The organism is Thalassobaculum litoreum DSM 18839 (assembly GCF_900102465.1).
Lineage (GTDB): Bacteria > Pseudomonadota > Alphaproteobacteria > Thalassobaculales > Thalassobaculaceae > Thalassobaculum > Thalassobaculum litoreum.
The window spans coordinates 1-53,634 of record NZ_FNBW01000007.1 but is presented as its reverse complement, the minus strand read 5'-3'; the positions used below and the strand labels follow the sequence as shown (position 1 = coordinate 53,634).

67 protein-coding genes, 3 tRNA genes and 2 pseudogenes (1 of these 72 only partly in view) are annotated in these 53,634 nt (G+C 61.3%); 32 read left to right on the top strand and 40 right to left on the bottom strand.

Features of this window, described 5'->3' with window-relative positions:
- From BLS34_RS12280 to BLS34_RS25430, 18 genes are all read right to left on the bottom strand, one after another.
- Positions 1–279, bottom strand: partial view of a hypothetical protein gene (locus BLS34_RS12280; RefSeq protein WP_093150667.1) — the 5' portion only. 78 nt of this gene lie to the left of the window's left edge; only the first 279 of its 357 coding nucleotides appear in the window; it begins with the start codon at positions 277–279; the stop codon falls past the left edge of the window.
- 3 nt (positions 280–282) lie between these two features.
- Entirely contained in the window at positions 283–828 is a 546-nt protein-coding gene (locus tag BLS34_RS12275; protein ID WP_093150664.1) for a hypothetical protein, read from the bottom strand.
- 132 nt (positions 829–960) lie between these two features.
- Entirely contained in the window at positions 961–1,992 is a 1,032-nt protein-coding gene (locus tag BLS34_RS12270; protein ID WP_093150663.1) for a major capsid protein, read from the bottom strand.
- A gap of 81 nt (positions 1,993–2,073) precedes the next feature.
- A complete protein-coding gene (locus BLS34_RS12265) occupies positions 2,074–2,514 on the bottom strand; it encodes a hypothetical protein (RefSeq protein WP_093150660.1) in 441 nt (146 codons plus the stop codon).
- Positions 2,515–2,558: 44 nt separating this feature from the next.
- Complete coding sequence (locus BLS34_RS12260) at positions 2,559–4,271, bottom strand: hypothetical protein (RefSeq protein WP_093150659.1); 1,713 nt, start codon at positions 4,269–4,271, stop codon at positions 2,559–2,561.
- Between the two features lie 3 nt (positions 4,272–4,274).
- Complete coding sequence (locus BLS34_RS12255) at positions 4,275–5,609, bottom strand: anti-CBASS protein Acb1 family protein (RefSeq protein ID WP_093150656.1); 1,335 nt, start codon at positions 5,607–5,609, stop codon at positions 4,275–4,277.
- Positions 5,609–7,033 (bottom strand): hypothetical protein, encoded by a 1,425-nt coding sequence (locus BLS34_RS12250; RefSeq protein WP_093150655.1) that lies wholly within the window; start codon positions 7,031–7,033, stop codon positions 5,609–5,611. The genes BLS34_RS12255 and BLS34_RS12250 overlap by 1 nt, the downstream gene beginning before the upstream one ends.
- A gap of 1 nt (position 7,034) precedes the next feature.
- Positions 7,035–7,886, bottom strand: a complete 852-nt coding sequence (locus BLS34_RS12245; protein WP_093150653.1) for a terminase small subunit-like protein — start codon at positions 7,884–7,886, stop codon at positions 7,035–7,037.
- The gene (locus tag BLS34_RS12240; RefSeq protein ID WP_093150651.1) at positions 7,886–8,170 is read right to left on the bottom strand and encodes a hypothetical protein; all 285 of its coding nucleotides are present in this window, start codon (positions 8,168–8,170) and stop codon (positions 7,886–7,888) included. Before BLS34_RS12240 ends, BLS34_RS12245 begins: the two co-directional genes overlap by 1 nt.
- The gene (locus BLS34_RS12235; protein ID WP_093150649.1) at positions 8,163–8,438 is read right to left on the bottom strand and encodes a hypothetical protein; all 276 of its coding nucleotides are present in this window, start codon (positions 8,436–8,438) and stop codon (positions 8,163–8,165) included. Before BLS34_RS12235 ends, BLS34_RS12240 begins: the two co-directional genes overlap by 8 nt.
- Positions 8,435–8,794 carry a hypothetical protein gene (locus BLS34_RS12230; RefSeq protein ID WP_093150647.1) on the bottom strand — a complete coding sequence of 120 codons (360 nt, stop codon included), beginning with the start codon at positions 8,792–8,794 and terminating at the stop codon, positions 8,435–8,437. The genes BLS34_RS12235 and BLS34_RS12230 overlap by 4 nt, the downstream gene beginning before the upstream one ends.
- A gap of 4 nt (positions 8,795–8,798) precedes the next feature.
- On the bottom strand, positions 8,799–8,990 hold the full coding sequence (locus tag BLS34_RS12225) for a hypothetical protein (protein ID WP_093150645.1): 192 nt from the start codon (positions 8,988–8,990) through the stop codon (positions 8,799–8,801).
- 124 nt (positions 8,991–9,114) lie between these two features.
- Positions 9,115–9,327, bottom strand: coding sequence for a hypothetical protein (locus BLS34_RS12220; protein WP_093150643.1), 213 nt, complete (start codon positions 9,325–9,327; stop codon positions 9,115–9,117).
- 199 nt (positions 9,328–9,526) lie between these two features.
- On the bottom strand, positions 9,527–9,763 hold the full coding sequence (locus tag BLS34_RS25435) for a hypothetical protein (protein ID WP_139189269.1): 237 nt from the start codon (positions 9,761–9,763) through the stop codon (positions 9,527–9,529).
- Positions 9,764–9,779: 16 nt separating this feature from the next.
- Positions 9,780–9,853: transfer RNA gene (locus tag BLS34_RS12215), tRNA-Gly, on the bottom strand.
- 5 nt (positions 9,854–9,858) lie between these two features.
- Positions 9,859–9,948 (bottom strand) — tRNA-Tyr (locus BLS34_RS12210).
- Between the two features lie 109 nt (positions 9,949–10,057).
- Positions 10,058–10,147: transfer RNA gene (locus tag BLS34_RS12205), tRNA-Ser, on the bottom strand.
- Between the two features lie 729 nt (positions 10,148–10,876).
- The gene (locus tag BLS34_RS25430; RefSeq protein ID WP_139189268.1) at positions 10,877–11,179 is read right to left on the bottom strand and encodes a hypothetical protein; all 303 of its coding nucleotides are present in this window, start codon (positions 11,177–11,179) and stop codon (positions 10,877–10,879) included.
- A gap of 135 nt (positions 11,180–11,314) precedes the next feature.
- Here BLS34_RS25430 and BLS34_RS12200 point away from each other — a divergent pair, with 135 nt between their 5' ends.
- The 9 genes from BLS34_RS12200 to BLS34_RS12160 all read left to right on the top strand — a co-directional run bounded on the left by BLS34_RS12200 (position 11,315) and on the right by BLS34_RS12160 (position 17,921).
- Entirely contained in the window at positions 11,315–11,866 is a 552-nt protein-coding gene (locus tag BLS34_RS12200; RefSeq protein WP_093150642.1) for a hypothetical protein, read from the top strand.
- A 14-nt stretch (positions 11,867–11,880) separates the two neighbouring features.
- Positions 11,881–12,060 carry a hypothetical protein gene (locus BLS34_RS12195; RefSeq protein ID WP_093150640.1) on the top strand — a complete coding sequence of 60 codons (180 nt, stop codon included), beginning with the start codon at positions 11,881–11,883 and terminating at the stop codon, positions 12,058–12,060.
- 65 nt (positions 12,061–12,125) lie between these two features.
- Positions 12,126–12,389: a hypothetical protein gene (locus BLS34_RS12190; RefSeq protein WP_093150638.1), complete on the top strand. Its 264-nt coding sequence runs from the start codon at positions 12,126–12,128 to the stop codon at positions 12,387–12,389.
- Between the two features lie 90 nt (positions 12,390–12,479).
- Entirely contained in the window at positions 12,480–13,346 is an 867-nt protein-coding gene (locus BLS34_RS12185; protein ID WP_245701968.1) for a DUF932 domain-containing protein, read from the top strand.
- Positions 13,347–13,407: 61 nt separating this feature from the next.
- Positions 13,408–14,631 (top strand): hypothetical protein, encoded by a 1,224-nt coding sequence (locus tag BLS34_RS12180; RefSeq protein WP_093150636.1) that lies wholly within the window; start codon positions 13,408–13,410, stop codon positions 14,629–14,631.
- A 2-nt stretch (positions 14,632–14,633) separates the two neighbouring features.
- A complete protein-coding gene (locus BLS34_RS12175; RefSeq protein ID WP_093150635.1) occupies positions 14,634–14,822 on the top strand; it encodes a hypothetical protein in 189 nt (62 codons plus the stop codon).
- A gap of 123 nt (positions 14,823–14,945) precedes the next feature.
- Positions 14,946–16,652 (top strand): P-loop NTPase family protein, encoded by a 1,707-nt coding sequence (locus tag BLS34_RS12170; protein ID WP_093150632.1) that lies wholly within the window; start codon positions 14,946–14,948, stop codon positions 16,650–16,652.
- 7 nt (positions 16,653–16,659) lie between these two features.
- Positions 16,660–16,998, top strand: a complete 339-nt coding sequence (locus tag BLS34_RS12165; RefSeq protein WP_139189265.1) for a hypothetical protein — start codon at positions 16,660–16,662, stop codon at positions 16,996–16,998.
- A gap of 14 nt (positions 16,999–17,012) precedes the next feature.
- The gene (locus tag BLS34_RS12160) at positions 17,013–17,921 is read left to right on the top strand and encodes a tyrosine-type recombinase/integrase (RefSeq protein WP_093150629.1); all 909 of its coding nucleotides are present in this window, start codon (positions 17,013–17,015) and stop codon (positions 17,919–17,921) included.
- A gap of 8 nt (positions 17,922–17,929) precedes the next feature.
- On the opposite strand, the gene BLS34_RS12155 is transcribed toward BLS34_RS12160, so the two are convergent.
- From BLS34_RS12155 to BLS34_RS12105, 11 genes are all read right to left on the bottom strand, one after another.
- A complete protein-coding gene (locus tag BLS34_RS12155; protein WP_093150627.1) occupies positions 17,930–18,544 on the bottom strand; it encodes a transcription termination/antitermination NusG family protein in 615 nt (204 codons plus the stop codon).
- A gap of 818 nt (positions 18,545–19,362) precedes the next feature.
- Entirely contained in the window at positions 19,363–20,526 is a 1,164-nt protein-coding gene (locus tag BLS34_RS12150) for an AAA family ATPase (protein WP_175474204.1), read from the bottom strand.
- Between the two features lie 20 nt (positions 20,527–20,546).
- Positions 20,547–21,434 (bottom strand): hypothetical protein, encoded by an 888-nt coding sequence (locus BLS34_RS25885; protein ID WP_175474203.1) that lies wholly within the window; start codon positions 21,432–21,434, stop codon positions 20,547–20,549.
- The gene (locus BLS34_RS12140) at positions 21,434–21,751 is read right to left on the bottom strand and encodes a hypothetical protein (protein WP_093150622.1); all 318 of its coding nucleotides are present in this window, start codon (positions 21,749–21,751) and stop codon (positions 21,434–21,436) included. Before BLS34_RS12140 ends, BLS34_RS25885 begins: the two co-directional genes overlap by 1 nt.
- Positions 21,748–22,323 carry an MT-A70 family methyltransferase gene (locus BLS34_RS12135; RefSeq protein WP_093150619.1) on the bottom strand — a complete coding sequence of 192 codons (576 nt, stop codon included), beginning with the start codon at positions 22,321–22,323 and terminating at the stop codon, positions 21,748–21,750. Before BLS34_RS12135 ends, BLS34_RS12140 begins: the two co-directional genes overlap by 4 nt.
- Entirely contained in the window at positions 22,320–24,383 is a 2,064-nt protein-coding gene (locus BLS34_RS12130; protein WP_139189263.1) for a GcrA family cell cycle regulator, read from the bottom strand. The genes BLS34_RS12135 and BLS34_RS12130 overlap by 4 nt, the downstream gene beginning before the upstream one ends.
- Positions 24,380–24,907: a hypothetical protein gene (locus BLS34_RS12125; protein ID WP_093150615.1), complete on the bottom strand. Its 528-nt coding sequence runs from the start codon at positions 24,905–24,907 to the stop codon at positions 24,380–24,382. The genes BLS34_RS12130 and BLS34_RS12125 overlap by 4 nt, the downstream gene beginning before the upstream one ends.
- Positions 24,908–24,910: 3 nt before the next feature.
- A complete protein-coding gene (locus BLS34_RS12120) occupies positions 24,911–25,777 on the bottom strand; it encodes a hypothetical protein (protein WP_139189262.1) in 867 nt (288 codons plus the stop codon).
- Positions 25,778–25,944: 167 nt separating this feature from the next.
- Entirely contained in the window at positions 25,945–26,289 is a 345-nt protein-coding gene (locus BLS34_RS12115) for a hypothetical protein (RefSeq protein ID WP_093150609.1), read from the bottom strand.
- A 180-nt stretch (positions 26,290–26,469) separates the two neighbouring features.
- Positions 26,470–26,907: a hypothetical protein gene (locus BLS34_RS12110; protein ID WP_093150606.1), complete on the bottom strand. Its 438-nt coding sequence runs from the start codon at positions 26,905–26,907 to the stop codon at positions 26,470–26,472.
- 82 nt (positions 26,908–26,989) lie between these two features.
- The gene (locus tag BLS34_RS12105; RefSeq protein ID WP_093150603.1) at positions 26,990–27,208 is read right to left on the bottom strand and encodes a hypothetical protein; all 219 of its coding nucleotides are present in this window, start codon (positions 27,206–27,208) and stop codon (positions 26,990–26,992) included.
- A gap of 106 nt (positions 27,209–27,314) precedes the next feature.
- Here BLS34_RS12105 and BLS34_RS12100 point away from each other — a divergent pair, with 106 nt between their 5' ends.
- The 14 genes from BLS34_RS12100 (at position 27,315) to BLS34_RS12045 (ending at position 37,224) form a co-directional block, all read left to right on the top strand.
- On the top strand, positions 27,315–27,635 hold the full coding sequence (locus tag BLS34_RS12100; RefSeq protein ID WP_093150600.1) for a helix-turn-helix domain-containing protein: 321 nt from the start codon (positions 27,315–27,317) through the stop codon (positions 27,633–27,635).
- Positions 27,636–27,705: 70 nt separating this feature from the next.
- A complete protein-coding gene (locus tag BLS34_RS12095) occupies positions 27,706–28,485 on the top strand; it encodes a hypothetical protein (protein WP_093150598.1) in 780 nt (259 codons plus the stop codon).
- A 1,145-nt stretch (positions 28,486–29,630) separates the two neighbouring features.
- Positions 29,631–30,071 (top strand): hypothetical protein, encoded by a 441-nt coding sequence (locus tag BLS34_RS12090; protein WP_093150596.1) that lies wholly within the window; start codon positions 29,631–29,633, stop codon positions 30,069–30,071.
- A 97-nt stretch (positions 30,072–30,168) separates the two neighbouring features.
- The gene (locus BLS34_RS12085; protein ID WP_093150594.1) at positions 30,169–30,483 is read left to right on the top strand and encodes a hypothetical protein; all 315 of its coding nucleotides are present in this window, start codon (positions 30,169–30,171) and stop codon (positions 30,481–30,483) included.
- A gap of 1 nt (position 30,484) precedes the next feature.
- Entirely contained in the window at positions 30,485–31,726 is a 1,242-nt protein-coding gene (locus BLS34_RS12080) for a phage Gp37/Gp68 family protein (RefSeq protein WP_093150592.1), read from the top strand.
- A complete protein-coding gene (locus tag BLS34_RS25425; RefSeq protein ID WP_139189258.1) occupies positions 31,723–31,908 on the top strand; it encodes a hypothetical protein in 186 nt (61 codons plus the stop codon). Before BLS34_RS12080 ends, BLS34_RS25425 begins: the two co-directional genes overlap by 4 nt.
- A gap of 3 nt (positions 31,909–31,911) precedes the next feature.
- On the top strand, positions 31,912–32,868 hold the full coding sequence (locus BLS34_RS12075) for a PD-(D/E)XK nuclease-like domain-containing protein (RefSeq protein ID WP_093150590.1): 957 nt from the start codon (positions 31,912–31,914) through the stop codon (positions 32,866–32,868).
- Between the two features lie 9 nt (positions 32,869–32,877).
- Positions 32,878–33,144, top strand: coding sequence for a hypothetical protein (locus tag BLS34_RS12070; protein WP_139189257.1), 267 nt, complete (start codon positions 32,878–32,880; stop codon positions 33,142–33,144).
- 60 nt (positions 33,145–33,204) lie between these two features.
- The gene (locus BLS34_RS25880; RefSeq protein WP_175474202.1) at positions 33,205–33,366 is read left to right on the top strand and encodes a hypothetical protein; all 162 of its coding nucleotides are present in this window, start codon (positions 33,205–33,207) and stop codon (positions 33,364–33,366) included.
- On the top strand, positions 33,363–34,487 hold the full coding sequence (locus BLS34_RS12060; protein WP_093150585.1) for a hypothetical protein: 1,125 nt from the start codon (positions 33,363–33,365) through the stop codon (positions 34,485–34,487). Before BLS34_RS25880 ends, BLS34_RS12060 begins: the two co-directional genes overlap by 4 nt.
- On the top strand, positions 34,484–34,948 hold the full coding sequence (locus BLS34_RS12055) for a hypothetical protein (RefSeq protein WP_093150583.1): 465 nt from the start codon (positions 34,484–34,486) through the stop codon (positions 34,946–34,948). The genes BLS34_RS12060 and BLS34_RS12055 overlap by 4 nt, the downstream gene beginning before the upstream one ends.
- A gap of 3 nt (positions 34,949–34,951) precedes the next feature.
- Complete coding sequence (locus BLS34_RS12050) at positions 34,952–35,485, top strand: dCMP deaminase family protein (protein WP_093150581.1); 534 nt, start codon at positions 34,952–34,954, stop codon at positions 35,483–35,485.
- 3 nt (positions 35,486–35,488) lie between these two features.
- The gene (locus BLS34_RS25875) at positions 35,489–35,632 is read left to right on the top strand and encodes a hypothetical protein (protein WP_175474201.1); all 144 of its coding nucleotides are present in this window, start codon (positions 35,489–35,491) and stop codon (positions 35,630–35,632) included.
- Entirely contained in the window at positions 35,629–37,224 is a 1,596-nt protein-coding gene (locus BLS34_RS12045) for a recombinase family protein (RefSeq protein ID WP_093150578.1), read from the top strand. Before BLS34_RS25875 ends, BLS34_RS12045 begins: the two co-directional genes overlap by 4 nt.
- 364 nt (positions 37,225–37,588) lie before the next feature.
- On the opposite strand, the gene BLS34_RS12040 is transcribed toward BLS34_RS12045, so the two are convergent.
- A complete protein-coding gene (locus BLS34_RS12040) occupies positions 37,589–38,161 on the bottom strand; it encodes a DUF6647 family protein (RefSeq protein ID WP_093150576.1) in 573 nt (190 codons plus the stop codon).
- Positions 38,162–38,280: 119 nt separating this feature from the next.
- On the opposite strand from BLS34_RS12040, the gene BLS34_RS12035 reads away from it, so the two are divergent.
- Complete coding sequence (locus tag BLS34_RS12035; RefSeq protein WP_093150574.1) at positions 38,281–38,544, top strand: helix-turn-helix domain-containing protein; 264 nt, start codon at positions 38,281–38,283, stop codon at positions 38,542–38,544.
- 296 nt (positions 38,545–38,840) lie between these two features.
- Here the strand turns inward: BLS34_RS12035 and BLS34_RS26745 are convergent, their stop codons facing one another.
- The 6 genes and pseudogenes from BLS34_RS26745 to BLS34_RS26490 form a co-directional block, all read right to left on the bottom strand.
- Positions 38,841–39,563: a phytanoyl-CoA dioxygenase family protein gene (locus tag BLS34_RS26745; protein ID WP_425441435.1), complete on the bottom strand. Its 723-nt coding sequence runs from the start codon at positions 39,561–39,563 to the stop codon at positions 38,841–38,843.
- Positions 39,564–39,595: 32 nt separating this feature from the next.
- On the bottom strand, positions 39,596–40,018 hold the full coding sequence (locus tag BLS34_RS25420) for a glycine-rich domain-containing protein (RefSeq protein ID WP_139189255.1): 423 nt from the start codon (positions 40,016–40,018) through the stop codon (positions 39,596–39,598).
- Positions 40,011–40,595: a GNAT family N-acetyltransferase gene (locus BLS34_RS12025; RefSeq protein WP_093150570.1), complete on the bottom strand. Its 585-nt coding sequence runs from the start codon at positions 40,593–40,595 to the stop codon at positions 40,011–40,013. The genes BLS34_RS25420 and BLS34_RS12025 overlap by 8 nt, the downstream gene beginning before the upstream one ends.
- Positions 40,583–41,353: a sulfotransferase family 2 domain-containing protein gene (locus tag BLS34_RS25415; protein WP_139189253.1), complete on the bottom strand. Its 771-nt coding sequence runs from the start codon at positions 41,351–41,353 to the stop codon at positions 40,583–40,585. The genes BLS34_RS12025 and BLS34_RS25415 overlap by 13 nt, the downstream gene beginning before the upstream one ends.
- The gene (locus tag BLS34_RS25410; protein ID WP_139189251.1) at positions 41,335–41,793 is read right to left on the bottom strand and encodes a glycine-rich domain-containing protein; all 459 of its coding nucleotides are present in this window, start codon (positions 41,791–41,793) and stop codon (positions 41,335–41,337) included. Before BLS34_RS25410 ends, BLS34_RS25415 begins: the two co-directional genes overlap by 19 nt.
- 71 nt (positions 41,794–41,864) lie before the next feature.
- Positions 41,865–42,020, bottom strand: a pseudogene (locus tag BLS34_RS26490) (IS5/IS1182 family transposase); the annotation flags it as partial.
- Positions 42,021–42,093: 73 nt separating this feature from the next.
- Here BLS34_RS26490 and BLS34_RS12015 point away from each other — a divergent pair.
- From BLS34_RS12015 to BLS34_RS12010, 3 genes and pseudogenes are all read left to right on the top strand, one after another.
- Positions 42,094–43,233: pseudogene (locus tag BLS34_RS12015) on the top strand (IS3 family transposase).
- Between the two features lie 171 nt (positions 43,234–43,404).
- Positions 43,405–44,121: a hypothetical protein gene (locus BLS34_RS25405; protein WP_139189249.1), complete on the top strand. Its 717-nt coding sequence runs from the start codon at positions 43,405–43,407 to the stop codon at positions 44,119–44,121.
- A 120-nt stretch (positions 44,122–44,241) separates the two neighbouring features.
- Positions 44,242–44,715, top strand: a complete 474-nt coding sequence (locus BLS34_RS12010; RefSeq protein ID WP_175474200.1) for a hypothetical protein — start codon at positions 44,242–44,244, stop codon at positions 44,713–44,715.
- 14 nt (positions 44,716–44,729) lie between these two features.
- Here BLS34_RS12010 and BLS34_RS12005 read toward each other — a convergent pair whose 3' ends face one another.
- Complete coding sequence (locus tag BLS34_RS12005; RefSeq protein WP_093150566.1) at positions 44,730–45,668, bottom strand: hypothetical protein; 939 nt, start codon at positions 45,666–45,668, stop codon at positions 44,730–44,732.
- Between the two features lie 148 nt (positions 45,669–45,816).
- On the opposite strand from BLS34_RS12005, the gene BLS34_RS12000 reads away from it, so the two are divergent.
- The 4 genes from BLS34_RS12000 (at position 45,817) to BLS34_RS11985 (ending at position 49,486) form a co-directional block, all read left to right on the top strand.
- Positions 45,817–46,602, top strand: coding sequence for a hypothetical protein (locus BLS34_RS12000; RefSeq protein WP_093150564.1), 786 nt, complete (start codon positions 45,817–45,819; stop codon positions 46,600–46,602).
- 67 nt (positions 46,603–46,669) lie between these two features.
- Positions 46,670–47,308, top strand: a complete 639-nt coding sequence (locus BLS34_RS11995) for an AAA family ATPase (RefSeq protein ID WP_093150563.1) — start codon at positions 46,670–46,672, stop codon at positions 47,306–47,308.
- Positions 47,309–47,772: 464 nt separating this feature from the next.
- On the top strand, positions 47,773–48,330 hold the full coding sequence (locus tag BLS34_RS25870) for a hypothetical protein (protein WP_175474199.1): 558 nt from the start codon (positions 47,773–47,775) through the stop codon (positions 48,328–48,330).
- Between the two features lie 589 nt (positions 48,331–48,919).
- Entirely contained in the window at positions 48,920–49,486 is a 567-nt protein-coding gene (locus tag BLS34_RS11985; protein WP_093150557.1) for a tyrosine-type recombinase/integrase, read from the top strand.
- 4 nt (positions 49,487–49,490) lie between these two features.
- Here the strand turns inward: BLS34_RS11985 and BLS34_RS25400 are convergent, their stop codons facing one another.
- A complete protein-coding gene (locus tag BLS34_RS25400) occupies positions 49,491–49,832 on the bottom strand; it encodes a hypothetical protein (RefSeq protein ID WP_139189247.1) in 342 nt (113 codons plus the stop codon).
- 188 nt (positions 49,833–50,020) lie between these two features.
- Positions 50,021–51,391, bottom strand: a complete 1,371-nt coding sequence (locus BLS34_RS11980; RefSeq protein WP_093150555.1) for a transposase — start codon at positions 51,389–51,391, stop codon at positions 50,021–50,023.
- 303 nt (positions 51,392–51,694) lie between these two features.
- On the opposite strand from BLS34_RS11980, the gene BLS34_RS25395 reads away from it, so the two are divergent.
- Positions 51,695–52,984, top strand: a complete 1,290-nt coding sequence (locus tag BLS34_RS25395; RefSeq protein WP_139189246.1) for an ATP-binding protein — start codon at positions 51,695–51,697, stop codon at positions 52,982–52,984.
- A 333-nt stretch (positions 52,985–53,317) separates the two neighbouring features.
- Here the strand turns inward: BLS34_RS25395 and BLS34_RS11970 are convergent.
- Positions 53,318–53,634 (bottom strand): transposase (locus BLS34_RS11970; RefSeq protein ID WP_139189244.1); only part of this gene is annotated, 317 nt, incomplete at its 5' end.

The following is a 53,634-nucleotide window of genomic DNA, read 5'->3' as shown; positions in this document are numbered from 1 at the left end:
GCCATAACGGGTCGACATGAGCCCGGCCCCGTCGAAGCGCCGAAAACGGTCTTCGCTCTCACCCACCTTCGTAGAGACCAGCCCGCCGCGCTCCTCACTGATGGTGACGAAGTGGGCGGCGAGGTAGAGCTCGATCTGGGTCAGCCGATCGGACGACATACCCTTATCCGCCAGATCCTCGTCGACGATCAGCGTAGCCGGTTCGATGAAGTTCGAGACGTCGGCGATCGCCGTGGTGACGATCGCCTTGACCTCGGCGGATGTGACCCGGGCCGCCATAGTTTACTCGGCGTTCGCGCGCACGAGTTCTTCGGCGACGGCCTTGGAGACGCGCGGCGCGTCGTGGACCTTCTTGCCGGTGGCGTCGCTGACGACATAGCCGCCCTGGCCGCCCGGCTGCTCCATCGTATACGGGCGCTTGAACTGCTCCTCCTCAGAGGGCTTGTCCTCTGTCGGCTTGCCGTCGGTCGTCACCGGAGCCGGCTCCTGCGGGGTCTCCGGCGCCTTCTCCTCCGGCGCAGTGGTGGCCGCCAGGATGTGATCGGCGATCTCCTCAGAGATGCCGGCCACGTTGATGCGGCGGCCGTCGGTGCCGAGCAGATCGAAGGCCCCATCCTCCCGGATAGCCTTCCGGAGCGTGTTGACCTGGTTCACCGGCGCCGCAGCAGCCGCTTCGGCGTCTTCGCTCAGCGGCTCGAGCTTGTGAGCGATGTCCGAGCGGGCCATGGAGCGCTGGAACACGATCTCGTCGCCGGCACCGTAGCGCTTGCCGTCACGGTGATGCTTGTGCCCCGGCTTGATCCGGTAGCGGAACTCCTGGTCGGACATATCACTCTCCTGTTGATCGTCTGCACGTCCGGGCGCCCAGCAAGGCCGGACGACGGGAGATGCAGTCGAGAAGAAGCAGCCCCCGCCGCTTGAGCGGGGGCCGCGATAGAGCAGTCTTCAGCGAAAGCCGGGTTACGGCGCCGGGCGCAGGTGGACGATGCCGCAGCGGCCGTCCTTGTCCGACTTCAGGTACGGGAGCATGCACGCCATGCCGAGATACGGCTCGACGAACAGCTCGTTCTGCACCAGCGGGATGACCGCCGGCCGCAGACCGTCGATCACCTGCACGGTGTCTTCGGTGAGCTGCAGCAGCACCACGTTGTCATCGGCCAACTGGTCGACAACCATGATGTTCTCGATCTCCTCGAGTTCCAGCAGCCGCTGGCGGATGGTGCCACGGTAGGCGGTCGAGTAGTCGTCGCCCAGCTTGCGCTGATAGTTCTTCGGCACGCACAGCAGGAACGGGCCGTACATGTTGTCCGACCGAGCCGCGTCGATCGTGTCCTGCACGTCATCCAGGATCTGGGCGCCGGTCTTGCCGGACGCGTCCCAGTTGGTCGTGAGGTCGACGGTGTTCCGGTCAGAGAAGGAGGTCAGGCCAGACACGCTCCCCTGGACCGAGTTCACGGTCACGGTGATCGAGGCAGCACCGTTCACGAACACATCCTCGACGCGCTCCATCACCTTCCGCATGACCGTGAGGAAGGTCGTCAGATCGATCGGCTGACCCGCCTTGGCAGCGGCGCGCAGCATGCGGACGCTGAAGTCGATCGGCTTGTGGATGATCGGGATCGGCAGATAGACGTCGCTGAACGTCTGACGGCCGAGCGCGCCACGGCTCGTCGGCTCCATGGAGATGTCGGCATCCTCCATATCGCTCGCCTTCTGCGTCTGCAGAATGGGCGTGCCCAGGAAGTCCGTCAGCGGATAGATCAGGCCGCGACCCATCAGATAGCTGGTAAGTGGAAGACGCTCACTGGCGATCTGGATGATGCGCTGGTCGATCTGCTTCCAGGCATCCTCCGGCAGCGTGCGATCGAACGCCCGGATGTCAGCCACGAAGTTCATCGGGTTCGCATCGACGTGCACGAGAAGATCGCGGAGCGAACCCGCGCCGTTGAGGGTGATGTTGGCCGGGGCGCCGGCCGAGACAACCATGTTCATGGTCTTGGCTCCTTATGGAACGGCCGGTTGCGGCCTGATTTCAGGGGCAGGAAGACGCGGCGGGCGTGGCGCCCGCCACGATCAGACGATCTGGATCTTGATCCGACCGACCGCGCCGGTGGTCGTCACCGCCTCGATGGCGAAGCCCACAATCTGGTTGTGGTAATAGATGCCCGTCGAGTCCACGACGTGCTTCTGCAGCTTGCCGGCGTTGTTGCCCTCCAGCAGATCGCCGATGACGATCGTCTGGGAGGCGGCGAGGTTCGCGTAGACCCGGTCGCCCGGCTGGAACTGCCGCGCGATCACCGTGTCGCCGCTCGCGTAGTCGTCGGTGATGGTCCGGCCGAGCGTGGGGTTCTCGAGCGCGAACATCTTCAGCGAGTTGCCCGACGCCACAGACTGGCGCTGGAACTCGTTGTCGGACGTCAGCTCGATCAGATCGCCCGGGGTGATCGCCGCGGCGGCAAGCCGCTCGTCGGTCTGAGTGCCGCCACGCAGGCGGATGGTGTTCGGGGTGGCCATGGGGCCCTCCTGTCGCTAGGTGGCGGTGTCGCCGTTGGGGTGGATCAGGCCGCGGCCGGCTTGTGCCGCGGGTCGCGCTCGCCGAAGGTGATCGGCGTGTGGCCGGGGCCTGTGGCCTCGGTCTCCTGGACGGTGCGCGGGGCGCCCTGTCCACGGAAGTCGGCGGGCGTCACCTGGCGGGCCATCTTCGCCAGAAGCGACGTCTCCATCGCCTCAAGCTCGGCCTCGGTGAAGGAGTCGCCGGCGGCCAGCACCTGCTTAATCAGGCCCTGGCGCTTCGTCTTGAGTTCGGCCTGGCCGGACTCCAGCACCTCGCGGATGCCCTTCGGGGCAGCGGCGAGATACTCATCGACGGTCTCCGGCAGCTTCGGCGCCGGCTTCGTCTCGGAGTTGTCCTTCAGCTTCGCCTCGATCGCGCCAAGGCGATCCTCGGAAAGGCCGGCGAGATACTCGGTGTCCTCGGCGGTGAACTGGCTGCGCTCGTTCGCGACGATGGCAGCCACGCGCTCCTGCATGGTCGTCATGGCATTCTCCTGCTGGTTGGTGGTGACTACCGTCACGGGGTGCCAGGTGGTCTCCCGGCGAACCGGCTCCATGTCGCCGGAAAGGGTGATGCTGCCGCCGGCTTCCACGGTGTAGCCGCGCCGGACCAGCGTCATGTCGTCCCGCTCGTAGATCACGTAGCCGGACAGCATCGAGCCCTCGCCGGGCTCGACATCGACGATCCAGGGCCAGTAATCCTCGCCCTCCATCTCCAGCGCCATCTGCAGCGCTTCGCGGAGATCCTTCATGGTAACGTTCGCGGTCAGCTTGGAGCGGCCCAGCAGCCGGTTCATGAGGGCGTCCAGCCGAGAGATGAGCCCTTCCGGCTTCATCATCGTGGCCAGCACGTCTCCCGACGGCTCAGCGCTCAGCAGGATGGCGCTGCGGCGCGCATTCAGGCGCGGCTCGGCGATGTCGACCACGGCGACGCCGTCGGACGGCGCTAGGCCGTCGATCGCGCCGTCGGTGCCTTCCGGCAGGCGGTAGATGTAGCGGTTCTCCGGGACGCCTTCTCCGGTCACGCGCTCCAGCACGACGGTGTTCTCGGGCATGGTGGCCTCCTTGCAAGTGCCGCAGGTGCCTCCGCACGAACAGGCGGCGTTGATGCGAGGGGCGCCGCAGCCGTCTTCAACGCTGCATGCCCCCTTGCTCTCCGAATCCAGGATGGCGAGATGATCGGGCCAGACAGCCGTTGCTACGCGGCCATAGGCCTTGCCCGCGAACATGCCGGCCTCGACCTCTTCGGCCACGAAGGCGCCCATGGACACCTCCACCGGTTCGCCGGACTCCAGCCGCTCGATCACCGTCCCGCGCTCGCCGTCCATCTCGGCGATCGCACCCACGTCGAGCCATGCCTCGGTCTTCAGCCGGTTGTCCTCGACCTTGGTGTTGAACAGCAGGCCAATGGTCTCCTCGGCGTAGACCTCAGGGGCGTTCGCCGAGACGAAGTTGCCGTCGCGCTGCGGGTGGTTGTAGACCGCCGGCTTGCCGTCCCAGGACCCGACCGCCTGTGCGAGCACGCTCGACCGGTAGAGTGTAGGGGCCTCCGAGTTCGCGCCGTACATGACGCCCTCGACCACCATCACGATCGGCACGACCCGATATTCCTTGCCGCGGAGCGTCTCCGTGCGGATCGCATCCGGAACGGCCGTGACGTGGATATGCAGGAGCGACCGGCCGTCGTGCTCGACGCCCGTGCGAAAGACCTGAGGCATGGGTTACTCCGGTGTCGCTTGGGGTTTCGACGGGGGCAGCGCCGGCAGGCCGATCTGCTCGCGGAACTCACCGGCGGTGATCGGGTTGTTCCCCTTCTCCTCAGCATCGGCGAAGGACTTGGCGGCGTTCGCCAGACGCTGGCCGACCTGGGCCCGCTCGCTGGCGTTCATGGCCTGCAGCTTTGGCCAGCCTGCGCTGTAGCCTGCAGCCGGCGCCGGAAGCGCCTTCGCCACGATCAGCCGGTTGATCAGCTCCTGGAGGATGAACGGCTCGGCGAAGTTCTCGCGACGCTCCTCGATCCGGTTCGTCCAGGCCCGCTCATCCTGGGTAGAGCCAAGTTTGCCAGCCTCGGTGCCGATCAGGATCCGCTGGGGAATGCCCGTGGTGCCGGCGATCAGCGCGATGCACGCCTGCAGGGCTTCCTGCGGCTCCGGCTGGTTCGAGGCCAGGACGTTGGCCGTCACACCCTGCGTCTTGACCATCCGGCGCAGACCGTCGAGGTATTCGCTGATCTGCGTCTCGAGCCGTTGGTAGTCGTCGTCGGTGAACTTCGCGTCCTTGTCGACGTCCCACTGGATGCCCCGGTTGGCGCCATTCCAGTACATCTCACCGGTGCCGCCGACGATCTTCTCGATGTCGATCAGCCGGTTCATCACCGCTTCGAGGCGCGGCGTGCCGAAGATGTCGTCTTCATCCAACTCGTCTGCGATGTGGATGATCCGGGTCCAGTGCACCCGGGTCGTCGCGACGGACTGGAAGAAGGTCTTGAACCCACCGCCCTGGACGTCAGCGGCAAGATGGATGTCGTAGAGCTCTGGCCGGCCGAACCGGTCGCTCTTCGGGTTGTTGTTCCAGGCGGCGACCTTCGCGTGCGGCTCACCGTAAACCGACAGGTAGAGCACGTCGGACTCGTTCGACAGCGTCCCCATCGGTTGGTCCAGGTTGCGGCCGTCGCGCACGCCGAGCAGGATCACGCCGTAGCGTCCGATGCCGGCGATCCGGTCGGCGCGCTTGCACATGGCGTAGACGTGGAGCCGCTTCTGCAGCGTTTCCCAAGCCTGCTCAAACGGCGTTGAGACCTCCGGATCAGGGTCCTCCTGGACCACCGGCGGCTTCTGCCACGTCCCGTCCGCCGGCGCCCGCACGATGCGGCGCGCGATGTCCTGGTACTTGTAGCGGAACCAGTAGAACTCCGCCGTGCGTTCCCGTAGCCCCGGGTAGCCGAGCGAGTCCCAGACCTTCCGGCGGCCATCGAACAGCGCCGACTGCCCGTACCAGGCGAGCCGCAGTCGCTGCGTGACCATCGATAGAGCCTGCATGACATTGAGGTCGGCCATCAGCTACCCCAAGCCAAGCGCACCACCTTCGACTGCTGGGCAGGCGCGCGGGACATCATGATCGCGTCGGCGTCGTCTGGAGAAGGCATGCCACGGCGCTCCATCTCATCTTTGGTCTCGATCTGGAGCACTTCCTGCCGACCCAGGTTTCGCGTGCGATAGCGGATCGACGTCAACTGCGAGATGACATCGTCGGACTCGTCGCCGTCCTCGATGTCGACAAGCCCTTCCCGGAAATCCCCGCGCAGGGTCCAGTAACCCTCGGTGCGCCGGTTCGAATACTTGTCCGGATCGTTCGCCTGGTTCTGGCCGTTGAAGGCGTCGATCTCAGGTCCACGGCCGGCGGATCTGATCTTGTCTCGGATCTGGTCCGTTACGCCCCCACCGACGCCGCTGTCGTCGATCACCACCCGATCGGGCTCGAGATCCTCGATCAGCTCCCAAACCAGGTTCGCCACCTGCACCGTGTCGAGCCCCATCTTGCGGAGGTGCCGACGATACCGGCGGCCTTCGCGAAGATACGCTACCGTCCGGTTGCGTCCGAAGCGGGCGACGTCAACGGCGAGCACCCGCTCGCCCGAATCATCGAACTCGGCAACCTTCGCTTTCTCAGCCCAGGACATGCGTATCAGCGCATCGTCCGCCTGGTCCGGAAACTCGCCCAGCACCTTGGCGACGTAGAGCGGGGATTCCTCGCCCCAGTCCCGCTTGCGCTCTTCGACCCACTCCTGAGTGGTAAGGCCAGGGATGACAATCTTGCCGGCCTGGAGGTTCGGCGTGTCGAAGGCGGAGATCCTGATCAGCGCCTCCGGATTGGTGGCCGCTAGATCGTCGCATTCCTTCTTGAACCCGCCCGTCGGGTCCGTCGGGTTGCCGATCGACAGCACCCGCGGAAACGCCGAACTGGTCAGGCCTTCGATCGCCTTCCAGATCGGGTTAAGGATGCCGGCCGCCTCATCCAGCAGGATGAAGATCTCCGGAGCGTGGATACCGGACACCGCGTCCGGATCCTTGGTGGTGAACCCGAACGCGTACCATTCTGGATCCATCTCCCACCTGGTCGTGAAGAGCTCGCCGCCGAGCGGCATGAGGGCCCGCTCGTGCATCTGGCGCATGTTCGCCCAGATGATATTCTTCACCTGTCGGAAGGACGGCGCCGTCGTCGCGATCTTGCAGCCCGGGAATGCGATCCCGAACCACAGGCAGAGCCCCGCCCCTACCTTCGACTTGCCCGCGCCATGGCAGGATGGAACCGCGGTGCGCCGGTTATCCCGAACGCTGAGCGCGATCCGCTCCTGCATGCTCCATGGCTCATAGCCCAGGACATTCCGGAAAAACCAGGGCGGGTCCTGCCGGATCCGCAGCGCGATCTGCGCCTCTTCCGAAAACCGACCGGGCCCTTTCCGGCGGACCTTTCGTGGCACGTCAACTCTTCCCGCCGTTGACCACCTTCAGGTTCACCTTGCGCGTCATCGGGTCGATCACGCCGGTCTCGAGCATCTGATCGGTGCCCTTGCGCGCGATCGCCGCCAGTCCGCCCAGGCGGCTCTTGTTCTCGACGTCGCCAGCGTTGCGGCCTGTCGCCCGGCCGATGCCCTTGAACACGTGCGGCAGCAGGTTGGTGACCTTAAACTCCAGATGCTGGCGCCGCTCGCGGATGGCCTGGATCCGGGCGTTGCTGACGTTCTTGTTGCGCTTCTTGGTGTCGGCCACTACCTCAGATAGCTCCTTGTCCAACTCATCGAGCTGGAGCAGCAGCGCGGCCCGGGCAGCGTCCCAGTAGATCGTGCAGAAGTCCTGGTGCTCGGGACTCCGCAGCCACTGCATCACCCGCCACGTGGCCGGCATGCCCGGCAGCGTGCAGATCTCCTCAAGCGACCAGTTCTGTGCAACCAAGTCGCAGATGCGCTCGCCGACCTTCTTGCTGTAGGCGATCACCCGCGGCTCGGTTGACGCCACGCCGGTGATCGTCGGCGGCTTCTCCCGCCCACCGATCGTGAAGTCGCCGTAGTACGGCACGTCCGGATGCTTGACCGGCCCCTGCGCCAGCAGGGCCTTCGCCTGATCCAGCAGCGCCTGCGGCCGGCGCCCCGCCTGGCGAGGCCGCTCCTGCCATACACCAGACGCCACGAACTCCCGCCCCTTCTCCCGCAGCATGTCGCGCGAGATCCGGTGCCGCTTAACCATCTCGTCGACGGTGAGGATTCCGCTCTCCCAGTCCGGCTTGATCAGGTCCCAGTCGTAAGCCGACGGGCCGCAATCCTCGTAGTTCGCCATCAGGCAGACCCGCGACCCGACAGGAAGCTGCGTCGCGCGGTCTTCTCCGGCTCGGGCTCGGCTTCCATCACCCGAAGCGGTGCCGACGGCTCCTCAAGCGGAGTAACCCGATATGCGCCCTTTGCGAACGTGTCGCCGAACGCCTTCGCATCAGCCTCACGGCTGAACCGCGACGCGGAGTCCTTCGAGACCCACACCACCTTCGTGTTCAGGCGCTCGCCCTTCGGGTCCAGGCCCAGACCAAGCGCCGGGTCGCTGGAATGAGTAACAATGTACTCAGGCATGGGGGCCTCCGGGTTTCTGGTGATCGCACGGAACTTCGACAACTGCGCCATCGACAATCGTCAGGTAGCAGGCGTTGCCCGCACTGATCATCGGAACACGCCCGGAAAGCTGCCATCCCAGGTGGGGCAGCAAAGTCGCAACCGCTGCCTCGGCTTTCCTCAGCGCTTCCTCAGGAGTGCCCGCCTCGACGGGCAACGTGAAAGGCCGCCAGTGCGCAAAGGCCTCTGGATCCGTAGGGACAAACTCGACGAGCATGACGTGGATCACGAGTCGTCCTCTTCCCGTTCATCCGTCGAGAGAGAGCCGCCAACGGCGTAACCCTTCTCCCAGACGCTGATGCTTCCGTTGAGGTTGAACTCGACACGACGGCCGTCCCGGAACTCGATAGCGGCCAGCGGCTCGAACTCTCCAGTCGCAGGGTTCTTCGTTCGCCACTCGACGACATCAGCCGTCACTTCGCACTCGATCGCCATGAGGCTGGCGCGCAAGGTGACAATCTGGTCGATGCTGATCGTTGCGCCGAGCGCGACAGAAACGAGCTTTGTCAGATCCTGGCCGGACTCGGTGTCGATTATCCGAGTGCTGTAGCCGCGGCCTTCCTCGCTGATGATCTTGATCGCCATCTCGTCACCCGTCGAAGGTCAGTTCAGCGCCGGTGCTGTCCGCAAGCCGGCCGTCAACAGCGCGGCGAACATCGAAAGGCTCGAACTCAGATACTCGATCCGAGCCAGAGGGAGCCGCGATGGAGTAGCCAAGGACCTGGCGGCGCGCGCTTCGGCTGTAGTCGTCGACCACCCGATCGATCTCACGAGGATCCATTCTCAGCCTCCAGAAAGTCAGGGCTCGCCACGATTGGTCCGTTATCCATCAACCCGCCTGCCGACACGTCATCGCGACTTGGTTCGCCGGGCCGGCCCTGGCAGCCCCTGGGAGGGAGACGGGATCAGGTGCCGCCGTTGATCAGCGCATGAAGCTGCTGATGGCGGGCATCCAGCAGATGATCTAGGTGGCCGTGAAGCTCTTCCCGTGCCTGCTTAATCGCGTGCGGCTGGCCCTGGATGACCCGAGCGTTGAACGTCGCCAGCGCCGCATCGAACAGGTACTGAGCTGCGATCACGGCCTGAGACTGGGGCGTTACTGGCGTTGAGGTCGACATGCGGGGTTCCTTTATGTCGGGTTCTCGCCACGCGCCTTGGCCGACGCCTTTAGTCGACGCTCCGCGCACTTCTTGCAGTGGTGCCCATAGCTGGCGTTTCCCAGGCCGCGCAGTACGCCGGATGACGGCTTGCCGCAGCGAACGCAGCTGGGAAACTCATCAAACCATCGCAAGTCTGGCGTCTCACTCATCGATTCAGTTATGCCCGAGTTCGAGGCTCAGTTCCGAACCTGGCTATGCGGATCGCTACCGCGACAACCGCCACAATCCAGCCGACGTCGAAAAGGGCGACCGGCCAGAAATAGCCCGCATCTACCAGCTTGCCTGCGATGTAGCCGTCGTGACCGCCAATGCTCGTGGTTTTCCGAATGGCCGCGGCCAAAAGCGCAACGCATGCGACGAACCGATATGGCAACCAACTGCCGTTGTTCGGCAACACAGCCTCCAGGAGTTGGAGCGGCCTGTCAGATTCGAACTGACGTCAACGGGGTGGAAACCCGGTGCCTGACCACTCGGCCAAGACCGCGAAGATGGTGGGCAGGGTAGGATTCGAACCTACTGCGGTTCCCATGTGCTGGTTTTACAGACCAGTGCGCCACTCGCCGTCTGCGCCGCCTGCCCGGTAGACCATGTATGGCGGAGGGCCAAGGAGTCGAACCCTCAACGTCGAGCGCTGGCCCGGTTTTCGAGACCGGTTGCGGACCATCCCGCGCGACCCTCCGCGATCAGTTGGCGGAAGGGGCGGGGATCGAACCCGCGCTGGAACTCAGCCCAGGCTACGGCTTAGCAAGCCGACGCATTGCCGCTCTGCCACCCTTCCGGATCGTACTCGGTGATGACATCGCTGGCCTCGACAAGAACTCTGGATTTCGATCGGGCATAGCTTCCGCACTGGGCCGGAAACTCCATGCCGGCCTGGGGCGCAAGGGGCTCGGCTCACCTTCCGGCGGCTGCCGCTCAGATCTACGCTCGTCCAGACCGCAATATCTGCCGTCCGAATCAATAGGTCAACCCTATCGATAGACCGTTTTCTATGCGGCGCCGCCTATCTGGTGCCCGTTACAGACCAAAACCCAAGCATTTGTGCCGCCCCGAACACCGCAGGAAACCGATCAATCGTTTTTGCCTATCAATATTCACGAACTCATAGTCTCAACACATCAATCATCCCGCGCCCTGCCATTCCACCCGATCGCCGACCATTCAACCCACTGATTCCAGGCGAATTTTCCCCAGCGTTTTTCCAACCCCACTTTCCACACCTCGAAATCCCCCAGAAACCACCTCCGCGAAAACCCCATCCGAAAGAAAAAATCTCAGGGTTTTCAAGCGCGTAGTTTACGGGACCTAGTGGGGCCTGCGGGGCGAAAACCGGGCAGCGGGGAGCCCTCATTGATGCAAGAAAAATGGCGTTCTCTTGCATCGACGGTCGGCGGAAAGGCTCGGCAACGGGTCGCGGCCACGCGGTCGCGGACGGCCTGCAGCGGTTCGCAACACGCGACCCGGGCCAGCTCGCCAACCATAGCCATCGCCTATCGATAGCCTGCGCCTATCGGTCAACGTCCGATCCATCGCCATCATCGGCGGACTGGCGTCGGATCGGGACGCCTAGAGCCGGATCAGCGAACACGCCGACTTTGCCGTCTAGCTCGGCGAATACTAGGCCTCGCGATGTGAAGTAGTCGCGGACGGCGGCCGACAGGCGCGGCGACAGATAGGCGCCTTTGAGATTGCCACGGAGAGCGCGGCGGATGGTTTCGGGATGGTTGCCACATTCGGCGGCGAACGAGCTGGCAGTCATGCCGAAAGCGGCGAGGGCCCAGCGTAGTTGCAGTGGCGTGAGACGATCCATAACGGCACCCTAAAATGTTGCATAATGCGCAGCGTTTTTTCTTGCATAACGCCGTCTCTAACACTACATTAATAAACATCAGAGGCGCGGTGCAAGGCCATCACCCAGCAGCGCCACAGACCAGGGGAACAGACAATGGATCAATCCGAACTTATCAACCTGCTGGCGGAAGCCCTGCCCTACGTCGAGGAGGGCGCGGAAAGCCCATGCCACAAAGAGAGCGGCAAGGCGCGGGGGCGAAAGCTGGTCGCTGCTATGCGGCAGGCGATCGAAGCCCACGATGCCACCAACACCACGGCTCGCCCGTTCTCAGTCGGTGACCGGGTTGCTATCGCGGAAGGGTGCGGATCGTATGTTGAGGGCTGCCGCATCGGCACCGTTGCTGGCTTCGTCGGCGATAGCTCGGCGGAAGTCCTGTTTGACGGCGAAACACATCACCGCTGGATCAACTTCGCCTTTCTGTCGAAAGAGCCGACGTTTGACCCGTCGCAGCCGCTTAGCACTGACAACTATCCGACCTTCGCGGCCGGTGCCGTGGTGCTGGTCCCCGATGGCTACTTCCCCGACGGTGCCGCGCGGCCGTGGGTGCCTTGCACCGTGGTCGAGCAACGGCAACGGATGATCGTCGCGACCAACCCGAATGGGCTGCAGGTCACCTGCCCTGCTTACGCCGTGCGGGCACAGTAAAGGGAATCGCTGGCATGGAAACGATCAACTTGCCCATGACGCTGCCTGCCTGCTCGCAGCACGGAGCGATGAGCATCCGCAAGCCCGCCACCAAAGAGCAGGCGTTCTGCGGCACGTGGTACGGGTGCGAGCGCTGCGGGGCGGCGGTCCTATTCCCCTCGAAAGAATTGGAACAACAGAACGCCAGTTCCTGACATCCACACCATGCCGGCCGATCAGGTCGGCATGAGTGGACGCCAGACAACCGAGGACAACCACCATGGAAAACCCGACCGTTGCCAAGATGATTGACGACTACGCGCACGACGTGATGGCGGATGACTTCCCCGACAACGAAGGGGTTCCGCCGCTCTTTCTGGCCATCTCCGACGCGTCTTGCGATGCGGAACGGCGAGCGCTTGGGCTGGCTCTGTGCACCCGATACGACGCCATGACGGGCGGGGAATTCCTCATTCGTGGCGAGAAGTGCGACCCGCGTTTGACCGCGATTGCCGACGGGCTGGGCTACCAGCGCGCGGACTGATCATCACCACGGCGGAGGGCCATCACCCTGACGCCACAACCCGGGCCCGCCATCACCGGGCCACCATCACCGACCAGGGAGAATGAGACCATGAACCGTTACATGCGAGGAATGAGCAACGGCGGAATGATTGCGGCACGCGGTGCCGAGCCGCTCACGCTCGAGGCTATCGCAAGCCGCGTCCCGTCGATCTTCGCGGCGGAGGCACACGAAAGCCGGTCCGACCGATACGCCTATATCCCGACGGCGGAAGTGCTGTCAGGCCTGATGCGCGAGGGCTTCCAACCGTTCTTCGCGCAGCAGTCCCGGACCCGGGTCGAGGGCAAAGAGAATTTCACCAAGCACATGGTGCGGCTGCGCCATCAGTCCCGAACCAATGAACACGACGAAGCGCACGAAATCATTCTGATCAACGCTCATGACGGAACGTCGAGCTATCAGATGATCAACGGGGTTTTCCGCTTCGTCTGCGCGAATGGTCTCTTCACCGGCGACACGTTCGGCGAAACCAAGGTGAACCACACCGGCGACGCGGTGTCCAAGGTCATCGAAGGCGCCTTCACGGTGTTGGAAGATGCGGACCGGGTAATGCACGACGTCCACGAAATGAAGGCTCTGCCGCTGTCCGATGGGGAACAAGCGGCATTTGCCAAGGCGGTTCATTCGCTCCGGTATGAGGAGGAAGAGAAGGCACCCGTTGCCGCGGATCGCCTTCTGACATCTCGCCGCTCCGCAGATGCTGGCGCTGACCTGTGGTCGACCTTCAACCGTCTGCAGGAAAACGTGATCCGAGGCGGGCAACGCGGCTGGGTTCGCAATGCGGAAGGCCAAGTCCGCCGGTCATCCGTGCGCGAGGTCAAGGGCATTGACCAGAACCGGAACTTGAACCGGGCGATGTGGACGCTTGCCGAGGAGATGGCCCGCTTGAAGGGCGCCCCTCTCGCGGTCGCCGCTTGATCTGATCCGACGCGGGGGCGGATCGCGCCCCCGCCTTTCCCCAAGTTCAGGAGTTGAGACCATGGCGAACTATCGCAACCCGTTCCACAAGCCGCACGACTCGAGCTACGGCCCCGCGATCTATGAAACCGATGCCACACCGGAGGAATACGGCGGTTATCTGATCTATCGGCGCCTTCCCAATTGCTGGGATGTCGTGAAAGACGGTGTTTGCATCACTCAGCGCGCCGGGCCCAATGGAGCACGGCGGGCGATCGATGAGCGCAACACCGCTCAATCTGCGATCAACTGCGAAGTCGCTGGCGAAGGCGAGGCGGTCACCATCACGGCCGGCGGTTACTCCGTCACGATCAAGGCCGGCGAGATTGAACACTGTTGGCGCGCCCTGAGCCATTACCCGGAACGGCGGGCCCGTGGCGCTATTCGGGAGATTGCCGCATCCGTTACCGACTTCGCGCAGCACTTGGCACGGCTGGCCGTCCAGGGCGGCGCGATCGATCCGGCGGCGGAGGCGGAGACCTTCGCAGCGCGCCACGTTCCCTTGTGGCGGGCCGCATGGTCGGCCGAATCCCGCTGCGCGTCCGCTTTCATCGTGGGCCCGGCCAAGTTTCCGGTGCGCTCCAATGAGAAGAAACAGGCCAGTTCGGATCGCCGCTATCAGGAGATCCGCGACCACCTGGCCAACGCCAAGCGGGCGACGGAGCGGCGGGCATTCCCGCACGGCAGGCCAGACGGCCCGATCCGGGGGAGTAATCCCGACGCTGTCGACCTGCTCCGGGCGGAGATCGCCAAGCGAGAAGAACGCCAGGAGATGATGAAGGCAGCGAACAAGGCCATTCGCGCCGCCAAGACGGACGACGAAGAGGCCTTAGCCGACGCGGTCATCGCAGCAACGGGGCTTTCGCGGTCCGTCGCGCTCAAGGTGGTGGCCAAGAATTACATCGGCCGACGGGGCTTCGAAGGCTTCGAACTATCGAACAACAATGCGGAGATCCGGCGCTTGCAAGGTCGGCTTTCCGAGATGGAGGCTAAGCAATCGGCCGCGCCTGTCGAGACCAGCCACAACACGACGGCCGGTGCTGTCGAGGTGGTCGAGAATGTCGAGGCTGACCGGATCCAGCTCATATTCCCGGGCAAGCCGGACGAGGCGACGCGGTCCGTTCTGAAGTCGGCGGGGTTCCGGTGGTCTCCCCGGTTCGGCGCTTGGCAGCGGCACTTGAACAACGCGGGCCGCGATGCTGTCCGCCGGGTTCTGGGTTCGCTGCAGATCGACAAGGCGGCGTGACCATGAGCGCGAACCGCTTGAAGCAACTCGCCGAGATGAACCTATCCGAGGCGAAGCGCCACGACGCCATGGCGGATCAACAGCCTCGGCACCGCCGGCACCATCGGCGGACGGCGGCGATACTGCGGGACCGGGCAGAGCGCATCATGGAGGCGGCGAGCTCCTCGGAGATCGGCACCGCGCAGACCTGACGTTGAGGTGACCACCGGGCCAGCCGGTGGCATCCTGAACGCCAGGAGTTAGGCGAGCCGGGGCAGGCCATCACACCGCGCCCGGCTCTAAGCATCAATCCGACCAGGGAAGGACACCTAGCGATGACTTACACCAACGAGGCTTGCGAGTTCAACATCGGCCCGACGCTTTTCCGGTTCGCCGACGATCCGGGGCCGGACGGCCGGGCCGATCTGTCCAAGCAAATCGACGACATCGAAAGCGGGAAGTCCGCGGCGGCGCGGCTGCGCAGTCTCGACGCCCGCGAACGCCTTGACCGGGACCACCACGCCGGGCGGGCCATCCAATACGCGGAATGGCGGGCGCAGCGGCTGGGCATCGATCTGTCCGGGTATGAGCGCGTCGAGGTGGAATGGTGCGAGGCGATGTTGACCGCTGGCACCGAGCCGCGGAAGGCGACGGCTCGCGACCCGCTGCCCTACAGGCGGTCTATCAAGGCGGTGCGCTCCGTGAAGTTCTTCCACGACTGCACCGTTTCCGGCGGCGGTTACTACGGGGCGCCCGTGGTCCGAACCGGCGGCGAGCTGTTGGCGAAGATCGACATTCCCGGCTGGGATCATGCCGCTATTCCCGCGGCCGAGGGCCCGGTTTCATACCTCTACGACTTCCAGGAGCGAGCCGACCGGGCCGCGGCTATGAGCGCGCTAGACGCCCGATTTGCACGGGCCATCGAGCGAGTTCCGGAGGCGGCGGCCATTCCGGCCGAGGAACGCACCCGCGCCACGCTCGAAAACCTGGAGCGGTGGGCCGATGCTGCTCAGCGGCGGGAATATCAGCGCGAGGCGCGCGAGCGTGGTCTAACCGAGCTGCTCACCGACGACCGGAGCGATTACGGGCCGCCGCTTTCCGAGTGGGACGAATACGCCCGGGCGGAAACGGACGAAGAGCGAGAGCCGGCGCGGTATCGGATCGCGCTCTATCGGCTGTACCTGTCGGAAGGGGGCGACGGGCGGTCGCGGCCGTTCTCCGATGACGTCCGCATTCCCTCGCTTGATCGGGCGAAGCGCAAGGCGCTCCGGCGGGAAGTCCACAGGCAATCGACGGCTACGCGCTGCGTATCGTACGACTACATCGGATGGCGCCAAGTCGCCGATGCTGATCTGGCCTGGCACTCCGGCGACGTCGCCCGCGAGATCTTCCATGTCCGGCAGAACGATGACCGCACGAAGTGGGCCCTTCTCCGCTTCACATGGTCGGCGCGGGACGGCCGCAAACTGGTCGACGTGTCCGAGACCACGAAGCTGGAGACGGCGCGGGAGTGGTGCGAGGCTATCGCCGGCGAGCCGGTGACGGTAGCTGCGGCTGATCCGGAGCGGGTCGCCGCACTATCCGAAAACGGATGCTTCGCGGCCGTGCAACGGGGCTGCTACGTCCGCCATGTCGGGACGCGCGAGGCCTGCGAACGGCTGGCCGGCGGTGACGTGGTGGTGATCGTGCTCCGCCCGGGCTGGCATGCGCTCCAGAACCCGTCGCGGATCGAGGCCAACGCGCAAGCGCTCCTCGAAGGACGGCGCCAGCGCATCCGCACCATGGACCTTGCGCGATGGGAAGCCGCGAAAGCGAACCCGACGGCGAAGCCGTTCCATGACTGGCTCCAGGAGTTGGGCCTGCAGGGATGGACGCTTGTTCGGAACCTGCGCGGCGTTCGCTGGGGATGGCGCGATAAGCTCGGCCTCACCGAGAAGGCGTATCAGGCACTGAACGATGAGCATCTCGCGGCCGTTTACGCTGCCACGCTCGAGAGGATCAATCGCCCATCGCCTGAGAACGGCTACAGTAGGGCCGCGTGAGATGACCATGGACACGACGAAGACGGCGCAGCGCGCCATCCGGGCGGCCGTGAAGGCGCAGCAAGTCCCCGCGGGCCCGGTGGTCGAGGTCCGCCCCACCGAGACAGGCGTGCACGTTGTGGTGCTCGCCTGCGGTTTCCCGGTGGTGCCGCGAGAGTGGGCGGCGTGGGTCGATACTCCGCCGTCCCAGCGCGGGGATATGCCGCCGGCGCTGACCACACAGGCGCAGGCGTTCTGCGATGCCATCATCCGAGCGATACAGCCGGCGCTGCCCGGCTTGTCGGTAACCTGCGACTTCTCCGCCCGTGCTGCAAATCCGGCCGGCGCCGAGACCGTCAAACTGTGAAGGATCACCGAGCCATGGCCATCACCCATGCCGCCGAAATTATGCCCCCGGTGCCGCTGCGCGAGCGGGGCGAGGCCGAGCTAATCTTGCTCTGGCTCCACCGTTACCCGGAGTTGACCCGCAAGACGTACGCCAGCACGCTGCGGAGCTTCCAGGACCACCTGCAGGGCCGCGCGTTGCGGAGCGTCACCATCGCCGATCTGGAGGCCTACGCGGCGTCCATCGGCGACCTGGCTCCGTCGACCAGGCGCAACCGGCTTTCGTCCATCGCCTCGCTGTTCGGCTTCTTGACCAAGGCGGGACACCTTGCCGAGGATCCGGCGACGCTGTTGCGGCTGCCGAAGGTCGGCGGGAGCGATGACCCGGGGAACTTCACCGAACGGCAGGTTCCGGAGCGGGACCACATCCGGGCGATGGTCGACGCGGAGCCGAACGAGCGCAACCGGTTGCTGATCCGGTTCGCGTACCTGACCGGGGCGCGGAATGCCGAGCTGCGCGGGCTTACGGTGGCGGCGCTGCGGGAGCGGCCGGACATGGCCGGAGAGGGAATCGGCGGACAGGCCACGCTGCGGGGCAAGGGCAACAAGCTGCGGGTGGTGCTGATCCGTCGGGAGTTGTGGCGCGACCTGCGGGCGTGGATCGAGGCGAACGCGCTCGAGGCCGATAGCCCGGTGTTCCCCGGCCGTGCTGGCAAGCCGATGGACGGCGCGACGGCGTGGCGCATCGTGACGGCGGCGGCCGATCGGGTGGGCGTCAAGGCTCACGTGCACGACATCCGCCACGCTCACGCTACGGACGCGCTCGACGGTGGTGCTCAACTGAAGACCGCGCAGCAATCGCTGGGCCACGCCTCCCCGAACACGACGGCGATCTACCTGCACCGCCGGCCGAAGGAAGGCACCGCGCTGTTCGTAGATCTGTAGGCGGCCGGTCATCGTTCGGTGACCAGTTCCATGCGGCGGGGATCGCTCACGGTGATCTCCTCCTTGCCGAGCAATCCCAGCCCCCGAAGGATGTGCTTGGCGTTGCGGACCCGCATCACCTCGAAGACCTGATCCGACTGGCCGGGCAGGTCGACCCGCACCTTGTCGCCGGCACGGTAGCTGATCGTCTCCCGCTGGGTATTCGCTTCCCAATCGGGCGTGTCGAACACTCCGCGGGCTTGCCGGTCCATCAGGGATTGGATCTGCTCCCGCCGGATCGTGGACGGCTCCCGCTCCTGGCTGTCGAAGCAGACGAACCCGCGAATGGCGGCGACGTCATCGACGACGGAGAAGTCTGGGGCATCATCGAACCCGATGAACACGTAGGTTGCGAGCAGGGCGTACTGCCTCCGCACCTTGCGCTTTGCCTTCCCGCCTGAGGCGAGCCGAACCCACCGAGCCGCCACGGGGCAGAAGGGATTGGCCGCCAGGTCGATGAGCTCGCGGAAGACCGCCTTCTCGTGCTGCGGGGTGACTCTGAGCGCGAACCAGTTCAGACCCTCCGCACTCGTCGGGTTGACGATCCAGCCGGGCGGGTTGGGTGCGGGTGTGGTTTCAGACATCGTCCGTCTCCTTCGGGCGTTTCTGCAGGCTGACGCCGATATCGCTCCCTCCCCCGACGTTAGATGCCCGTTTCTTGGCGCTGCGGGGCACCGTGGAGGCCCTTCCGCCACCTGTCCGCAGGGTGACCCTACCCATAGGGGTGAACGCCGCTGACGGGGCTCCTGGCGCCGTTTTCGGTTCTGACCTGGATTTGCGGACCCTCTTCCGCGCTCGGCGACAGTCTTCGCACCGGCGGATCATCTGTAGGGGGCGAAGTGGCGTTCCGGTGGACGTGTGGGATTCGAACGTCTGCGAACAGTCCGCACAGCGAGCGCTCCACCAGACTCGCCAGACGGTCACGCCGTCTTTTCGCTGGAACGGTCTGACGCCTTCGAAGCGATAGACTTGCTTCCCGATGGTCACGGACTCGACCACGCCATCGCGCCGGACGTTGAACCGGATTTTCTCGCCAGGTTCCGAGACGGGTTTGAACCGGTTCATGACGCCGCCTCGGAGTTCATACCCCCTGCGTTGGGGTGGTGGGGTTTGGGTGAACCCCAAAACCACCCCTGGAGGGGGTACCAGTTGGGGCGCAACCGGGCGCGTTCTGGCGCAACCGGGCGCAGGAGTGAAACCAATGACTTAGCGTAGTTCTGGCGCAAATGGCCGAGTTCTGGCGCAAAAACCGGGCGCAATGGGGCGCATGAATGATTACAATGACTTAGCATAGATGGGGCGCAAATCGGGGAGATGGGGCGCAGATGGGGCGCATGACTTATGGTGGTTTTTCTGTGGCCGTTTTTATGTTTCACAGCAACCTCCAGTTGGTACGAGCGGTTCATTCTGGATCGACCCAGTCGGCCGGGACGATGCTCTCTCGGCGGTGGCGTTGTTTGTCGATGATGGTCCCCATCTTGAGCTCGGCGTGGTCGAAGCACTCGCGCATGGTGGCTTCGATTTTGACGGTGCTGGCGGATCGGAAGTGGGGGACCTGGCGCTTGATGACCTTGGCGAAGTAGGAGGGTGATTGTCGGGCGCCGTCGGTGACCCGTTGGCCGGCCTCGACCAGCGATCGAACAGCGGAGATGAACACTTCGCGTTCGCTCATGCGGCGGAGCTGGGCGACCATTCCGATGTCCGGATCGTCGACGACAAAGAGGCCGGCTTCGTCGTCCCAGATGAACGGCACCTCGATGCCGTCGGGTCCGTAGTTGGCTTTGACGTTCTTCAGGATCCGCTCAGAGGCACCCCGCTCGGGCTTGCTGAAGTAGAGGAAGTAGCGGAAGGCGCCCTCCCATGCGGTGGAGCCGCTGAAGCCGTCCCCGCTGGCCTCTCCGGCGCGGCTGGGGTGGCGTAGGGCGAGGACGGTGGTGTCGATCTCCTGGGCGAAGCCTCGCAGGTGTCCGACCGCGGCCTTGACGAAGTTGCGGTTGTTCTCGGGAACTTCGATGATGTCGTTGAGGCCGTCGAACATGACCATTGCCGGGCGGAGGGCTTCCGCCGTGAGGCACACCTCACGATAGAACTTTGTCGTCACCACGTTCCAGTCGACGAGACGCACCATCACGTTGTCGATGTGGTCTGCGCGGTGAATGATGTGCAAGTTCCCTTGGAGGTCGGCATAGGTCAGGCCGAGATACGCCAAGGTCTTAGCCAGGCGTCTCTGGAACTCGTCCTTGTTGTCCTCGCATGAGACGTAGAGGGTCACGCCCGAGGCAACGTCGCGGCCTGCAAGGGAGTATCCGACGGCTGAGCAGACGGCGAGCATCAGGGCGAGATAGCTCTTACCAGTGCCTCCAGGGCCTGAAAGAACGCCCACCTCTCCGAGCGGTATCCAGTCCTGCCACCACCATTCCCGCGGCCGGAGCGTGGCTTCCGTGAGGGTCGACGCGTCCGTCGTCGGCAGGGCTCGGGCTACTTCGCTTCCGACGTTATTCGGCCCAGAGAGCGCCTCGCGCGACCTGCGGCGATCCTCCGCAGTCTCTGCGCGGTCCAGCGGCACGAATGCACTCCCGCGACCCATTAAGCGAGCACTCCGATTTGCGGTAGAGCGGGCTGCAGTGCATCCAGGCGGGCGCGCAGTTGTTTGCCGGCATCGATTGAGCGGGTGACCAGCGGCGTCTTGTGACGGCACACGTTGTGATAGAATTGCCGCCAATCTATCGGCATCACGCCCTCCCCTCCGGAGACGATCCATTCCCGAGGTGTTGTTGAGACCAGGAGGTGGCCGGCGGTCTCCCGCCGGCGATCGATGTCACGAAGCTGATGCTCCCCAAGAGAGACCGCGGCACCGGTGCGCAAGTAGAGTTTGTCGGAGAGGATGGAATACGCAGCCAGGTCTACGGGAACGCCCGGGTGGGCTGGAATGCCAGGCGCGACCCCACCCCCACCATGCGGAGGAACGGCCCAAACCGGGAAGACCAGCGCTGGTTCTCCGCCCTCGAAGGGCTGCCATGTCCAGGATGCGCGATCCAGATGAACGCTGGCGACCTTGGCGTTGAGGTGGTTTCGCTTCGCACTCGCGGTGGCGGTTCGGGTCCATCCGAGATGTTCCCGGATCTGCTGCGCGATCTCCCTGTCGTTCTCGGGCTGCGGCAACGCAGCGAATTCGATCAGCAGATCGTGCTCCCCGTTGGCCTCCCGCGAGACCCGTTTGATGGCGGTGATGACGTGTTGGATGACGGCCGCGATCGTCATGCGCTGGTTGGAGGCGAAGTGCTCGGTTGACGGCGGCTTCTGGAATCGCGAGGCAATCCAGTTCTCTGACATCCCGATGAACAGCATGGCGGTGATCTGGTTGTCGATGTCGCCGGGTGCACGCGACTGCAACGCGTCGATCGCCGAGCGTCGGGCGTCTGATCGACGCGCCAATAGATCGAGCCGGGATTTCCAGTCGGATGCCTGCGCCATCACCGAACGACCCCTCTAACCGGGTTCGGATCATCTGGGGCTCCCACCGGTGCCCGGATCCAATCTGGGATGGCGGCGCCGGTCACCGCGGGGCGCTGGGGTTCGATAATCGCCATCATCTCGGGCTGGCTGCGCCCCCATGCGTCGCGTTTGCAGGCGACGACCCCACCGGGGAATGGCGCGAGCTCGTAGCCCTTGCTGGCCATCATCTGGATCCAGAGGAACAGGGACTTCTCGACGGCGGGCATGGTGTCGAAGGCTTCGCAGCCCAGAAACTCGCCGCGGCCTGACCACTCTTGCAAGACGTAGGGCTTCATTCGGCCGCCTCCGCGCCGGTGAACCGGTCGACATCGTTTCCCCAGCAATCCCATCCGGACCGCCGCGACCGCGCGAACAGCTCGGCGTAGGGCGGTTCGCCCATCGCTTCGATCTTCCGGTATTGGTCCTCCGGCTTGCGGCTGTGCTCTCGCGTCGGCGCCACGATCAGGTTGCGCTCTGACCTCGACAGGATCGGCGGCCGGCCGATCACGCCAAGCAGGAACGGCTCGCAAGCGATCCGGAGGCGGTAACCAGGGCCGAACGCCCACTTCCCGCCGGTGGAGGACTGCTTAGCCCAGGCTCCGCCGGCGACGTACCGGAAGCCCCATGCCGTCATCACCTCCAGGGCCTGGGGCAGCATCGGGAAGGTCGCCCACATGAAGAGCAGGCAATCAGGGGCCGCCAGGTGACCGACCTGTAGGTTCTTCAACTCGCTGGTAGGCACGCAATCGTAGTGGGCCTGGGCGGCCTTCCCCTCACCCTTCTCGGACCAGGTCTCGAACAGCCAAGGCGGATCGGCCAGGATGGTACGATAGCGCAATGGCGGCAGATCGATTCGGATCTCGCTCATGCTGCCCGACCTTGCTTCCGGGCCTGGATAGGCTCACGTCCCTGCTTTGCGCGGATCTTGTCCGCTTCCTTGATGGCTGCCTCCAGGCTGATCCACCGCTTGCCGTCGACCTCATAGGGTGCGTTCGCCCGCTTGTGGTTCGGGCTGTACTCGATACGCTTGCCGACGCTGCCGAACGCGTCTTGGAGTTGTGACAATAGTGTTCCAGCGCCAAACCGCCTTCCGGAGCCTCCATTCTTTGCCAGCCAAGCGTCGATCTGGCCGCGCTCGTCCGCGTGGTCTGGCTTTTCTAGCTTCCACGCGGTGCTCGGTTTTGGTGTCGGCGGCGGGGGGCGCCGCAAACCTTCTCCTGGCGCGCGCCCCTTCACCGACTTTTGTTTCGGCGGCCGGACCATCTCGAGTTCTGGCGCAGTGGAGGCCGGCGTTTCGGTCTTCCGGGCGGGCGACACCTTACCGGTAACGCGCTTGACTCCGCCCCGAGACGGCGTGTGCAACTTGAGCCCCTGGCTGCGAATCTTGGAGATGACAGCGTTTCTGGTCTTCTCCATTCGGTGGGCGATTTGCTTGGCGGTGAGCCCTTGAGAAACGAGACTTCGGAGTTGTTCTATCCTCTCCGAGTCCCAAGCGTCAGTGGTGCGGCCGGCGGGGTTCCCTCCCTTTCTGTGCGGGACATAAGTTTTCGGCGCGGCCGCAACGGTTGATACGCTTCCGTCCTGGATCGCGGCGGATTCTGACTTGCGGCCGTGGGCAATGAAGGCGATCGGGGTTGAGCGCATCTCCGGATGCCAGCACAGACCACAGGAGCCGCAGCAAACGCTTGGGTGTGTCTGCGCTGGGCACACGATGCCTTCAGCCTGTCGGCCTTGGGCGACCCGCCAGATCGTCGTCGCTGCCATGTGCCGCTCCTGCGGGGCGGAGACGTCAGGGAGACTATTGCGGATGGCAAAGCGATCTGGCTCAGATCTGCGCAGTCGGGCAATGGCTGCGCCGATTTCGGTATCGGGCGTCCAGGCGGTGTAGCCGAAGACGTGAAGGGCGGGATGGTACTGGAGCAGCCGGCCCCACAGTTCGACGTAGTCAGCGCTGTAGAAGTCGCCGAGCACGTGCAGCCGGATCACAAACCCTTGGCTGTGTGATCGTGCAAGGTCGTCGACCTCGAGCTCTATACGGCTCTCCAGTTCAAACCCGTGCGCATGGCGGCGGGCCAACGGCATTCCGTTACCGAAACAGGTGTTCCAGTGGTGACATGTTGTCGGGCAGGTCGCGCGTTCTTCAAGGGTCAGCGCGTAGATCGGCATACCCTTCCAGGGCCCCTTGGAAACGCGGTCGCCGAGCTTGCGCTGGTTCTGTCCTGAGACGAACACCCGAGGCGTCTCGGTGGCCCGGATCACCGTGGTGGGGAAAAGCGACCGCTCTTCGGTCAGCGCCGGATGGCCGTCCGGCAATCCGTGAACCTTTTCAGGCTCCAGATCCATACGTCCCTCGAACCGGCGCCGCGGCTCATCGGCGCGGGGCCGGCCGCGCTTGCCTTTCGGCTTCACGGACACTGTTTCGTTGCGCGGCGGCTGAGGAACATCACCGCCGCCCACATAGTACATCCGAGATCGTGCCCAGCCTTGCGTTCGGATGCGTCCGTCGGTCTCGAGCCTATTAAGGATCCGCTTGACCGACTGACGGGCCAGGCCCGTCCTAGCGGCGATTTCCGCTGATGATGTCCTGGGGCCGACCGCCTCGATCACGGCGATGACTGCAACGTTGTTCTTCTCTGCCACTGAGCGGCTGCGGTGTGAAAGCCGTTCCCCGCTCTTCTGATGGTGAGCCGCCAACGCTTCAGTCCGAAGCGGCCTTTCCCGACCTCGGTCCTCCGGCTCAGCAATCGGCAGACCCTTCTCATCCTCATTTTTCCGCGTGGCGGTGATTAACTGATCACGCAATGCGTCCTGAATGCCGCGCTCCACCAGAGCACGGGCCACGTCGCCCGGCGTGTCGCCGTAGACGCCAGTCGCGACGAGATCGTCAAGATAGGAACGCAGCGCTGGACGCAGGCTGATCTGGATCACTCTGCCGCCTCCGCAGCTTTGGCGGCCTGCTGGGCCAGCCAGCACGACAGCACGAAGATCGCGTCGCCCTGGTTGTCGTCGATCGCCGGATAACCGAAAGCGGCGAGGCGCGCGGCGCGCTTCTTCTTCCCGCTGTCTCGGCCGGTGTTCACGGCATGAAGCTGCATGGTCGATGTGTTGAGCACGTGCGTGGGGACCCGCGCGTCGTAGGCGATCTCATCCACGCAAGCCTTCAGCCCCAGGAAGACCTCAGCGGCAGCAGCGGAGCGCAGGTCCTGCATAGGCTGCGCTTCAACGATCAGTCGCTCGACACCGAGGCGCTCGATGCGCTGGGTAAGAAAGGATCGGAACCGGCGGAACAGCAGCCCATGATTGGACGGCGGGCCCTTGAAGACGCCGTGCATGTAGTGACGGACCGCTTGGCGAGCGGCAGTCTCGTCGTCCGACATGGGCGGCAGAAACGGAGCATTACGCTCCGCTGCCGCCCAGCCGGTCTTGGTCCCAAGGTCCAGGGCCAGGATCATCGGTTACTCCGCGGCCTGGACTTTGCCGTCGCCGGCGAGCTCGTCGTCGAACTCTTCCGGCGCGATCTCGTCGTCACCATCGCCGGCGCTGATCGGCGTCTTGCCGGAGAACTCGGCATCGGCCGCGGCCTGCCAGCCCTTGCGCCAGTAGGCCCAGCCGTCGGTGCCTTCCGTGCTCGGGTTGTCGTTCAGGCTCTTGCCTCCGGCGTGGGCAAGGGCTCCCTGCTCCTTGAGGAAGCCGATCTCGAACGCCGTCGCTTCGCCGCTACCCTTCTCATAGGGGTTGTCGTTGAACGACGATCCAGCCCGAGCCGCATTCTGTCCGGATGCGCGCGCCGTTATGAAGGAGGAGTCGCTCTCCGGATCTCGGCTGTCGGCGTTCTCGTCGATCAGGTCGTCCTGGACGGGCTCTTCGGCCGCCGGCTTCGACATCTGGACGACGTTGTCGGCCTTCGCCTGAGCCTTCTTGCCCCCGCCCTTCTTTCCGCTGGCGGCCTCGGCGATCTCGACAAGGTCGAGCATGCCGTTCTTATGCAGGCCGTTGAACAGGGCCCGGATCTGGTCGCGGACCTCCTTGCCCTCGTCCTCGTCGTCGAAGTCGTCTGCATCACGGGCCAGCGCGTACGGCTTGTAGGCCGCATTGATGTACTTCCGCGCGGTCTGAAGCTGATCGGCCAGCCGGCCGGTGATGGTGCTGATCTCGGTCTGCAGCGGCTTGATGTGCTTTTCTTTAAGAGCCGCAATCTCGCACTCGAGCTTGTATCGCTTCTCGAACGCTGCCTGCTGCGCCGCCTCACGGTCGGCGACATTCGCGAGGACTTCGACCTCCTCGCTCTTTCTGGGTCGGGCCATTGCCGTCTCCTTCGCCACCGGGGAAAGAAGCCGCGGGAAGGTTGGTGGCCCATCCGACCCGCGGCAGTTGGGAGGAATCGCCCAAAAAGTCACGCCGGGCATGGGCAGGGCCCGGCACCGCCTCAACCCCGCGGGACGAACCGGGCGGGGCTGAGGGGTGAATGCCGAATGAGCCTCAAGGCTCTCTAATGGCGGGAGCGGACCGAGGCGGACCGGTACGGCGCCACCTCCAGGGCGCGCAGGGGCAGGTTGTCGGCGGTCAGGCCGCTGCGGCTCTGGCTGCGATATCCGACGGCGGCCGGATCGTCCGGGCCGATGAGTTCATGTTTCGAAGTGTCGACGCGCTGGACGGGTTCGACGGTCAGCGCCTCGGTGGGGGCGATGAAGTCGCGGTCGAGATGCAGGTCGAATGCCTTGAGCACGGTCGGATCGTGTGTCGCCACCGCATACGCGCGATCGACTGGAAGACTGGCCACCAGTGCGATCACCGCGAACGCGAGCGGCGCGACGAGAAGACGAATGCTGCTCATCTATGCCTCCTTCTGTTCTTGGGTTTCCGATCAACAGCCCTCATTGGGCTGGTGCTGCCGAAACCCCCACCCGGTCGGGTAAGGGGGCTGGGGTGCTGGCGGCGGCCGGGGACATGGGTGGCACAGGCCGCCGCCAGCGGGGGTCGGGCGCGCAAGGGGACACGCGCCCGAGGGGCCTCGTTACGGCTCGGGCTTCATCGAGTGCGAGAAGGCGATGAGGTCGCAGCCGAGTTCGCGGGCGGCCGGCGCCAGGGCCAGGCGCTCGCGATGGTCGAGCCTGCCGTCGTCCAGGGCGGCGGACAGCGCCGCCGCGTTGTGCAAGGTCGCGGTCAGCAGCTCGTGCGGATCGATGCTCCCCGGCTCCAGGAGCGAAACCTGCAGTCCGGTCGGCGACATGACGTCGGTGACGAAGGCCGCGCCCAGGACCCGCGACAGCAACAGGAAGTTCACCAGGGTAGGCGCCGCTTCTCCGTTGCCGTAGCTCTCCAGGGTTCGGATAGGGATGCCCGTCACTTCGCTGACATGCCGGCGACGGGCGGCGTCAGGGATCGCCAGCCGGATGGCGCCCTTCAACCGCTTGATCGCAAGATCATGGGTGATGCCGAGATCGTTACTCATGGTGGTGTACTCCGCGCCGCCATACATTCGGTGCATGAGGCGAGTGATGGCAGGGGAGGGAATAGAGCGAACGCGGCCGGCATCACGCGGCCTCGCTGGGTTTGCCGGCATAAACAGCAGACCAGTCGACCTGCTTACCCGCCTCAACCGCGAGTTGGCGAAGATGGCTGTCAATCTCACGGCTATCCGGGAAACCCCTAAGCTTCCACATGCCAATGCGACTGCGGCTTCCGCCAACACGATCGCGGATGACGTCCGGACCTATTTCATCAATGAACTGCGAGGCCGTGGTGATAACCATCTCGTGCTCTCTCGATCAGCTTCCTGCTATTTTTCACATAGTGTGACATTTAATGCAAGCCTCGTTTGTTACGTGCATGGTCACACGGTGTGGCGATAATCCGGTCATGAACCCGAGCACCGATGCAGATGTGATGATCGAGGTGGGAAAGCGCCTCCGCGCCAGCCGCGAAGCCACCGGCTTGGAGCAGAGCGATTTCTCGGCATGGGGTATTGAGCGCACCCGGCTGTCCCAATGGGAAAACGGTCGGCGGGCGGCGAACGCCATAGCGCTCATCCCGTTTTGCGAACGATTCGGGATCTCGCTTGACTGGATTTTCCGGGGCGACCCGAGGGCTCTTCCGAACGATCTCTACAATCGCATCATGGAAAAGATGGGCGCCGATCAGGGGACTAGGCGCGGCCGCCCCACCAAAGTCGCCCAGTAGCATCGAAACCCTGCCTTCAACCGCGAAATCGGCGCTATAGTTAACGTCGGCGGACAGGCGGAGGTTTGGGATGGTTCAGGCGGCCGAAGTCATGGATGCCGGCGAGGATCTTCCGCCGGTCGTAACCACCGACACATCAGCGCTCGAGTTTGTCGCTCACTGCGTCCTCAAGCTGCGAGAACGTCACGGCGTGCGAATCGTCTATGACCGCCACGGCGAGCGCGCGCGTGGCTTCTCGCGTGGTGCGGAAACAGTCTTCGGCGCCTTCGATCCAGGCCGGACCTGGGCCAGCAACGTCTTCGGGATCCTGGCGGAGCGCGATGACCATGTCGTGGGCGCCATGCAGATGGGTATGTACGACCTCGGGAACCTCAGCCTTGCGCAGTACCTCGCCGAAAACAGCCTGTTCAAGGGCGGGCCTCGCATGCGGCTGGAGGGTGACGCTCTCACGCTTGCATCAGCCATCATGGGGACGGTGGGCTTCACCGGCGACGCGTGGGTCTCCCGCGACAACCGCGGCGGCACGCCGTTCAGCCGAGACTGGATCCGGTATGCGACGCTGATTGCGGACATGCTCGCCATCGCCACCCGGGCCGCACGCGGCACCTTCCTGTTCTCGCGACAGGCGGTCATGGCCAAGATCAACCCGCCGGTGGAGACCCGCACGCTCGGCATCGAGTGGGGCGGCGAGGTGCGGCACCTGGTGTGGACCAGCGAGGGCTTTACGCGGAAGGCGGCTGCGGCGGCGGTGTTAGATCAGGATCGGGCTTCACCAGTGACAGAACGATCTCAGGTGGTCGACCTTGCGCTTTCGCGAACGGGTACAGACCCGCTGTATATCGCAGGTTGATGCCGATCAACCCGCACCAGCCCGCGCACCGCTCGATCGACGGCTGACCGGCCGCCAGAGCCCCCATCACGCGCTTAAAGACGAAGGCGTTGTATTCCGGGTCCGGCCGGTCGAACAGCATCACGCCGCCACCGCCGGCCGTGGCTGAGCGCCAGTATCCGAGCCGATCCTGCCGACCTTCGATATAGAGCCCCCGGGGCGTGTCCCGGACCAGCGTCGATTGATCGAGCAACCCGATCTTCTCGAGCTTTTCCGCCACGTTTTGAGACCATACTCCGCCGGCCCCTTGCCAGACTTCGACCGCCTCGACGAGGTTGGGCGCCCACAGCCGCACGGCCGCCTGCGACGGTATGGTGGCGGCATGCAGCGGCTCCAGCCCGGTATCGTCTTCACCGAACAGTGCGGCCTCGAGCGCGTCCAGCACGTCCTGTGGTGGGGCCCAGTCGTCGGCGAAGAGCCCGCGCACCTGGGAAAGGCCGACGAGGCGGCCCGCCTGCCGGGTCGAAAGCTCGCGGGCTTGGCACGCCGCGCGCACCCGCTGCACCTGCTGACGCCGCAAGCCAGTAACCTGCTTGGCGTGCGCTGCAATCCTTCTGCCATACGTCATGCACGCACTCCATCTCACCTAACCATTGGCGATAGATATAGTTTTACTCAATTGCGTTGACAAGCGTGCAACCCGCTGCAACTCTAACGCGACTGAGGTGGTTGGAGCGAGAAAAGGGCCTGAGCCATGCCATGTGATTTCGACTCCGCCTCTGAAGCTGATCCACGCATCACCTCCATCGTTGCCGACGCCAGCGCAGAGAACATTGAGGCGCTGATCGCCCGATCGGATCCAGGAGCCCCCCTCGCTCAACTCAGATGCCTCCGCGCCCGCGTTGCGCCCACGCTTGAGGCCGATGGACCCGAGGGCCGGTCCGATATCCGCCTTCTGGATGCGGCTATTGAAAATCTATTGTCACATGATGTGACATAAAAGCTTTGACTTTTCACATAGTGTGAATATTATTGGGGCATCACCTGGATCGAACCGGTGATCCCTCCGCAGGGAGTGCGGACCTTTCTAGAGGACGAACACCGGATTGACGCGGGTGGGGCTTCGAACACCCCACCCACTTCCGGGCGCCTCTTGGAGGATCGCGATGCTGAACGCGTCCGAACTGCGCACCGACGGGTTGGTGCCTATCTCCGAACCGGCGCGGGCAATGCGCGCCCGCAAGATGCTGACCATCGACAAGCTGATGGCGGCACTGGCTGACGAAGCGGTGCAGAGTTGGCCGGTGGTGTTTGACCACGGCGGCTTCCCGCGGGGCCTGAGCGCCTTCGAGCCGCTGTCCGGTGATCTCGCCTTTGGGTCGACACCGGCACAGACCTTGGCGCGGAACGTGCGCCTGACCCTGGAGGGGGCGCTGGGCCAGCGGTTCGCCCGTGCCGATGGCGACTGGTTCATCGCCGGCCCGGACACGCCGCTTTGGGTGACGGCGTCCCGCTTCACCTTCGGCAGTGCCCTGGTGGGCGTGCGCAAGAAGGGCTTCCGAGTGGTGCTCGAGACTGCGCCGTTCGACCAGCGGATGGTGGCATGATGCGCGCCGTTCGCTCACTCCCTCCGCTGCGGCAGGTCGTCGGCGTCACGCTGGTCAGCGCGGCCTTCTGGGCTGCCATGATCCTGGTGCTGGCCGGATGAGCGCCGTCGAGAGCCTCGACAGGGCCGAGCTCCGGCAAGACGCCGCGCTCGCCACGCTGCTGGAGATCCGCGCGATCCTGGGCGGCGCCGAGGCAGTAGAGATGCCGAGCCGCTGGAAGACCCAGGTCTGCAACAACATCCTGTGGGGCTTGGCCTGCCACAGCGATCCGATCGTTGCTCGAGCCGCGCGCCGTACGCGCCGGGCTTTCGGCTTCCCGGCGAACCGGCTCGGCCGGCGCCTGTGGTTCAGCGTGCCGGTGGAGATCGACGCGAGCGGGCGTCCGCATATCAACTCCGACGACGGAGAATAGCATGGCTGACGGCACCCACATCGAGTGGACCGACGCGACGTGGAATCCGATCACCGGGTGCAGCGTCGTCTCCCCCGGCTGCACGAACTGCTACGCCATGAAGCTGGCCGGCACCCGGCTGCAGCATCACCCATCCCGGCAGGGCCTGACCATGGACACGAAAGCCGGGCCGGTCTGGAGCGGCGAGGTTCGCTTCAACGAGGGTTGGCTCGACCAGCCCATCCGGTGGCGCAAGCCGAAGCGGATCTTCGTGTGCGCCCATGGCGATCTGTTCCACGAGGCGGTTCCCGACGAATGGATCGACCAAGTGTTCGCCGTCATGGCGCTGTGCCCGCAGCACACCTTCCAGGTGCTTACGAAGCGACCGGGCCGCATGCGCGCGTGGTTCGAGGAGAAATGGCAGGGCACCCTTCCTCAAACACTCAAGTTCCCCGATGGGACATCCCTCGATATCCCGGCCGGCGGAGAGACCGGCCGCAGGGTGAAAGTCGAGGCCGAGTGCGAACTGTTCCTGCGCCGGTTCGGCTTAGCCGATCCCGAGAAGGACCACCTCTGGACCGACGACGGCAACTGCAAGGCGATGCAATGGCAGTGGCCTCTACCGAACGTCTGGCTCGGCGTGAGCGTCGAGGATCAGGCCCGTGCCGACGAGCGCGTGCCGCTGCTGCTCGACACGCCGGCCGCTGTTCGATGGGTCAGCGCCGAGCCGCTCCTGGGACCGGTGGATTTCACGAATCTGCGCGAATACAACCCCACCGGAAAGCCATGGATCGACGCACTGCGCGGCCTTGTGACGCGCGGCGACTACCTCGCGCGCTCGCCATCAGAGTGCAGCATGAACACTTCCACGAGGATCCCGGGGGAATTGCCGAGCATCGAATGGGTTGTTGTCGGGGGTGAGAGCGGCCGGGACGCCCGCCCGATGCACCCGGTTTGGGCTCGCTCTCTTCGTGACCAGTGCGTGGCCGCCGGCGTGCCGTTCCACTTCAAGCAGTGGGGTACATGGCACAGCGCGCTCGAGCACGACCCGGCCAGCCACCCCGACGACGTCACGACCATAGCGATGAACCGTGTCGGCGAGAAGGTTTACCGGTCCAGCGAAGTATTCCGGCTAGGCGCGGACCCAAGCAATGACGACTGGCAGACCTTCTGCGAGGTCGGCAAGAAGGCCGCCGGCCGGCAACTCGACGGCGCCACCTGGGACCAGTACCCGGTCGGCTCCGGTGTGGATGGTGCGGCATGAGGGACGTCATGATCGTTCTCTGCATCGCGGCGGCGGCCGTCTGGGCGAGCGTGCTGGGCGGTCTGATCCGCTCCGTGCTGCCGCAGATGCTGGTGCCGGTTTGGTTCCATGGCGCCTGCGCCCTGATCCTGCTGGTCGCGCTCGCCTACGTCGCGCTGCGCGTCCTGCGGCGGGAGGGCTGACCCATGGCGCTTATCCCCGGCGTGCACGCCAACCTCAGCGAGGCCTTCTACTTCAAGGATCCGGCCTTCTCCGCGTCGGACGCGATCGACCTGCTGTCCGGCATGTCGCCGGCGAAGTTCCTGGCCCGGCGGAACAAGGGCGGCAAGCGGACTCAGGCGTTGGAGTTCGGCCGGCTGGCCCACCGGATCATCATCGAGCGCAAGGCCGTCGAGCACGAGGTGCGGAAGCCCCGGAAGATCGAGCTGCCGTATCACGAGCCGCGGTCGCCCAACACCAAGAAGCTCCACATGACCACCGGCAGCGACCTGGTTCTGGACGGGCCGCTCCGGCAGGTCGCGCGGATGAAGGAGGCCATGGAGGCTCACCCATTCGCCATGGCGCCGTTCAACCACGGCGGCACACCGGAGGTCACGCTGGTCTGGGACAACCCAGCCACGGGCCTGCGCTGCCGCTGCCGGCTCGATTGGCAGCCGCCGGCCGGCTACCAGTTCTTCGCCGACTATAAGACCACGGTCTCGCTGCGCGCTGAGGACCTGGACCGGGCGATCGAGCGCTATCGCTACCACGTCCGCGCCGCCCACTACATCGAGGGCATCAAGGCCTGCGGGCTCCACGATGACCCGCGATACCTGATCGTGTTCCAGGAGAAGGATCCGCCCTTCGAGGTCGAGATAGTCGAGATCGACCCAGAAGACCTGGGCTGGGGCCGGATCGAGCTCAACTGGGCCCGGGCCGTGTTCGCCATGTGCGAGCAGACCGGCGTGTGGCCGCCGTCGGGCGCGTTCAAGAAGTGGCGGCGCGACGGTCAGTGGCCGGCCGCCGGCGAGGACGAGGTCTCCCGCGTCGGGCTGCCCTTCTGGGCCCGGCGCCGGCGCGAGGCCGAGCACGAGGCCGCCGCCTTCTCCACCGACTTCTTGCGCCAGGCGGCCGTTCGCCACCAGGCGCCACTCGATCGATAGGAGGCGATCATGCCTGACACCCGAAGTCTGCCATATGCCGACCAGAGCCCTATGGCGCGCGTGTCGCGCGAGCTTCAGGACGTGATGAAGGAACTCGACGAGAGACTGGAGAAGATCGCCGGCACCCGGGTCGCGTTCTCCATCTTCGTCTACACCGAGGGCCGCATGAACTATGGCGGCAACCTCGACCGAGACGAGGCCCTCCACGTCATCGAGCAGTGGTGCGCCGCCAAGCGCGCCGGCATGCCCGACATCGCCGCCCACAATCTGACGTGAGCGGATCCGATGATGGCAGCGCGCGCCAACAAGTTTCGGCCGGGGAGGCGAATCCGCAGCATGAGCGACTTGGCCCGCCAGATCGATGCGGGCCGGTGGTTCTACATCTTCGGCCCGCGCCCAAAGCATCCAAGCGTCGTCGCCTCCATGCAGTTCAGGCTTCTTCAGCATCGCATTCGCCAAATCCGGCTCGCCGAGCCGAACCAGGAGCAGAATCTATGAGCCAGCCGACCGACACCACCGCCACCGCCGTCACCATCCACGAGCCAGCGCCGGCCGCACAGCCGCAGCGCATGCCCGCGCCGCTTGCGACCGGCGGGCGGATCGCCCCCGTCATTCCGCAGGACCTCGACCAGGCCTGGCGCATGGCCCAGCTCATTTGCCGGTCCAACCTCGCGCCGAAGGACATGAAGACCGAAGAGCAGATCGTGACGGCGATATTCCATGGACTCGAGGTTGGCCTTCCGCCGATGCAAGCGGTGCAGTCGATCGCGGTGGTGAACGGTCGCCCTCTGGTCTGGGGTGATGCTGCCAAGGCCCTGGTGCTCGCATCGGGTCTGGCCGAAGAGATCACGGAGACGTGGGACGGTGAGGGCGAAAAACTGCGGGCCATCTGCAGGGTCAAGCGCCGCGGCGAGAGCGCCGTCCATGAGCAGACGTTCTCGGTGGCCGACGCCAGGGAAGCTGGCTTGATCGACAAGGACATCTGGAAGAAGTACCGCCGGCGCATGCTGCAAATGCGCGCTCGGGCCTTCGCGCTGCGCGACAAGTTCCCCGACGTTCTCAAGGGACTGGCCGTCCGCGAGGAGGTCGAGGACTACGCCGAACCGGTTCGAGAGGCTAGCGCGTCGACGACAGCCGCCGATCTGGCGTTGCCTCCCGCCAGCCAGCAGACCACGGCGGCTGCATTGACACAGGCGCCGGCCCAGGCTGAGGCGCCAGGACCAGAAGCGAAGCAGGAGCAGCCCGCGCCATCTGCCGCGGCCGCCCCGGCGGAAAACCTCTTCCCCGGCGACCAACCGGCGGAGAAACCAGCCGAGACCAAGCCGGCGGCCAAGAAGGCCGACCAGGCCAATGACCAACAGGCGGCCAGCCCCCAGGACAGCCCGCTGCACGTCAAGATCCCGGTCGATGACAGCACCGGTGCCGCAGACTACGGCGCCTACGCCATGGCGCTGCGGGCGGTGTTCTCGACCGGCGGGAAAGATGCGGCGGGCCGGGCCGAGTTCCTGCGCGCGAACCCGGCGATCGAGCGCCTGGCCTTCGCCGAGGACGTGCCGGCCGAGGAGCGCAAGGTCATCGCCGGGATCCGGGCCGACGCGAAGAAGGAACCCGCGCAATGACCGGCGAGAGCACCACCCTCGGCGAGATGTCGTTGACCGCCTACACCGCGATGATTCAGCGGCTCCGCGAGACCGTCACCCGGCACGGCTACGATGCTTACCGTGTCTCGGATCGTCCGGAGACCAGCGGGGTCTGGATAACCGTCCGCGCCGTCGACCGCTTCAACGCCCGGGACGAATGGTCGCCCGCCGACGTGCCGGCCATAGTGGTGGACGACCACTTCACCTTCGCGCTGTCAGAGGATGCCGAAGAGGTGGAGGCGAGCCTGCATGCCTTCGTCATGCGCCAGCCGAACAAACTGTCCCGTGAACGCGCGCACATCGCCTGGACATTCAACAATCAGGCCGAGCGCTGCGGTCACTACAGCAAGGAAGCCGCGGGCCCGGTCGTCGCTGCGATCCGCCGGGCGATGGACGAGTCCGGCCTTGTCGCGCTGACTCAGTCGCCGGTGGAGGGTTGAGCGATGGCGATCACCAAGTGGGATCTCCGCTTCATGGACGTGGCGCAGTTGATCGCGTCCTGGAGTAAGGACTCATCCACCAAGGTCGGGGCGGTGATCGCCGACCCCGCGCACCGGATCGTGTCGACCGGCTACAACGGCCTGCCTCGCGGTCTGGCCGACGACGGGGCACGCATGACCGACCGGGACGTGAAGCTCCGCCTCACCCTCCACGCCGAGCACAACGCCATCCTGTTCGCCCAGCGCGACCTGCTCGGCTGCACGATCTACGTCACCGCCCACCCGTGCGCCCACTGCGCTGCGCAGATCGTGCAGACAGGTATCGCCCGGGTCGTCTTCGCATCGTCGGGAAGCTACGAGGAGCGCTGGGCCGCTGACATCCAGCTTGCGGCCGAGCTCTTCGGTGATACGGGCGTCGGTGTTGAGCGGGCAGACCGCAGCGGCCTGGCCGAACTCCAGCGCCTCGGCCAGGAGTTTGACGCGCGATGCGAGCCCGACCAGCATGAACGTTGTGCCAGCGCGAACACGGAGCGCTGACCCATGCGCCCGGCCGACAATCCTAATCCCGAACTGCCTCCCCTGACGGAGAAGCAGGCCGCGGTTGAGATAGGCAAGATCATTGCCCGACGGCTGGCCGCGCAGCATCATGCTGAAGAGCAGCGCAAGCGGGAGGCCGCATCATGACCAGGGTGGGCGTCTACGCTCGCTATTCGTCCGAGCACCAGAGCGAGCGGTCGATCGACGACCAGGTGCGCCTATGTCGATCCTATCTGGAACGTCAAGGCTGGACCGAGGCCGCCGTCTATGCCGACTATGCGATCAGCGGCGCCCATCTTCTCAGCCGCCCGCAGGCGCTCCGCATGCTGGAAGCCGTGAAGGCCGGAGAGATCGACATCGTCCTGGCCGAAGCTCTGGACCGCCTGTCGCGAGACCAAGAGCATATCGCCGCACTCTACAAGCGGATCGGCTTCGCCGGAGCCCGGATCGTCACAGTCGGCGAGGGCGAGATCAGCGAGTTGCACGTCGGGCTCAAAGGCACGATGAACGCGCTGTTCCTGGCCGACCTTGCAAAGAAGATCAGGCGCGGTCAGATGGGCCGGGCCGTGGCCGGCTATATTCCCGGCGGACGTGCCTATGGGTACGACGTGGTGCGCGGTGAGCTCGACGCCAGAGGCGAGCCCGTCAAGGGATTGCGCGCGGTCAATCCGGACGAGGCTGAGATCGTTCGGCGCATCTATGCGGAGTACGCAGCAGGAGCGCCGGCGCGGACGATCGCGCACGGGCTCAATCTCGACGCTGTTCCGGCGCCCGCTGGCGGCAATTGGCGGGCTTCGACCATTAGCGGCAACAGGGAGCGCGGATCCGGCATTCTCTGGAATGAGGCCTATCGCGGCGCCTTGGTCTACAACCGGGTGCGCATGATCAAGGATCCTGACACCGGACGACGCGTCTCTCGCCCGAACCCGCGCGACGAGTGGGTGGTGATGGAGATGCCTGGCCTGCGGATTATCGACGAGCCGCTTTGGCAGGCGGTGCAGCGACAGAAGGGTCGGTTTGACCACAAGACAGGTCCGATCCAGCGGAACCAGAAGCATCTTCTGTCCGGGCTTCTGCGCTGCGGCGTCTGCGGTGGGACATATCAGATCCGGTATCAGGGGCGTTCCGCCTGCTCAACGAATCGTGAGCAGGGTGACGCCGCGTGCTCGAACACCCGGACAGTCGTCATGGCCGATGCCGTTAGCCGCGTGCTGGCCACCGTCCAACGCGACCTGAAGTCGCCGGACACCTTGGCAGCCATTGTCCGTGAATACGACGCCACGCGGAAACGGCTGGCGAAGGAGCAGGCGAAAACCGAAGGCCGCACACGCGCGCGCCTCCAGGATGTCGAACGCGAGATCGACAACGCCGTGGCCACGCTGACTCGGATCGGCTTCTCGGATGCAATGGCAGGACGGCTGAAGGCTCTCGAGGCGGAGCGCAACGAGTTGAATTCTAAACTGGTGCAACCGGACGACAACGTGGTGTCCCTGCATCCGAAGATGCTCGCGGAATACCAGCGAGCAGTCGACCAACTCGTCACAGCCCTGCGGAGCGACCCGGCCGATATGGCCGCGTCCCGTCAGGTGCTGCAGCGGGTCTTCGAGCGGATTGAGGTCCACCCGCTCCCGGGCCGCGGTCAATACGACCTGCGAGCCCGGACCCGGATCGAAACCCTAACCACGCTGTCTGGCGGTTCTTCGAATGTGCAATTTGTTGGTAGCGGAGGAGGGACTTGAACCCCCGACACGTGGATTATGATTGGATAAAACGAAAATACTCTATTATTTTTCAATTAGAGCAGATCGTGCGGTGACGGGATCACTTCGTGATCGCGTCAGCGTGCGCGAATCTGCTCTATCTCATTGTTTTAGAGGCAAATTCACCGACCATATTGAATGATGAAATGATTCAATATGGTCGGATTTGGCTCTAGTTACAGGTTGAATTACGTGGTGCGCTACAAAATGCGCTACATTTTCAAGCCTTTATGACACGCGGATCAGTGTTGATAACACAGTAACTGGAAACGCTCTTGCCCACCAGCGAAAGCGCCCTCCCCTGCCCCCAGCCATACTTCCGAAATCAATCCATCCGACCCTGTCACGGATGCCGGTCGCGAACACCGCAACCGCTTTCAAGAAGTATGAAGGCCCAATTGAAGTTCGGCTCCAAGCCGTTCTCCCGCATCCACGCCTCCTGCAGCTTGTAGGCTTCCCACTCGGTCTTCTGCGGGCAGAACCAGCCCTTGCTGCGGAACTGCACGAAATGGATCAATTCGTGGAGCAGAACGCTTTGGTGGCGTTTGTTGTTGATGTCCCAGGGGTTCGCCAGACAGATCTGCTCGTCCACGTTATCGTAGACGCCAGCCAACCGATCCCCGAAGTGCATGGGCTTGCCCTTGTAGATGTAGGTCGCCCCGTGATCGCAGAAGGCGACTGCGGGCAGTTGGTCGAACAGCTCCGATACGTCGTAGGGGCTGTGATCGCCAATCCAGCGCAGCAAGTTGGCCTGAAGTTCGGCGAGAGCGCTCCGATCAACCTCTCCGCCGCTGACGCGCATTGCATCAATTCGAGAAGCATCGGAGGCCTGGTTCTCGGGTGATCTATCCAGCGCGTGCGCGCTCGTCGCCGTGAGCGCGAGCATCCCCGCGCACAGAATGGTGCGTAACCGCATCCCGGTTCCTTTGGTTAGTGCGTCGAAAGGAAGAGCACCGTCGGCCGCTGTAGCTCTCTAAATTTATATAGGGATTATACGCCCTGTATTAAGATGATGCAAGCTGGTCGCTTGCCAATATGGAGGCGCGTCAGATCGTTGGCTGGAACCTGCGTCGGATACGCGCGGAGAAGGGCCTGACTATCGAAGAACTCGGCCACGAGGCCGGAGTGGACGCCTCTTCTGTTGCCCGCATCGAGCGCGGCACGGCCAACCCCAGCATTGGCGTCATTGAAAAGCTGGGACGGGCGCTGGGTGTGTCGCTGGTGCAGTTGTTGACTGAGCCGGAAGCGGGTGAGGTGCCGCCAAAGCCTCTTCCCGCTGGTCGTCGAAAGGCCCGATAAGGTGGGCACGCTTGTTCGCGAAGACTCCCCGTATCTGAGGATTTCTATCCCCGCCGCTGACCATCCCGCACAAGGCCGCCGAACATCCCGCACAAAAATGTTAACCTGAACGGCTTGCTCTTCATTCAAACGGCTCTCGCGTTTCGTCGGTCTGCTCTCAATCGACTTACTGCTCCTTCTACATAAGGGACCTAAGATGCAATCAGGACCAATACAGGCAGATCCTTTTCGTCAGCCCGGAACACATTCACGGACCGAGGTCAGAAGCAGGACCTTTTGATATGATTTCCCGTAAGCTATGTATCGATTTGGTCCTCCTCTCTGGGCGGCCGAGCCAACGACGTATGACGGTGCGGTACGGGGGTAGCACAGTCTGAATCGTATGCGGACAAGTAGACCATTCTACGGTGTCCGGCGCTGCCATTCTCGTCGCTAGAGTGAACAAGGTCACAATGAAACAATACCGCGTCACCAGCGGCTAGTTCAGGTGAAAATATATCTAAACGCTTTAACATCGTATCGAGAGTTTTTTCATTTATCGAAAAAGACCCGCAAACCGATTCGTGCAAATAAACACCTGCTAAATGGGACCCCAATATAAATTTAAGCAGCCCATTATGCTTCTCGCACGAATCTACGGCGATCGCCAAATGAAAACAATTTATATTATGCTGCAATGGAAACTCTTGATTACTTAATTTGTTATTCAGCATGAACCAAGAGTCTTGATGCCATGACCACCCTCTTCCTACCGTAGGGTATTTTGGATTCAATTTATATTGATGAACAAAAAAACTTCTCTTGAAGTACTGCCGAAACACTGACTTCACCCGCTGGCCGTGAAGAAGTTCCATGAAGTACCGGTCTTCTTTATCTAAATCATAAACAGAGCGATAAGCAGATCCATCTTTCTCGTACGCAACGTTCTGCGGCCCCGAATAAAGAACTCGATTGCAAGCCTCTGACAGCGAAGCCTTTTGATCCGCATATAATCCCGGTATGATATTTACTCCAAACATCTTCATATGATCTGAGAATGAAATTTTCTTCATCAAAAATGACCCTTATCGATATCTATCGAAAAACACTTGTAGAATAACTCTTTAGTACTTTGATATGCTACCCTAAGACGATCAGCGTTATCACCCAAACCAAAATACGGATCATGATGTAAATAGAATCCAAATATCCTATTACAGTCGTCAATATACTTTTCCGTATTCAGCATGTGGCAATGCCATACCTCGTCGATGTCCTTGCTGGGCGGTAAATCAGTGTTTAAGTAGTTCTTCACAAGATAAAGCCAAATACGATAATTTCTAATCGCCACATCCGCTCGTTCATCCGACCACCCAAGACCACCCTGAGTTTTAGAAACACAAAGATATCGGACCTTAACCTCTTGTAAATCGACACTCAAAACTATCTGATTGCAGACATTTTTATTATTTTCATGTAGTTGCAATTCAGTCATTTTTCGTTACTCCAAAGAATGAATCTTTCTTTATGGAAAAAATAATCTCATCTACACGTCTCCCCTTGAAGATAAACTGTTCCTGAAGGACCGCTTCCCGATTCCAGCCTTCATCCTCATAGCCTCGGACGGAAGATCTGTTTGACGCATAAACTCGCCCTTGTATTTTATATAAATTAAAAAATGAAAACATCGCTCGGACGATAGTTGGCCTCGTAATTTTAACGACTCCCTTGCCCCAGTGTCTCTTTTCACCAATCACGACCCCGATCTCTCCAACCTTGTGAATTGGACTCCACTTCAGGGAATAATATCCGATTAACTCACTGTCGTAGAAGATACCTATTAATACGGAATTTCGAGTAAAATGTGATTTAAAAAACTCTTCTATATCTCTTAAAGTCTGTTGGTGAAACCTAACTTCCAGATAGCGAGTAACCGAGAGATCATGAAACCAGGTCAACACTTTCGAACAGTGACTGGTATCATTGACGACTGATAAGCAATATTTATCATCAAAAGTTTGAAAAACTTCTTGAGGGACAGTTTCTTCATAAGATCTATTTATTTCACACATTCCACATCTCTCTTCTTAAAATCCTCTTCTTTCACCCATGCGCATAGTTCGTCATCATACTTGTTATAGAACTTCATTACTTCGTCGAAGTAATCGGGAAATGGCGTATCATCGCGATCTGGAGCTTTGTTGTCGTGAACATCTGTTGAATTCTCTATCTCTAAGAGCTTTTTCAACCTAACGAGAAATTTTTCGGTCTGATCCATATGGCCAATCAAAACAAAATGATCTCTTATATTATTTTTTGCAAAATTTAGAATCTGTGAGTCGATTTCAAGTTGATTTGTACCTGATACGATCCTTGTTTGATCATTAGTCAACGATAATACTATCTGAGTGTTGCAAATTTCTTCGATATCAAAGTTTTTCTCTTCACAAATTCGCCAGTATGGAGAGTTATTTCTATGCCTATACATTTCCTTCCAATAGGATCTGGCTCTCTCTATTGGATTTCGCAATGTGGTGATATATTTTATAGGTTTATTAACTTCTCTATGGATTCCGAAGGGCATATTGCATAGAACAATCTTTACCATTGGCGAAGAGTTTTGAATAATTTGTATTGTTTGATTTGCCGAATCGCTATGAACGTCGAAACTCACAGCTTGATGTTGGGACAACCTCCGCCCAGGAAAAAACAGATTGCGGAAATAATGTCTACCAATATTTTGGGCAACAAGCGTTCGGATGCTGTTGCCCATATTTTTTTCAATGTGTAGGTAGTAGTACATTTGTGCTACTAACTGATTGTCGGCCATTCCTTACCGAAAAGCTCTTTGTATCGCGATTTTGTGTGCAAAAACGCGACCTCACGCCGTTTTTTCTCTTGTTTATCCCCTATTCCAAAATATGGGAAGTGATGCAAATACTGTCCAAAAATCGCAGACGTATCGGTTACGTACTTAATCGAGTCCTTCAAGTAGATCTGCCATAAATCCTGGCAAATAAAATCCGGGGGCACTAACTCGCCATAGTAGACACGCTTCAAATATAGCCATTCCTTGAAAAGGGACTCTACGGCATCTGCTTTGTCTTGTGACCAGCCTAATCCTTCTTTATCTTGAGATCCACAAAGAAATTGAGATTTAAGCTGGGTGAAATCAATATCAGAAATATACTGCCGTGCTTCATCGTCGTCTTGAATGCGCCCCAAGGTGAGTGCACTTACAGCCCCGTGTTTACATCCGCTCTCAGGCATTTTTTCATCCCCCAAGATAGTACATATTTATGGTATTGCGCTATCATCGCGAGAGTCAAGACGTAGAGACTCTAGGTGACCGACTCATAAAAGCGCATCCATATTCGGGAAGCGTCGAGTTTTACGAGAGCGAGGTAGTTGGCGTCGTGCTTTTCGTAGTGCGCGGCGACGGCCCAGAAGTGTTTGAACTTGCTGAAGAAGCGCTCGACGAGATTGCGGTATCGGTATGACCTAGGTCCGTGAAAGTGGTCCGGGGTGACGGTTAGGATCTGGCCGTATCGAGGCTTTGAGGAGGTCGATATGAGCCGGAAGAGATTTACGCCAGAAAAGATCATCGGAATGCTACGGGAAGCCGAGGTTCGGCTGAGCCAGGGGGCGACGGTCGGTGAGATTTGCCGGGGCCTGGGCGTGTCAGCGCAGAGCTTCTATTGGTGGCGTCGTGAGTACGGCGGCATGGAGGTCAGCCAGGCCCACCGTCTGAAGGAGCTGGAGCGGGAGAACGCCCGGCTTCGCAAGGCGGTGTCCGATCTGACGCTGGACAAGCTGATCCTCAACGAGGCACTCACCGGAAAGTATTGAGCCCTTCCCGCCGTCGCCGCTGTGTCGAGCACGTTGGCGCTGCGATCTCCGTGTTCGAGCGCCGGGCCTGTCTGGTTCTCGGGCAACGCCGCTCGACACAGCGCAAGATCCCTGAAGGACGAGCGGACGAGGATGTCCTGACCCGGACCATCATCTCGCTCGCTTCCCGGTTCGGCCGCTATTGCTACCGGCGCACCCATTCGCTGCTTGGGCAGCAGGGATGGGAGGTTGGCCTGAACCGGATGAAGCGGATCTGGCGGCGGGAAGGGCTGAGAGTTCCAAGCAAGCTGCCTAAGCGGGGCCGGCTGTGGCTGAACGACGGTTCCTGCATCCGTCTGCGCCCGACCCATGGCAATTATGTCTGGTCCTACGACTTCGTCCAGGACCGCACCCATGACGGTCGTACCTTCCGGATGCTGACGGTGATCGACGAGTACAGCTGGACATGTCTAGCGATCCACGTGAAGCGCAAGCTCAATAGCCAGGACGTTCTACACGTGCTCGGCAAATTGTTCGTGCGACATGGTCCGCCGGAGCATGGCCGCTCTGACAACGGACCGGAGTTCGTAGCTCTCGCCGTCCGGACCTGGCTCGACCGGCTGCAGGTCCGCACCCTGTTCATCACCCCGGGCTCGCCCTGGGAGAACGGCTACAACGAGAGCTTCAACGGCAAACTCAGGGACGAGTGCCTGAACCCCGAGATCTTTATACACGCTGCGTGAAGCCCAAGTGCTGATCGAACACTGGAGGTGCTTCTACAACACCGAACGACCGCACAGCTCGCTCGGCTATCGACCTCCGGCTCCCGAAGCCTTCTTGCCCGCTAAACCGCCTCTCGGATACGGTCTAAGCACCAGCTGAAATCGTGCGGCCAGTTTGGCCAGACTCAAACTCTCCGACTGGACCACCTAATTGACCCCGGTCGCGCTCAGTAAAACCGTCAACATAAAAATTGAGGCAATTAAATTGAATCTGGATCGTTTCGTGAGCGATGAAGAAGATGGTAATTTTAAAATAAAGGCTTGAGGAAGCATGGGTATCAAGGACGGGCATCCCGGTTCCATATTTGAGTGGTTCTTTGACTCTGATCAAGGTTCCGACGGAAGAGCTGAATTTATGTTTATCCAATATGGAAGCCATAGGGAAATGTCGCTATTGACAAAAGCATGTATCGAACGTCAATCTGAATTCAATGACGCGCTAGGTTACGAACTTTTGTTCCTCTTCTTTAATCCTATTCAAAATTCGAGAACCCTGGCTAAGGATGGAAGATTCTTACGAGAAAATTTCTCTAAGGAAAATCCCACGCAATTTCTGTATTCCGGTCTTGGTGAAGCTAGAGCTCTGCCAGAATCATTGGTTGAACTGGGGAGCTCACGCTTTCGATCTGAACAACCGAATGGCTTGTTTTTTAAGTCACTTGCCAAGGCCGCTTCTGATGCCCACGAGCATGCAATTCCATTTTTTCAAACGGTGTTTGACATCACACCGCGCACCAACAATCTCATAGTTGCACACCGATTACAAAAATCTGTTCGCATTTACAAGTTGGGCGCACCATTAAACTTGTCGTCCGACGACATAATAAATTTGGTCAAGGCCATGCGTCCGATAGCGAAGCACTCAAGAGGGGCGGTGGACTTAGATTTGATGGATAGGACTGTTAAAGAATATCTGTTTCGCGCAGATTTGAGGAACGCCTTTTTGCGCACTTGGGACGTGATCCGTTCATTCGTTTCAAAAAGATAGCGTCTCAAAAACTCACAGACTGGCTCGTATTAGATCCTCTCTTCGACTGCGCTAAATAGATAGGAAATCGAGATTCTCTGACCATAAGCTAACAACATGAACAGCGATGGAGCAGAGACAATGACCCACTTGGCGAAGCTGACCCTGAAGTCCGTCCAACGCGAAAGCACGTCAGACCCCGCGCTTGCCCGCCGACGTAAATTAGCGACCGCGCTGGATGAACAGATGCATGTGGTGGCTGCGGCCAAGGCAGGCGAGCAGTACCATGCCACAATCCGGCGATGGCAGAAGAACGACGCTGGCGAACGGGTGCCCGTCCACACTGAGAAGCGGGTCCGTCCCTGGTTCTTCGAGCAGGACGGCGGTTGGTACGTTCAATGCCGCTATGGTAGCCGCGTGCTCCCACTCAATGGAAAAAGCAACGCGGTGTTCGTTGAGAAGCTTGAGGAAGTCGCGCCTGCGTTCGATGCCCTGAAAGCAGCGGCGATGGCGGGCGAACTGGATGCGGCCATCAATGAAGCACTCAAAACAGCTCCACGTGGGCGCAAGGTCGGTTCGAAAACAGTGGCTCCCGGAAGTGTTGCGAAACACTGATGAGACAAGCGTTCTCAGCGCCCCACTGAAAGAGCGGCCCTAGTACTTCTCTCAAGTTTTTGGGTTTCGCGTTTGGCCTCCCGATCCTGCCATTCGTATCGACGGATAATGCGTTCTCGAAGGTCGGGGTAATCGAACCGCAGCGCATGTGGTTGAATGTCATATTTCGGGAAGCTTCCGCGCGCTGCGTTTTCGGCGATCATGCGAGCAGTTTCAATCCACCGCCTTGCGCCATTGGCGAGGTTCTTGCGCTCTTCCATATCGGGCGTTTCTGTCGGCGTGTCTCGGCTTGCAAATGCATCAGTGCGAACCTTCCAATGCGGATGCTTCGGGTTCATGGTTTGGTAAAGCGCAGCCCGATGGTACCGGCGCAGCGCATCGGCTCGAAAGCGTCCCTCCGCGAGGCTGTACTTGGCAGGAGAAGGCTTCAATGCTTGGTGCTCCAAGCCAAGCCGCTGGACGATCTCCGCCAGACCATTGGCGATCTCGGAGTTCGTGAGGCCGACTGGCACAGCGAGGATCATCGTCTCCTGCTCACCATAATCCAACCACTCTTCTTCGAAGAAATAGCCCAACTCGTTGACGAGATCCGGGTCTGGGTCGATGCCATCCCCTGTTTTGCCAACCAACCACACTTTCGGCTTCTCACAGCTGAACCCAAAATTCCGTAGGCCGACATTCCGCCACCAGTGTCGAAACAGCGTGTGCTGGACGTCCCCGAGATCGTCATAGACCGCGAGCACCTCGTCAAAATCATCGGGTAGCGCCTTTTCGTCGAGATCGGCACCAGCGCGATGACGCCTAGCAAGTTCATAGCTTGGGCTGAGCGCTAGATACTCGAACCAGTAAACGTACCGATAGATGTCCTTCACCCAGAACCACGGCTGCTCCTGGTCTGCCGATGTGAACCGACCATAGAAGTCGAGTGTCTCACCGATCCCTCTGATTTCCATGCGCCCTGACCCCAAATCGCGGTGACGTCAAATTCATACATATAAGATGCAATACCTTGAATGTATGCGCCCTTATATGATGCATCAAGGTATCTCCTTCGAAGCACCGCGATCCTCGCGTTGTGACTTAATTCGAAGGAATGAAACGATGTCAAAATCCACCCTCCAGACCGACGCTGCGGCGTTTGCGCGTGAGATCCGTGCACTGCAGAAGCAGCGGAAAACCTGGGAAGACGGACTATTCAAGAGCAGCAACAAGGAGCTCTATTCGATACTCGAGAGGTGCCACACTGTTCTGCAGCAGTTGAGAGAGGATCGGAAACTCCGAAAAGCTCTTACAAAAGCGCTAGACGACCTCGGTATCCCCTCGCGGAGCAACACGAGCCCGGAGCTTAAAGTCGTCCGATCCGTCTTCGGCAGCGAGAACAACCGGATCTACGCGTACGTACGTGTTTTGCAGACTGCAAAAGCAGATCTGCCCAATGATCAAAAGTTCTCCGATTGGATCGAAGAACACGGAGGCGTCGAAGAAATTCGTCGCAAACCCAAGGATGGCCCGAGCGCAGCCGAACTCGCCAAGCGACACCGAGAGCTCGCCGAAGAGCGGCTGTTCTCTGAAACGCTGATTTCCCCGCGTTTCACGCCAGACGACAGCCTACAACCCGCGCCCGATGGCGACTACGCATTCTCTGTCGCCCTCGTCCGGATCGAGCCTGATGGCAAGGCCGGTATCATCTTTGGGAGCGGGAAGACGACCCTCGTGAGGGCCGTTCTCTCGGAAGCGGGAAAGCGGCTATCGGAAGCTGGTGACGCTATGGAGCCCGTAGCGGAAGCGCGAGCAAAGAACCAGTCTCGCGAACAATCGGTGTCCGGCTTCATCAACTACGACGATGAGATCGAATGCGTCGACGATGAAGCAACACTAGCAGCCTGAGACCTGATCTTGGAGGCGCTGCCCCCGGCGGCCCCTCAATCGACCTCCCACAGAAAGGAGAACCAAAATGAAAATCTTCCAAAAACACTATGAACCGCTCGACTTCAACGACCTGGTCTTTGCGGACTCATCGACTAGACAGCGCCTCCTTGAATATGCCGAGAACAAGAGGCATGGCAGCATGCTGTTCTACGGCCCATACGGAACCGCCAAGACCACAACGGCAAAGATCATCGCCCAAGAACGTTCTGCGGGTCTGGGCTTCAGAGGCGACAATTTCTATCGAGCAACAGATCTCAGCAATGCGAGTTTCCAGCGGATCGCCAACACGCGACGCTTGGATCTCTTTGCCGGAGTGCAGCTACCAGTCACCATTGTCGATGAAATCGACAAGGTGCCAGATGACCTGCAATACAAACTACGATGGGAATTGGACCTGAACTGCGAAGTGGGTACGTTCATATTTACGACGAATAAGCTGCATGCGGTCGAGCCAGGACTACGGCATCGATGCGACATCGTCGAACTGCCGCTGGCGAACACATCCCACTGGTTAGACAGAGCCCGATGGATACTTGAACAAGAAGGTATCAGTCGATCCGATGCCAAATTGTTGGAGTTGATCGAAGGTGGGGACGGCAGCATCCGTGATCTCTTGCGAAAGCTTGAAGATATCAGCTTGAGAGCACCTCGCGTTGCTGCGTAGGTCAGCGCCCAATCACCCATAACACCAGGATCGCCAGGGCCAATCTGGCGATCCTGAGGACACGCCTACGAAGCATCTCAGCTATGCCTGTCGTTCACTCGAACAACCAATTTGATATCGGTCTAGCGCACCACCATGACCGTGAATTACGCGCGTAATCCTGCACTACGTCAGTCGCTCCGTTGAGAACCCAACGGCGGCATCGGTCGTTGAGGCGCTTGCAAAGGCCCAACATCGATGGTGTTTGCCGGAGCATCGGACGCCACCTTGATTGTCTTCTGATGTTTACGCTTCACGGGCGCCGGGATTGCCCTCCGAGCTTTCACACTACGGCGTTTGGGCGCACCTAACTTGCGTGCCATGGCGAGGACCTCCTCGCTCGTCGACAGCATCAGTTGCAGCGCCTCAAGGCGGGCTTCCCAGTTAGCTTGATCCAACTCACCTCGGATGGCGTTGAGGGATGTTTGGATATCTTGGAGGGCCCGGCTGCTCATACCGTATTTACCCTTGATCGGGGTGATGCAAAATCACCATCCAGAAACGATAAGTACTTCACCCTCTCAAACTGCGCGGGGCGCTCTTTTGCTAGCAGGCCCCTTTTCGAGCTCCCCAAGCCAAGCCGCCTCACATCGGGCATTGATCTGGCGATGGCATGCGTCGCTGAGTTCGATGAAGCGCTCGGCCAATGCCTCATACCTGCCCGCGTCAGCGAGCCTATACCCATAGTGCTGCAACTTGCTGGCGCAGATCGCGATGGCGCCGATGCTGGGCAGCGCATCGTGGAAACGAAGGCCACGCATGTAGCTATCGCTGCGACCGAGCCAATCCCTGCTGAACTCGCTTTCGCTGGCAACCAGCCGGTGCTCAAGCAACACGTCCAGCACCTCATTCAAAATCGTTCTTCTCACTTATTTCCTACCTCGTTGATAAATAACAGCAGATACGAGGGATTAGCCATCACTGCGTATTTATCTGCGCATCGCGCTCCACAGAACGGCGTTGAGCTTGCCAACCGATGTTGATGCCAGCGGACCTCGCCCGCGCAGACCGCTCCAGCAGAGGCGGATCAACAAGCAAAGTCGCAACGGGCTTGTAAAACCTATGCGGCAGGAATGAGAAAAGAGGCTGGCAGCCGCCAGTACCTCATATGTGCCATCGGGCCGGTGATTGGGTCCTTAGGCACTGCGTTGCGAACAACTCCACGCACGTAAAGGCGACAGCGTAACCCCGTCTACCAGCTCTCGGCTGGTTGTGCGCAATCACTGACGGAGGCACTCACAGAGAGGCCCGTCATAGAGAGGCTAGATGCCTCTCTATGACATCAACATCTACAGAGATCGCCCATCCCGTTGAGGCTGAAAGCATTGCGTTGATGCGAACGGACGTGTGAGCGCAGCGAAGACGAACGAGAGCTGAAAACGCGTTGGCGCTGCGAAGCAGCGACGGGAATGCCGTGAAACAGAAAACCTAATAGAATACACATTCCATGAGATTTTGAAGTAAGTCGTTGAGATATATGGGTCTATGGAGCGATCTAATTTCGGTCGCCCAACCAATACCTCAGAAAATACAGTCATTTATGACGAAGTATTTGGTTTTCGGAGGTTCTGAATGCGCCAAGCCCAAACGCTCAACGAAGCCCAACTCCGACGAGTGCTACACTACTGCCGCAGCCGACGTCATCCGGAGCGGGACGAAACAATCGTGCTCGTGAGCTTCCTGGCCGGTCTTCGTGCCAAGGAGATCGCCGCACTTAAAGTGGGCGATGTCTACGACGTGGGCGGCGCCGTGCGCGAGCAATTCGTGCTCGCAGCGGAACAGAGCAAGGGCGGCAAGACCCGCACGGTGTTCCTGAACCAGCGGCTACGGCGCGCGTTTGCGGACTACGCGGCGACGATCAAGCTGGATAACCCAGCTCACCCGCTTTTCGCCAGTCAAAAGGGCGGGCACTTCTCCGCCAACACGATGTGCCAGCTCTTCATGGAAATCTACCGGGCGTGCGGGCTGAAGGGCGCCAGCAGCCACAGCGGGCGCCGGACCTACATCACCCGACTGGCGAACAAGGGCGTCGGCGTGCGTTTGCTCGCGGAACTGGCGGGACACAGCCACATCTCGACGACACAGCGATATATCGACGTGAACGTTGATCAGCTGCGAGAAGCTGTCGAAATGCTCTGAAACCTCATGGCCAAGGAATGAAGTACGATATGTTGACATCAGTCGGCTGTTGACCCCTCCACCAATAGTGCGTTCGGCCTTCTCTGCTGAGCTGGTCGTAGTGCTTCTTGAAATTCTTACCGTTCTCTCCAGCCAGAATCGCGGTCATGGTTTCATTGTAGTAAAACTCAATATCCTCTTGAATATCGTCTATCAGAACATTCCCCGTATCGATTTTGCACATAAGTTTTTTATTTTTTATGTACAGACTTAGTCGAGAAAGTTGATGAAAAACGTCTTCCGTAGTATCGATGCGATCAACGGTTAGATCCATTAATGTGATAAGCTTTTCGTCGGGTCTGTTCATTTTCTATATCTCGTCACGGTTTAAATCTAGGGCGCGTCCGTATAGCTTGAAGATCGTAGTTCTGATGGTGATAGTGCCTCATGATCAAACGACAGCACAGGGTGGATACTGTTGAAGAAGTCGGCGGTTGGATCGCCGTTGAGGCATGGCGATGCTCCCCGGGCCTGGGCGCAAAGGCGTCCCGACCGTCAGGTTGCCGGCATCGGGCTCTGAGCGATGCAGATCTTGGCGAGTTTCCGGAGGTTCTGGGCGGTGGCGGCGAGGAGGAACTCGTCTCGGGCACCGCAGGGGCCGCGCAGTCGCAATCGGCCGAGCTTCAGGATGCGTTTGAAGTGAGCGAACAGCATCTCGACCTTCTTGCGCTGTCGGCGGGAGGTAGCATAGGCCTCGGTCTTGGCGATGTCGCGGGCCATGTCCCGGGCGCCTTCATGGATTGATCTGGGGATCTTGCGTGCTGGTTCCTTGGGACAGCAACTCGGCTTCAGCGGGCAGGCGTCGCAGTCGGACTTGCTGGCCCGGTAAATCCGGGTGTCGTCCTTGGTCACGCCGCTCCGCGGCTTGGTGAACGAACGGCGGTTGTTCTGCAGAAGCTTTCCGCCGGGGCAGGTGTAGGCATCGCTGTCATGATCGTAGGTGAAGTCCTCGCGCGAGAACGTGCCGTCGGTGCGCCTGGACTTGTCGAAGACCGGGATGTGCGGCTCGATCCCGCGGACGTGGACCAGCCAGTTCAGCATCTCCGCCGAGCCGTAGCCGGTATCCCCGATCAGACGCTCCGGCCAAAGATCGAAGCGCTCTCGGGTGCGGTCGATCATGGTCCGTGCGGCCCCCACCTCGGCCTGCCGTACCGCGGTCGTCGCTTCGACGTCCGCGATGACCGCGTGATCCACATCTATGAGATAGTTGGTGCAGTAGGCGTAGACCGCCGGTCCGCCCCAGGATGCGGTCCAGCGCGCCGCCGGATCGGCCGGCGAGAGATGCTTCGGCGGGACCGGTGTCGCCGCGCCGAACGCCGCATCGTCGAGAACGGCCAGGTACTCCTCCACGGCGCGACCGGCTTGCGGCAGATCCTCGGTCCTGGCCACGCCGCGCTGCCGGTGGGCATCCGCCACGATCAGGCTGGCATTCACCGCAAATCCCTCGCCGCCGACCAGGCCTTCCGCCATGCAGCGCCGCAAGACGGTCTCGAACAGCTCGCGCAGCAGGTCGGACTCCCGGAACCGGCCGTGGCGGGTCTTGGAGAAGGTCGAGTGATCCGGCACGTCACCTTCCAGGCCGAGCCGACAGAACCAGCGATAGGCCAGGTTCAGGTGAACCTCCTCGCACAGCCGCCGCTCCGAGCGGATGCCGAAGCAGTAGCCCACAATCAGCATGCGGATCAGTAGCTCCGGATCGATCGACGGGCGGCCGATCGGACTGTAGTACGGTGCCAGATGCCGGCGGAGATCCGACAAATCGACGAACCGGTCGATGGCCCGCAGCAGATGATCGCCGGGCACATGTCGTTCCAGGTTGAAGCCGTAGAACAACTCCTCCTGCACCACCGTCCGTTCACCCATCATCGGCCCGTCCTCCCGCTACAGGAGAAGTGAATCAGCGCCTCGGATCCGCGGCAAGATGGCCTTTTTCAACAGTATCGGTGGGGAGGGGACGTTCGCCGCGCGAAGCACGAGCGGGAGCAACCAGGAAATCGCGAGCGGGTGGCTACTTGGGGGCGACGCACAATTATGTCCAGTTACAGTCGACGGCTAGATATTGTGAACCCTCTTGTTCCACCTGTCATGTTCTGGCTTAGTATTGGCATCGAAGTCGCGCGCTGCGTGCGCCGGTGCTCATTTTTCAGATTTCAATATGGAAGGTGATAGATGACTGATTTTGTTTTCGAGGTTTTTGTACCGAACGGAACCCCTACGCATACTTACGTGAAGAGAGCCGAAGAAAAAAACGAAGAAAAGCTCGCCGCTGCCCTCGACATGCCGAAAATGGTGATCTCCATATCTGGCCCATCCAAAACGGGCAAAACAGCTCTAGTTGACACTCTCTTAACGGCGGACCGAATAATCCCCATTACCGGCCAATCGCTCAGCTCCTCAAACGATCTTTGGCAATCAGTTCTGCGCTGGATTGGTGGCCCGGAGGAAGTCGAAAAGATCAAGGAACGAATCCTGAAAGCAGGTGCGGCAGGTAAGGTAAGTGCTGAAGCGGGAGTGATTATCGCCAAAGGAAAGACTGAAGGAGAAATAAACGGAGGTATTGAGTTATCTGCAGCTACGTCGCAAAAATTTGGCATTGAATTCTTTGAGTCAGTAGTAAAAGAGCTCAACGAAAGTGATTTCGTGGTGTTCTTAGATGATTTTCATTATATTGAAGAAGAAGTGCAAATCGAAATTGCTAAATCGGTCAAGGCGATCACAGAACGCGGCGTTCGCGTTTGCGTTGCCTCTGTTCCGTACAAATCAGATGACATGGTTCGCGCTAATGACGAGTTGACAGGTCGTACATACTCAATTCTTTTCGACTACTGGACCGTTGATGAACTGAAGTTCATTGCGAGTAGCGGCTTTTCGGCTCTCGGCGTTGATATTGCGCCTGCAATAATCGACAAAATCGCGACCGAAGCCCTTGGTTCGCCACAGCTAATGCAATCCCTGTGCTTGAATCTGTGCCTTGAAAAAGGCATCAGAAACAAACAGGTTCTGGAGGAAAGAACCGAAGTTTCTGAAGCGGAATACCGCGCTGCCTTAGAACGAACAACGCTTCAAACTGACTATTCGAGAACGGTTGAAAAACTGCACACTGGCGCGAAAGAGCGCGGAACACAGCGGAAAGAGTTCACGCTGAAAGATGAGTCTATAGGCGATGTATATCGTGCAATACTCCTTGCCCTCATCGAAAACCCGCCAAGACTGAGCTTTGATTACGACGAGATCATGGGCAGAATAAATAAGGTCTGTATAGACAAAACTCCGGTAGGTTCGAGTGTCCAACTCGCTCTCAAGCAAATGGATGGAATTGCAAAAGATATAAAGAGAGACGCCCCCGTACTGGAGTGGGATGACGACAAACTTGAGGTCACGAACCCATATTTCATGTTTTATCTTCGGTCCTCGCAGAAGATCGATCACATCCATAAAAAGAAGTCAGGTATGGTTTAATCGAAGGGCTTAGTTTTGAAGTGCTATTGAATGCCCGTTGTCGGCCAGCCTTCGGGTGTTCGCGGTAGCGCCTCTGAATGACCGCTTAGGGTCGTAGCTAGCGGTTTCCTTGCTGAAGGATCCTTACCAGCCCAGCTTCACCCAGAAACCCGTTCTCTGTGGCCCGAAGGGCTCTGTCGGTGGTGAGTTCGTCTGGTGAATAGTGATCGTGTCCGACACCAAGCGCCGCCAGCAGTGCCTCCTCCGAAATCTTTCCCGCCTCGAATAGGTCGAATAGCCGTTCGACCTTCGATGTCTCCCTCGGTTGCGGCACCTCACTAGAGCGTTTTCGGATCACTCATGATCGTACCCTGTAGCGGTGAAGTAGTTTCTGGCCTCTTCCGGCGTGACGGCATCGATGGCCTGAGCGATTGCGTCCCAGAGGTCTTGTAGGGTTCGGGCGGCGGCCTTTTTGAGTAGCGCCTTGATCTTGGAGAAGGCCAATTCGATCGGGTTGAAGTCTGGGCTGTAGGGCGGCAGGAAGCGGAGCTCGGCGCCGGCCCGCTCAATCGCGTCGCGGACTGCGGCGGGCTTGTGAGCCGGAAGGTTATCCATCACGACGATGTCGCCTGACCGCAGTGTCGGTACCAAGACCTGCTCGACATAGGCGG

Bases quoted from the DNA above. Each gene is read 5' to 3' on its own strand.
- BLS34_RS12000 (WP_093150564.1), top strand. From the start codon at position 45,817: ATGTCAAAATCCACCCTCCAGACCGACGCTGCGGCGTTTGCGCGTGAG.
- BLS34_RS12275 (WP_093150664.1), bottom strand. From the start codon at position 828: ATGTCCGACCAGGAGTTCCGCTACCGGATCAAGCCGGGGCACAAGCAT.
- BLS34_RS12270 (WP_093150663.1), bottom strand. From the start codon at position 1,992: ATGAACATGGTTGTCTCGGCCGGCGCCCCGGCCAACATCACCCTCAAC.
- BLS34_RS25420 (WP_139189255.1), bottom strand. From the start codon at position 40,018: ATGACTGAATTGCAACTACATGAAAATAATAAAAATGTCTGCAATCAG.
- BLS34_RS12195 (WP_093150640.1), top strand. From the start codon at position 11,881: ATGGAAACGATCAACTTGCCCATGACGCTGCCTGCCTGCTCGCAGCAC.
- BLS34_RS12045 (WP_093150578.1), top strand. From the start codon at position 35,629: ATGACCAGGGTGGGCGTCTACGCTCGCTATTCGTCCGAGCACCAGAGC.
- BLS34_RS25415 (WP_139189253.1), bottom strand. From the start codon at position 41,353: ATGGCCGACAATCAGTTAGTAGCACAAATGTACTACTACCTACACATT.
- BLS34_RS25425 (WP_139189258.1), top strand. From the start codon at position 31,723: ATGAGGGACGTCATGATCGTTCTCTGCATCGCGGCGGCGGCCGTCTGG.
- BLS34_RS12260 (WP_093150659.1), bottom strand. From the start codon at position 4,271: ATGCCTCAGGTCTTTCGCACGGGCGTCGAGCACGACGGCCGGTCGCTC.
- BLS34_RS12110 (WP_093150606.1), bottom strand. From the start codon at position 26,907: ATGAGTAACGATCTCGGCATCACCCATGATCTTGCGATCAAGCGGTTG.
- BLS34_RS12220 (WP_093150643.1), bottom strand. From the start codon at position 9,327: ATGTCGACCTCAACGCCAGTAACGCCCCAGTCTCAGGCCGTGATCGCA.
- BLS34_RS12105 (WP_093150603.1), bottom strand. From the start codon at position 27,208: ATGGTTATCACCACGGCCTCGCAGTTCATTGATGAAATAGGTCCGGAC.
- BLS34_RS12055 (WP_093150583.1), top strand. From the start codon at position 34,484: ATGACCGGCGAGAGCACCACCCTCGGCGAGATGTCGTTGACCGCCTAC.
- BLS34_RS12245 (WP_093150653.1), bottom strand. From the start codon at position 7,886: ATGGCGAACTACGAGGATTGCGGCCCGTCGGCTTACGACTGGGACCTG.
- BLS34_RS11980 (WP_093150555.1), bottom strand. From the start codon at position 51,391: ATGATGGGTGAACGGACGGTGGTGCAGGAGGAGTTGTTCTACGGCTTC.
- BLS34_RS25880 (WP_175474202.1), top strand. From the start codon at position 33,205: ATGAGCGACTTGGCCCGCCAGATCGATGCGGGCCGGTGGTTCTACATC.
- BLS34_RS25430 (WP_139189268.1), bottom strand. From the start codon at position 11,179: ATGGATCGTCTCACGCCACTGCAACTACGCTGGGCCCTCGCCGCTTTC.
- BLS34_RS12050 (WP_093150581.1), top strand. From the start codon at position 34,952: ATGGCGATCACCAAGTGGGATCTCCGCTTCATGGACGTGGCGCAGTTG.
- BLS34_RS25395 (WP_139189246.1), top strand. From the start codon at position 51,695: ATGACTGATTTTGTTTTCGAGGTTTTTGTACCGAACGGAACCCCTACG.
- BLS34_RS12240 (WP_093150651.1), bottom strand. From the start codon at position 8,170: ATGCCTGAGTACATTGTTACTCATTCCAGCGACCCGGCGCTTGGTCTG.
- BLS34_RS12115 (WP_093150609.1), bottom strand. From the start codon at position 26,289: ATGAGCAGCATTCGTCTTCTCGTCGCGCCGCTCGCGTTCGCGGTGATC.
- BLS34_RS12100 (WP_093150600.1), top strand. From the start codon at position 27,315: ATGAACCCGAGCACCGATGCAGATGTGATGATCGAGGTGGGAAAGCGC.
- BLS34_RS12060 (WP_093150585.1), top strand. From the start codon at position 33,363: ATGAGCCAGCCGACCGACACCACCGCCACCGCCGTCACCATCCACGAG.
- BLS34_RS12175 (WP_093150635.1), top strand. From the start codon at position 14,634: ATGAGCGCGAACCGCTTGAAGCAACTCGCCGAGATGAACCTATCCGAG.
- BLS34_RS12070 (WP_139189257.1), top strand. From the start codon at position 32,878: ATGCCTGACACCCGAAGTCTGCCATATGCCGACCAGAGCCCTATGGCG.
- BLS34_RS12090 (WP_093150596.1), top strand. From the start codon at position 29,631: ATGCTGAACGCGTCCGAACTGCGCACCGACGGGTTGGTGCCTATCTCC.
- BLS34_RS12265 (WP_093150660.1), bottom strand. From the start codon at position 2,514: ATGGCCACCCCGAACACCATCCGCCTGCGTGGCGGCACTCAGACCGAC.
- BLS34_RS12010 (WP_175474200.1), top strand. From the start codon at position 44,242: ATGACCCACTTGGCGAAGCTGACCCTGAAGTCCGTCCAACGCGAAAGC.
- BLS34_RS12185 (WP_245701968.1), top strand. From the start codon at position 12,480: ATGAACCGTTACATGCGAGGAATGAGCAACGGCGGAATGATTGCGGCA.
- BLS34_RS25405 (WP_139189249.1), top strand. From the start codon at position 43,405: ATGGGTATCAAGGACGGGCATCCCGGTTCCATATTTGAGTGGTTCTTT.
- BLS34_RS12075 (WP_093150590.1), top strand. From the start codon at position 31,912: ATGGCGCTTATCCCCGGCGTGCACGCCAACCTCAGCGAGGCCTTCTAC.
- BLS34_RS12180 (WP_093150636.1), top strand. From the start codon at position 13,408: ATGGCGAACTATCGCAACCCGTTCCACAAGCCGCACGACTCGAGCTAC.
- BLS34_RS25400 (WP_139189247.1), bottom strand. From the start codon at position 49,832: ATGAACAGACCCGACGAAAAGCTTATCACATTAATGGATCTAACCGTT.
- BLS34_RS12005 (WP_093150566.1), bottom strand. From the start codon at position 45,668: ATGGAAATCAGAGGGATCGGTGAGACACTCGACTTCTATGGTCGGTTC.
- BLS34_RS12140 (WP_093150622.1), bottom strand. From the start codon at position 21,751: ATGAAGCCCTACGTCTTGCAAGAGTGGTCAGGCCGCGGCGAGTTTCTG.
- BLS34_RS25885 (WP_175474203.1), bottom strand. From the start codon at position 21,434: ATGGCGCAGGCATCCGACTGGAAATCCCGGCTCGATCTATTGGCGCGT.
- BLS34_RS12035 (WP_093150574.1), top strand. From the start codon at position 38,281: ATGGAGGCGCGTCAGATCGTTGGCTGGAACCTGCGTCGGATACGCGCG.
- BLS34_RS12155 (WP_093150627.1), bottom strand. From the start codon at position 18,544: ATGTCTGAAACCACACCCGCACCCAACCCGCCCGGCTGGATCGTCAAC.
- BLS34_RS25410 (WP_139189251.1), bottom strand. From the start codon at position 41,793: ATGCCTGAGAGCGGATGTAAACACGGGGCTGTAAGTGCACTCACCTTG.
- BLS34_RS11995 (WP_093150563.1), top strand. From the start codon at position 46,670: ATGAAAATCTTCCAAAAACACTATGAACCGCTCGACTTCAACGACCTG.
- BLS34_RS12230 (WP_093150647.1), bottom strand. From the start codon at position 8,794: ATGGCGATCAAGATCATCAGCGAGGAAGGCCGCGGCTACAGCACTCGG.
- BLS34_RS12170 (WP_093150632.1), top strand. From the start codon at position 14,946: ATGACTTACACCAACGAGGCTTGCGAGTTCAACATCGGCCCGACGCTT.
- BLS34_RS11985 (WP_093150557.1), top strand. From the start codon at position 48,920: ATGCGCCAAGCCCAAACGCTCAACGAAGCCCAACTCCGACGAGTGCTA.
- BLS34_RS12085 (WP_093150594.1), top strand. From the start codon at position 30,169: ATGAGCGCCGTCGAGAGCCTCGACAGGGCCGAGCTCCGGCAAGACGCC.
- BLS34_RS12135 (WP_093150619.1), bottom strand. From the start codon at position 22,323: ATGAGCGAGATCCGAATCGATCTGCCGCCATTGCGCTATCGTACCATC.
- BLS34_RS12255 (WP_093150656.1), bottom strand. From the start codon at position 5,609: ATGGCCGACCTCAATGTCATGCAGGCTCTATCGATGGTCACGCAGCGA.
- BLS34_RS12080 (WP_093150592.1), top strand. From the start codon at position 30,485: ATGGCTGACGGCACCCACATCGAGTGGACCGACGCGACGTGGAATCCG.
- BLS34_RS12025 (WP_093150570.1), bottom strand. From the start codon at position 40,595: ATGTGTGAAATAAATAGATCTTATGAAGAAACTGTCCCTCAAGAAGTT.
- BLS34_RS12160 (WP_093150629.1), top strand. From the start codon at position 17,013: ATGGCCATCACCCATGCCGCCGAAATTATGCCCCCGGTGCCGCTGCGC.
- BLS34_RS12225 (WP_093150645.1), bottom strand. From the start codon at position 8,990: ATGGATCCTCGTGAGATCGATCGGGTGGTCGACGACTACAGCCGAAGC.
- BLS34_RS12095 (WP_093150598.1), top strand. From the start codon at position 27,706: ATGGTTCAGGCGGCCGAAGTCATGGATGCCGGCGAGGATCTTCCGCCG.
- BLS34_RS25875 (WP_175474201.1), top strand. From the start codon at position 35,489: ATGCGCCCGGCCGACAATCCTAATCCCGAACTGCCTCCCCTGACGGAG.
- BLS34_RS12200 (WP_093150642.1), top strand. From the start codon at position 11,315: ATGGATCAATCCGAACTTATCAACCTGCTGGCGGAAGCCCTGCCCTAC.
- BLS34_RS12040 (WP_093150576.1), bottom strand. From the start codon at position 38,161: ATGCGGTTACGCACCATTCTGTGCGCGGGGATGCTCGCGCTCACGGCG.
- BLS34_RS26745 (WP_425441435.1), bottom strand. From the start codon at position 39,563: ATGTTTGGAGTAAATATCATACCGGGATTATATGCGGATCAAAAGGCT.
- BLS34_RS12190 (WP_093150638.1), top strand. From the start codon at position 12,126: ATGGAAAACCCGACCGTTGCCAAGATGATTGACGACTACGCGCACGAC.
- BLS34_RS12125 (WP_093150615.1), bottom strand. From the start codon at position 24,907: ATGATCCTGGCCCTGGACCTTGGGACCAAGACCGGCTGGGCGGCAGCG.
- BLS34_RS12165 (WP_139189265.1), top strand. From the start codon at position 16,660: ATGGACACGACGAAGACGGCGCAGCGCGCCATCCGGGCGGCCGTGAAG.